General features: G+C 43.5%; 47 protein-coding genes (1 of these 47 running past the window's edge). 23 read left to right on the plus strand and 24 right to left on the minus strand.

What is annotated here, in order from left to right; translation table 11 throughout:
- Positions 1 to 51: 51 nt before the first annotated feature.
- Positions 52 to 522 (minus strand): POTRA domain-containing protein, encoded by a 471-nt coding sequence (locus V7K85_RS35160; RefSeq protein ID WP_334821149.1) that lies wholly within the window; start codon positions 520 to 522, stop codon positions 52 to 54.
- A gap of 119 nt (positions 523 to 641) precedes the next feature.
- Positions 642 to 3,668 (minus strand): two-partner secretion domain-containing protein, encoded by a 3,027-nt coding sequence (locus V7K85_RS35165; RefSeq protein WP_334821151.1) that lies wholly within the window; start codon positions 3,666 to 3,668, stop codon positions 642 to 644.
- 666 nt (positions 3,669 to 4,334) lie between these two features.
- On the opposite strand from V7K85_RS35165, the gene V7K85_RS35170 reads away from it, so the two are divergent.
- Positions 4,335 to 7,049, plus strand: a complete 2,715-nt coding sequence (locus tag V7K85_RS35170; protein ID WP_334821153.1) for a CHAT domain-containing protein — start codon at positions 4,335 to 4,337, stop codon at positions 7,047 to 7,049.
- 15 nt (positions 7,050 to 7,064) lie between these two features.
- Here V7K85_RS35170 and V7K85_RS35175 read toward each other — a convergent pair whose 3' ends face one another.
- Positions 7,065 to 7,847 (minus strand): DUF928 domain-containing protein, encoded by a 783-nt coding sequence (locus V7K85_RS35175; RefSeq protein ID WP_334821155.1) that lies wholly within the window; start codon positions 7,845 to 7,847, stop codon positions 7,065 to 7,067.
- Between the two features lie 206 nt (positions 7,848 to 8,053).
- Between V7K85_RS35175 and V7K85_RS35180 the strand changes: the two genes are divergently transcribed.
- Both V7K85_RS35180 and V7K85_RS35185 read left to right on the plus strand, forming a co-directional pair.
- Positions 8,054 to 8,311: an ATP-binding cassette domain-containing protein gene (locus tag V7K85_RS35180; RefSeq protein WP_334821157.1), complete on the plus strand. Its 258-nt coding sequence runs from the start codon at positions 8,054 to 8,056 to the stop codon at positions 8,309 to 8,311.
- Positions 8,284 to 8,598, plus strand: a complete 315-nt coding sequence (locus tag V7K85_RS35185; RefSeq protein ID WP_334821159.1) for a hypothetical protein — start codon at positions 8,284 to 8,286, stop codon at positions 8,596 to 8,598. The genes V7K85_RS35180 and V7K85_RS35185 overlap by 28 nt, the downstream gene beginning before the upstream one ends.
- A gap of 510 nt (positions 8,599 to 9,108) precedes the next feature.
- Here V7K85_RS35185 and V7K85_RS35190 read toward each other — a convergent pair.
- Together V7K85_RS35190 and V7K85_RS35195 are read right to left on the minus strand one after the other, a co-directional pair.
- Complete coding sequence (locus V7K85_RS35190; RefSeq protein WP_334821161.1) at positions 9,109 to 9,651, minus strand: DoxX family protein; 543 nt, start codon at positions 9,649 to 9,651, stop codon at positions 9,109 to 9,111.
- Positions 9,648 to 10,577: an SMP-30/gluconolactonase/LRE family protein gene (locus tag V7K85_RS35195; protein ID WP_334821163.1), complete on the minus strand. Its 930-nt coding sequence runs from the start codon at positions 10,575 to 10,577 to the stop codon at positions 9,648 to 9,650. The genes V7K85_RS35190 and V7K85_RS35195 overlap by 4 nt, the downstream gene beginning before the upstream one ends.
- Before the next feature lie 910 nt (positions 10,578 to 11,487).
- On the opposite strand from V7K85_RS35195, the gene V7K85_RS35200 reads away from it, so the two are divergent.
- The 6 genes from V7K85_RS35200 to V7K85_RS35225 all read left to right on the plus strand — a co-directional run bounded on the left by V7K85_RS35200 (position 11,488) and on the right by V7K85_RS35225 (position 18,921).
- Positions 11,488 to 12,639, plus strand: coding sequence for an L-dopachrome tautomerase-related protein (locus V7K85_RS35200; protein WP_334821165.1), 1,152 nt, complete (start codon positions 11,488 to 11,490; stop codon positions 12,637 to 12,639).
- Between the two features lie 425 nt (positions 12,640 to 13,064).
- A complete protein-coding gene (locus V7K85_RS35205) occupies positions 13,065 to 13,862 on the plus strand; it encodes an SDR family NAD(P)-dependent oxidoreductase (protein ID WP_334821167.1) in 798 nt (265 codons plus the stop codon).
- A gap of 134 nt (positions 13,863 to 13,996) precedes the next feature.
- Positions 13,997 to 15,628, plus strand: a complete 1,632-nt coding sequence (locus V7K85_RS35210) for an FAD-dependent oxidoreductase (RefSeq protein WP_334821169.1) — start codon at positions 13,997 to 13,999, stop codon at positions 15,626 to 15,628.
- 189 nt (positions 15,629 to 15,817) lie between these two features.
- Positions 15,818 to 17,389 (plus strand): GMC family oxidoreductase, encoded by a 1,572-nt coding sequence (locus V7K85_RS35215; RefSeq protein ID WP_334821172.1) that lies wholly within the window; start codon positions 15,818 to 15,820, stop codon positions 17,387 to 17,389.
- Positions 17,390 to 17,511: 122 nt separating this feature from the next.
- Positions 17,512 to 17,868 carry a glycine zipper domain-containing protein gene (locus V7K85_RS35220; RefSeq protein WP_334821174.1) on the plus strand — a complete coding sequence of 119 codons (357 nt, stop codon included), beginning with the start codon at positions 17,512 to 17,514 and terminating at the stop codon, positions 17,866 to 17,868.
- 549 nt (positions 17,869 to 18,417) lie between these two features.
- The gene (locus tag V7K85_RS35225; protein WP_334821176.1) at positions 18,418 to 18,921 is read left to right on the plus strand and encodes a sunset domain-containing protein; all 504 of its coding nucleotides are present in this window, start codon (positions 18,418 to 18,420) and stop codon (positions 18,919 to 18,921) included.
- Between the two features lie 164 nt (positions 18,922 to 19,085).
- Here the strand turns inward: V7K85_RS35225 and V7K85_RS35230 are convergent, their stop codons facing one another.
- The 5 genes from V7K85_RS35230 to V7K85_RS35250 all read right to left on the minus strand — a co-directional run bounded on the left by V7K85_RS35230 (position 19,086) and on the right by V7K85_RS35250 (position 28,145).
- Entirely contained in the window at positions 19,086 to 20,162 is a 1,077-nt protein-coding gene (locus V7K85_RS35230; protein WP_334821178.1) for an AI-2E family transporter, read from the minus strand.
- Between the two features lie 939 nt (positions 20,163 to 21,101).
- The gene (locus tag V7K85_RS35235) at positions 21,102 to 23,498 is read right to left on the minus strand and encodes a glycoside hydrolase family 15 protein (RefSeq protein WP_334821180.1); all 2,397 of its coding nucleotides are present in this window, start codon (positions 23,496 to 23,498) and stop codon (positions 21,102 to 21,104) included.
- A gap of 60 nt (positions 23,499 to 23,558) precedes the next feature.
- Positions 23,559 to 24,497 carry a cation diffusion facilitator family transporter gene (locus V7K85_RS35240; protein WP_334821181.1) on the minus strand — a complete coding sequence of 313 codons (939 nt, stop codon included), beginning with the start codon at positions 24,495 to 24,497 and terminating at the stop codon, positions 23,559 to 23,561.
- 517 nt (positions 24,498 to 25,014) lie between these two features.
- On the minus strand, positions 25,015 to 27,144 hold the full coding sequence (locus V7K85_RS35245; RefSeq protein WP_334821182.1) for an amylo-alpha-1,6-glucosidase: 2,130 nt from the start codon (positions 27,142 to 27,144) through the stop codon (positions 25,015 to 25,017).
- Positions 27,145 to 27,332: 188 nt separating this feature from the next.
- A complete protein-coding gene (locus V7K85_RS35250) occupies positions 27,333 to 28,145 on the minus strand; it encodes an SDR family oxidoreductase (RefSeq protein WP_334821184.1) in 813 nt (270 codons plus the stop codon).
- A 717-nt stretch (positions 28,146 to 28,862) separates the two neighbouring features.
- Here V7K85_RS35250 and V7K85_RS35255 point away from each other — a divergent pair.
- The 7 genes from V7K85_RS35255 (at position 28,863) to V7K85_RS35285 (ending at position 35,079) form a co-directional block, all read left to right on the plus strand.
- Positions 28,863 to 29,357 (plus strand): DUF2231 domain-containing protein, encoded by a 495-nt coding sequence (locus tag V7K85_RS35255; protein WP_334821186.1) that lies wholly within the window; start codon positions 28,863 to 28,865, stop codon positions 29,355 to 29,357.
- The gene (locus V7K85_RS35260) at positions 29,354 to 29,959 is read left to right on the plus strand and encodes a DUF2231 domain-containing protein (RefSeq protein WP_334821188.1); all 606 of its coding nucleotides are present in this window, start codon (positions 29,354 to 29,356) and stop codon (positions 29,957 to 29,959) included. Before V7K85_RS35255 ends, V7K85_RS35260 begins: the two co-directional genes overlap by 4 nt.
- Positions 29,960 to 29,987: 28 nt before the next feature.
- Positions 29,988 to 30,908 carry a cytochrome c oxidase subunit II gene (locus V7K85_RS35265; RefSeq protein ID WP_334821190.1) on the plus strand — a complete coding sequence of 307 codons (921 nt, stop codon included), beginning with the start codon at positions 29,988 to 29,990 and terminating at the stop codon, positions 30,906 to 30,908.
- On the plus strand, positions 30,898 to 32,553 hold the full coding sequence (gene ctaD / locus V7K85_RS35270) for a cytochrome c oxidase subunit I (protein ID WP_334821192.1): 1,656 nt from the start codon (positions 30,898 to 30,900) through the stop codon (positions 32,551 to 32,553). Before V7K85_RS35265 ends, ctaD begins: the two co-directional genes overlap by 11 nt.
- 146 nt (positions 32,554 to 32,699) lie before the next feature.
- On the plus strand, positions 32,700 to 33,365 hold the full coding sequence (locus tag V7K85_RS35275) for a cytochrome c oxidase subunit 3 (protein WP_334821194.1): 666 nt from the start codon (positions 32,700 to 32,702) through the stop codon (positions 33,363 to 33,365).
- Between the two features lie 37 nt (positions 33,366 to 33,402).
- Positions 33,403 to 33,657 carry a hypothetical protein gene (locus V7K85_RS35280; RefSeq protein ID WP_334821196.1) on the plus strand — a complete coding sequence of 85 codons (255 nt, stop codon included), beginning with the start codon at positions 33,403 to 33,405 and terminating at the stop codon, positions 33,655 to 33,657.
- A gap of 54 nt (positions 33,658 to 33,711) precedes the next feature.
- Positions 33,712 to 35,079 carry an NAD(P)/FAD-dependent oxidoreductase gene (locus V7K85_RS35285; protein WP_334821198.1) on the plus strand — a complete coding sequence of 456 codons (1,368 nt, stop codon included), beginning with the start codon at positions 33,712 to 33,714 and terminating at the stop codon, positions 35,077 to 35,079.
- Positions 35,080 to 35,282: 203 nt separating this feature from the next.
- Here V7K85_RS35285 and V7K85_RS35290 read toward each other — a convergent pair whose 3' ends face one another.
- Complete coding sequence (locus V7K85_RS35290) at positions 35,283 to 35,450, minus strand: hypothetical protein (RefSeq protein ID WP_334821200.1); 168 nt, start codon at positions 35,448 to 35,450, stop codon at positions 35,283 to 35,285.
- Positions 35,451 to 35,511: 61 nt separating this feature from the next.
- Here V7K85_RS35290 and V7K85_RS35295 point away from each other — a divergent pair, with 61 nt between their 5' ends.
- Together V7K85_RS35295 and V7K85_RS35300 are read left to right on the plus strand one after the other, a co-directional pair.
- Positions 35,512 to 36,141: a Uma2 family endonuclease gene (locus V7K85_RS35295; RefSeq protein ID WP_334821202.1), complete on the plus strand. Its 630-nt coding sequence runs from the start codon at positions 35,512 to 35,514 to the stop codon at positions 36,139 to 36,141.
- Positions 36,142 to 36,231: 90 nt separating this feature from the next.
- Positions 36,232 to 37,197, plus strand: a complete 966-nt coding sequence (locus V7K85_RS35300; protein ID WP_334821204.1) for a VOC family protein — start codon at positions 36,232 to 36,234, stop codon at positions 37,195 to 37,197.
- A 253-nt stretch (positions 37,198 to 37,450) separates the two neighbouring features.
- On the opposite strand, the gene V7K85_RS35305 is transcribed toward V7K85_RS35300, so the two are convergent.
- From V7K85_RS35305 to V7K85_RS35320, 4 genes are all read right to left on the minus strand, one after another.
- Positions 37,451 to 38,140: a DUF1003 domain-containing protein gene (locus V7K85_RS35305; RefSeq protein ID WP_334821206.1), complete on the minus strand. Its 690-nt coding sequence runs from the start codon at positions 38,138 to 38,140 to the stop codon at positions 37,451 to 37,453.
- A gap of 358 nt (positions 38,141 to 38,498) precedes the next feature.
- Positions 38,499 to 38,957 carry a cupin domain-containing protein gene (locus V7K85_RS35310; RefSeq protein ID WP_334821208.1) on the minus strand — a complete coding sequence of 153 codons (459 nt, stop codon included), beginning with the start codon at positions 38,955 to 38,957 and terminating at the stop codon, positions 38,499 to 38,501.
- A gap of 117 nt (positions 38,958 to 39,074) precedes the next feature.
- Complete coding sequence (locus V7K85_RS35315; protein WP_334821210.1) at positions 39,075 to 39,257, minus strand: hypothetical protein; 183 nt, start codon at positions 39,255 to 39,257, stop codon at positions 39,075 to 39,077.
- Between the two features lie 374 nt (positions 39,258 to 39,631).
- Positions 39,632 to 39,784, minus strand: coding sequence for a lmo0937 family membrane protein (locus tag V7K85_RS35320; RefSeq protein WP_334821212.1), 153 nt, complete (start codon positions 39,782 to 39,784; stop codon positions 39,632 to 39,634).
- Positions 39,785 to 40,613: 829 nt separating this feature from the next.
- Between V7K85_RS35320 and V7K85_RS35325 the strand changes: the two genes are divergently transcribed.
- Positions 40,614 to 41,126, plus strand: coding sequence for an anthrone oxygenase family protein (locus tag V7K85_RS35325; protein WP_334821214.1), 513 nt, complete (start codon positions 40,614 to 40,616; stop codon positions 41,124 to 41,126).
- 74 nt (positions 41,127 to 41,200) lie between these two features.
- On the opposite strand, the gene V7K85_RS35330 is transcribed toward V7K85_RS35325, so the two are convergent.
- The 7 genes from V7K85_RS35330 to V7K85_RS35360 all read right to left on the minus strand — a co-directional run bounded on the left by V7K85_RS35330 (position 41,201) and on the right by V7K85_RS35360 (position 53,146).
- Complete coding sequence (locus V7K85_RS35330) at positions 41,201 to 44,311, minus strand: efflux RND transporter permease subunit (protein WP_334821216.1); 3,111 nt, start codon at positions 44,309 to 44,311, stop codon at positions 41,201 to 41,203.
- Positions 44,312 to 44,548: 237 nt separating this feature from the next.
- A complete protein-coding gene (locus tag V7K85_RS35335) occupies positions 44,549 to 47,671 on the minus strand; it encodes an efflux RND transporter permease subunit (RefSeq protein ID WP_334821218.1) in 3,123 nt (1,040 codons plus the stop codon).
- Positions 47,668 to 49,197, minus strand: a complete 1,530-nt coding sequence (locus tag V7K85_RS35340) for an efflux RND transporter periplasmic adaptor subunit (protein WP_334821219.1) — start codon at positions 49,195 to 49,197, stop codon at positions 47,668 to 47,670. Before V7K85_RS35340 ends, V7K85_RS35335 begins: the two co-directional genes overlap by 4 nt.
- Positions 49,198 to 49,341: 144 nt before the next feature.
- A complete protein-coding gene (locus tag V7K85_RS35345; protein WP_334821221.1) occupies positions 49,342 to 50,322 on the minus strand; it encodes an RNA polymerase sigma factor, RpoD/SigA family in 981 nt (326 codons plus the stop codon).
- A 20-nt stretch (positions 50,323 to 50,342) separates the two neighbouring features.
- Positions 50,343 to 51,251: a hypothetical protein gene (locus V7K85_RS35350; RefSeq protein WP_334821223.1), complete on the minus strand. Its 909-nt coding sequence runs from the start codon at positions 51,249 to 51,251 to the stop codon at positions 50,343 to 50,345.
- Between the two features lie 45 nt (positions 51,252 to 51,296).
- Positions 51,297 to 52,577 carry a S41 family peptidase gene (locus V7K85_RS35355; protein WP_334821225.1) on the minus strand — a complete coding sequence of 427 codons (1,281 nt, stop codon included), beginning with the start codon at positions 52,575 to 52,577 and terminating at the stop codon, positions 51,297 to 51,299.
- A 188-nt stretch (positions 52,578 to 52,765) separates the two neighbouring features.
- On the minus strand, positions 52,766 to 53,146 hold the full coding sequence (locus V7K85_RS35360; protein WP_334821227.1) for a hypothetical protein: 381 nt from the start codon (positions 53,144 to 53,146) through the stop codon (positions 52,766 to 52,768).
- 334 nt (positions 53,147 to 53,480) lie between these two features.
- On the opposite strand from V7K85_RS35360, the gene V7K85_RS35365 reads away from it, so the two are divergent.
- From V7K85_RS35365 to V7K85_RS35375, 3 genes are all read left to right on the plus strand, one after another.
- A complete protein-coding gene (locus V7K85_RS35365) occupies positions 53,481 to 54,695 on the plus strand; it encodes a sensor histidine kinase (RefSeq protein WP_334821229.1) in 1,215 nt (404 codons plus the stop codon).
- A gap of 2 nt (positions 54,696 to 54,697) precedes the next feature.
- Complete coding sequence (locus V7K85_RS35370; protein WP_334821230.1) at positions 54,698 to 55,345, plus strand: response regulator transcription factor; 648 nt, start codon at positions 54,698 to 54,700, stop codon at positions 55,343 to 55,345.
- Positions 55,346 to 55,650: 305 nt separating this feature from the next.
- The gene (locus tag V7K85_RS35375; protein WP_334821232.1) at positions 55,651 to 55,977 is read left to right on the plus strand and encodes an NAD(P)H-dependent oxidoreductase; all 327 of its coding nucleotides are present in this window, start codon (positions 55,651 to 55,653) and stop codon (positions 55,975 to 55,977) included.
- Between the two features lie 9 nt (positions 55,978 to 55,986).
- On the opposite strand, the gene V7K85_RS35380 is transcribed toward V7K85_RS35375, so the two are convergent.
- Both V7K85_RS35380 and V7K85_RS35385 read right to left on the minus strand, forming a co-directional pair.
- Complete coding sequence (locus V7K85_RS35380) at positions 55,987 to 56,193, minus strand: hypothetical protein (RefSeq protein ID WP_334821234.1); 207 nt, start codon at positions 56,191 to 56,193, stop codon at positions 55,987 to 55,989.
- A 116-nt stretch (positions 56,194 to 56,309) separates the two neighbouring features.
- Positions 56,310 to 56,993, minus strand: coding sequence for an ATP-binding protein (locus V7K85_RS35385; RefSeq protein WP_334821236.1), 684 nt, complete (start codon positions 56,991 to 56,993; stop codon positions 56,310 to 56,312).
- A 572-nt stretch (positions 56,994 to 57,565) separates the two neighbouring features.
- Between V7K85_RS35385 and V7K85_RS35390 the strand changes: the two genes are divergently transcribed.
- A protein-coding gene (locus tag V7K85_RS35390; protein WP_334821237.1) for a sigma-70 family RNA polymerase sigma factor crosses the window boundary here: on the plus strand, positions 57,566 to 57,671 show its 5' portion. It continues 548 nt past the right edge of the window; 106 of the gene's 654 nt are visible here — the first part of the coding sequence; it begins with the start codon at positions 57,566 to 57,568; the stop codon falls past the right edge of the window.

Below are 57,671 nucleotides of genomic sequence, written 5' to 3' on the forward strand. Positions count from 1 at the left end.
GTAAGCTAAGAACATCGGGAGCCGTGTACACGGAAACGGGTACGCACGGATCTAACTGAGAGGTGCGGGGAATAATATCCCCCATCGACTCAACCCAGTGCTGAGGTCTTGATTATTGGGCAGAAAGGCTCCAGAGGTGATGTAGCCGTTTTTAATGTAGAGTTGAATAATCGCCGAGCGCAGTTCGAGCAACTCTTCAAACGTGACTTCACGATTCTCGTAAGGCTGGGTTAATTTAGCAATTTCGTCCTGCAAGATGGTATTTCCCTGCACTTCTACTTTTTTGATCAAGAAGCGATCGCTCGACGGGGAAGTAACCTCTAGTTGCTCTGGGGTCGGGGAAGGTTGCAGTTCGGGTAATGGTGGTAATGTAGGCGTTTCACTAGGGAGAGGACGAGGTGATTCAGAGGGTTTGGGAATGGTTTGTTCAACCGTGTCAGGTGCGGTTGGGGGAATGGTGACGCCTGGTGGTGGTGTAGACTGAGCGACTGCACTGAGGGCAACGCAAGCTGAGGTCGCCATGCAAGAACCTGAAATGGCAAACCACCTTAAGATAGGGTACATATTCTTGTTAGTGAATTAAGAACATTCTCGACTCATAACGAGTTTCCCATTCGGTAGTCGATACACGCCTTGGGGTTCTACAATTGGGTCGCCTTTGTGCCAAGGACGATTTGGGTTGGTCTTGAGAGTGTGCTCTCACTAGGTAAAGTTTTCACGTCCACTGTAGGAAAGCTGGACATCTGAGCATCTCCAGGGCGCTGAGGTAAGCCACCAGTACCTGTTACCATGAAGCTTCCCCTGGTTGGTTGATTGCGGCGGACAATGCAGCTATTGGCGAGAAGGCTGTCGGTGTTAATCTGATTGTCTGGTAACTCGGTGAGGCTGTTTTGGATAAAGGTGGTATCGGGTAGGGTGATGACTCCTTCTACAGCACCAGTGGCATTCACGTCTACTCGGTTATTGCCATCAAGGGTATTTGGGGGATCGTTACGAGAAGATGCAGGGCTGTAGTTTTCGCCGAAGAAAGCTCTGGTGTCGAGGGTGATATTTCCCCCTCTGCCGCCATCATTACGATCAGCATAAGCGAGGATGTCGCTGTCGCCAAATGCGATAATTGAGTTAGCTGCTAGGTTAATGTTACCGCCACCGCCTGCACCAGAGGCGACATCGGTTCTGATATCGCTGTCACCAAAGAGGCGGATGTCAGAAGCGGTGATTTTGATTGCTCCCCCGGAAGATTCCTTGGAGGAGGTTGCGATCGTGCCATTTGTGGCTGTTAGGCTTTTGGTGTTAATCGTTATGTTCCCAGCAGGAGCAGCACTATTTGACTCGGCAAGCAAAAAAGCCTGATTTATGTCTAGAGATTGTGTGGCGTTCACGGTGATGTCACCCGCTTTAAAGTTAGTCTGGGTTTGGGCATCTAAAACAGCTCCATCTGCTACGCTTAGGGTGTTAGTTGTAACGCTGATGTCGCCACCCTCGCCCACGCCTCCCATTTCCACACTACTGAATACCCCACTGCTTTTTTCATTGCTACCCACCCCATCAAAGGAAACCATATCGCGGGCATGTATATCCACATTGCCCCCATTCCCCTGTCCATAGGTACTAGCAATCAGTCGAGCGCCATTGGTCACAGCAAGTGACCCCGTAGTTATCTTAATGTTGCCTCCATTACCAACGCCATCAGCCAGCACTTGGCTGCCTATGCCAGTGGAAGACCCTTCCAAAAAGACTGCATCCGTAGCGCTAATCGTCACATTGCCAGCATCGCCCTGTCCCAAAGTATTGGCAACCAAGGTAGCGCCACCAGATGCAGACAGAGTGCCTGTAGTGATATTAATACTGCCTCCTTTACCCACTGCGTGTTCAAATACTTGGCTACCTATGCCAGTGGAAGACCCTTCCAAGGAGACTGCATCCGTAGCGCTAATCGTCACATTGCCAGCATCGCCCTGTCCCAAAGTATTGGCAACTAAAGTAGCGCCACCAGATGCAGACAGAGTGCCTGTAGTGATATTAATACTGCCTCCTTTACCGACTGCCTGTTCAAATACTTGGCTGCTTATAGCAGTGGAAGACCCTTCCAGGGAAACTGTATCAGTAGCATTAATCGTCACATTGCCAGCAGCTCCCCGTCCCAAGGTATTGGCAGCTAAGGTAGCGCCACCAGATGCAGACATTGTGTCTGTAGTGATATTAATACTACCTCCATCCCCTTGTCCCAAGGTATTGGCAGCCAAGGTAGCGCCACCAGATGCAGACAGAGTGCCTGTAGTGATATTAATACTGCCTCCTTTGCCCACTGCCTGTTTAAATACTTGGCTGCCTATGCCAGTGGAAGACCCTTTCAAGGAGACTGCATCAGTGGCACTAATCGTCACATTGCCAGCATCTCCCCGTCCATAGGTATTAGCAATTAAGGTAGCACCACCAGATGCAGACACCGAACGGGCGGTCATCTTAATTTGACCTGCTTGACCCTCAGCCGCAGATTCTACTACACTTTCCGCATTGCTACCCATCCCCTCAAAGGAAACTCGATCGCGGACGATTATATTCAAATTCCCCGCATCCCCATTTCCAAAGGTGTTGGCTCTCAGTTGAGCGCCATTAGTTACAGCAAGCGATCCTGCCGTGATGTTGATATTACCCCCCTTGCCCGTGGCTCCAGGAAATACCAAATTCTCGATAAAGCTACCCTCAGTAAGGTTTATTGCTCCTGTGGCATTAATATCAATGTCTCTGGGGTTGGTGTTAGATGACACCAACCATGAAGCCCCTGCCTGAAGTTCACTTCCTTGCGCCATCCTTAAGTTTTGGGCATTGATGGCTATATTACCATCACCGCCAGCGCTTACAACCACAAAAGCGTCATTAGTTAGGGATATATCACCTCGCACCACCTCATTAGGAAAACTCAAAGCCAGTTCACTGCCATTTTCAACAAGCCCGACGGTTCCCCCTCCTGCTACTCCTCCTAACTCGATTCGACCACTCGAAGCTTTAATCTGCCCACCGTCCATACTCACATTACCGCCAACAAGTGCTAAGGTCTTACCTGGATTCACTTGTAGATTAGACCCCTGTACCTGAACGCTCCCAGGATTGCTCCCATATTGTAAGCCCAAGGGTACGCTAATCGTTAATAGAGGAGGCGCTTGAGGATTGATGGCACTAAACTCACTGCCATCGGGAAACGTAAAACTGCTTGCCGTAGAAGCCAGAAACGACCCTTCAATTTTTAACTGGGCATTCGGGCCAAATACAATCCCGTTAGGATTAAGCAAAAACAAATTCGCCCCACCCAAAACCCCCAACCTGCCCAAAATATTAGAAGGATTGCTGCCCGTGATGCGAGTCAAAATGTTCTCAATTCCAGTGGGATTGGCAAAATAAGCCCCCTTACCTTCCTCTACATTAAACTCCTGAAAACTGTGGAAGAGGTTAGCACCGCGAGTTGCGCCACCATTAATCTGATCGCTAGGAATCCCCTGTATATTGACATTGGGTGTAACAACAGAACCTTCAGCACCCAGGGTCTTGTCAGGCACGATTTGAGCCAAAACACGCTCGCTTACTCCTACTGAGAGTGCCCACACTAAAGCAACACAACCCCCAATTTTCCACTGCCAACACCGACTCAACCAGCTTTTAGCAATCATAGGAGGTTTCCTTAACATTTTTAGAAATCTATCACTAGGAGTTTCCTGGTGAGCATTATAATTAAGTAGGTAGACACAAATAAACCTAACTAAGTAACAAAATATAAAAACTTTGAAGCCTTTGTGATTGTTTTATTTTGCTTTACTCAATTCGTAATTACATGTTTATAAATTTTCCCATCTACACGAGAATAAATCTTGACTCAATTTGTATAATAAATGTTGAACTGAAGTTAGGCATTCACCTGTTGTGCTAAGTTAATTGCAAACCAAAGCTAGACTGATTGCACAATTAGGCAGCTAGCATGGCTCAGATGTGCAACTTCAGATTGAAATAGAGTTAAAGCTTCGTTTAAAATCCTCCTTAGAGGATGTTTGAAAAGTCCTTTTGTCGGTAGCAAAACGTTCTAGATCCCTCTAAATCCACGCCACGTGCTTCTCCTAAGGGAGACGCTGCGCGAACAAGTCGGCAGAGCCGCCCAACGCAGTGGCTCCCCTTCAAAAGGGGGACTTTGATTCCGGTTCCCCCCTTAAAAAGGGGAGCCAGCGCGGTCATGGGGGTTTCCCCCATGACCGCGCTGGCGTGGGTTAGGGGGAATCTAGAAGTGCCTAAAGTCACAGCGAAACACTTTTCAAACAACCTCTTAGAACCTACTAGATTTCACTATGCCAAGCCGACACCGCCAATTTCGTGTCCGCTGCTTTCTGGTAGTTCTATTCCTGAGCAGCTTCACGCTTTGCCTGTGGCTAAATCATGTTCCCTTCAACCCTTTGCAGGCAAGATGGCCAGAAGTCGCAACCGCGCAGTCTCCTAATAGTAACCAACTTGTACAACAAGGAATTGAACGATATAAGACAGGAGACGTGCAAGGAGCGATCGCATCTTGGCAAATTGCCTTAAGTGCCTATCAAAGCACCAGCAATCTCGCTGATGAGGCGATTGTTCGAGAAAAATTAGCCATAGCTTATCAGCAAATCGGTCAATTCGAGCAAGCGATCAACTATTGGAAAGAAGCAATTGCCAACTATCGCTCTTCAGGAGAATTCGTGAAGGTGGGATGGTTGCTCACAGAACTTGCTCAAACCAACAGCCGTTTGGGGCAAAATAGAGAAGCGATCGCGCTTTTATGTGGTGCTTCTGAGACTGATGAAGATTGCCTTGAAAGTGAAGGAAGTGCTTTGCAAATTGCCCGAAGATTTAGCGATCGCCAGGGAGAAGTGGCGGCTTTGGGAAGCTTGGGAGAAGCGTATCGCCTCAGGGGACAGGATGACAAAGCCATTAAAACTCTAGAGACTAGCTTAAAGATTGTTCAGGAGATTAACCTCCCAGTTTATCGTTCCTCAGTGCTTAATAGTCTGGGTAATGCTTACTTTAGTGAAGCTCAACTTAACGAGCAGCGTGCTAATTCCGCTAAGTTAAGAAGCGCAGAGATTAAGGCTAGTGAATTCATTAAAAAAGCTACTTTATCTTACAAAAAAGCTTTAGACTATTTTAATAACAGTCTCGAACTGACCCGCACTCAAAACGACCCATCGGGTCAAATGCAGACACTTCTCAATTTGATTCAACTTTATTACCGCCCAAAAGATTCAAAGTTACCTGATAACACTAATCAGGCAGAGCAAGCATTACAATCCGCTTTAGCTCTACTTGAGAGGCTCCCCAATTCTTTCAATAAAGTCTATGCAGCGATTGATTTAGCCGAACTAGAACAACTTGTTTCTTCTAGTAATTCTACTTCATTTCAAGCTCAATGTCTGCCACGAAAACTTAAGGATTCACAAGCTGAGGAACTTTTGAAAAAAGCTGTTTCTATTGCCCAAAGCATTAAAGATTCTCGCTCCGAATCATTTGCTTTAGGTAAACTAGGTCATCTCTACGAGTGCCACAAAGACTACAATAAAGCCTTAGATTTGACGAAACAGGCACGCTTGGCAGCCGACCAAAAGCTGCGTGCTAAAGATAGTCTTTATTTGTGGGAGTGGCAGGCGGGACGAATTTTCAAGGCACAGGCTAAAGAATCTGAGGCAATTGCTGCTTACGAACGTGCGATCGCAACGTTACAAGGTGAGGGAGGTATCCGAGATAATTTATTAATTACTGACCAAGACTCGCAATTTAGCTTTCGGGATACCATTAGTCCTCTCTACCGAGAGTTTGCTCGGTTAAAGCTAGAGCGTGCTGAATCACTACCCATTGCAAGTCAAGAGTATCAAAAGGAACTGGATTCTGGACTCGATGCTATTGATTTTTTGAAACTAGCAGAATTGCAAAATTATTTCGGCAATGATTGTGTCTTTACCGTTTTTGATAAAGAACGAGTTGATGATTTAGAGACAGAAGATACTGCCATTTTTAGTTCTATCATCCTAGAAGACCGCACGGCTATTGTGTTGAGCCTACCCAATCCTGAAAAGAAGATCAAGCCAAATGCTGAAAGAAGATTGAAGAAGCTGGCATGGATAAAGGAGACTAAAAAATTCACAGCAGAAATCAAAAAATTCCGTCGAGAAATCCAGAGATTTTATGACCACAGTGACGCTTTTTTAACACCAGCACAGAATCTATATAACTCGATTATTCGCCCTTTCACTCCCGATTTAGATCGAGCAAAAATCAAAACTCTCGTTTTCATCCAAGACGGACTATTACGCAGTGTACCGATGGCTGCACTCCATGATGGTCAGGAATTTATAGTTCAGAAATACGCCATTGCTACGACTCCCGGTCTGCGCTTAACATCTCCTAAACACCTAAATTTTCAAGGTTTGCGGATGCTAGCTTTGGGGTTAACTGAGGCAGCTACCATTGATGATGAAAAATTTCAGCCTTTGGAAAATGTCGCCGATGAAGTCAATCAAGTCACAAAACTATTTCCAGGTAGTAAGAAACTCTTTAATAAACAATTCACTGATGAAAGCTTAAAGCAAGAACTTAAACAAGCAATTTACCCGATTATTCACATTGCCACTCACGGACAGTTTGGCACTATTCCAGAAGATAGCTTTTTAGTTACGGGTAATAATGAGAAGATTACAATTACTCAGCTAGAGAGTGACATCCGCCGCTTTAGTGGAGGTTCGGAGCCGGTGGAGTTGCTCGTGCTCACAGCTTGTCAAACTGGTGTAGGAGATGACCGTGCTACGCTGGGGATGGCTGGCATCACCGTGGAAGCAGGTGTTAGAAGTGCTTTGGCTTCCCTTTGGTACGTTGACGATGCTTTTACACAAGAACTAGTCGTTAAGTTTTACGATAACTTGCGATCGCAAATGAGCAAAGCAGAAGCCTTGAAGGAAGCGCAGAAGGCACTGATTAATCAGAATAAGAAGATTCACCCTGCCCAATGGGCACCCTTTATCCTCATCGGTAACTGGCTTTAGGGCAGATAAGCCTGGTTAGCGTGCGCTGTCTGCAATCTGCTTCAAGTTTTCAATCCGTTTCTTGATCGCTTCCCGTTCTTTTGGTGGCAATCCTAGTGTAGTTTTTGGTGCTTCCCACTCAGCCAAATCGTTTAACAGAGTTGAACCCACTTCTCCCAGTTTCGACGCTTGGGCCAGTTTAAGTGCTTCATCTAGCGCGTTGTACCATAAACCTGCCTTAGCATAGATATTAGCTTTCTCAACACTATTTACTGCTTTGTTCAATTTACTTTGCACAGCTGCTGGCATTCCTACAACCTCAATACTTGCCTCGTCGACTAAATCACCTGATGGATTATCTGGGTCACATTGAATGACAACCTGCAAGAAATATTCTTTCCCCGCTTGCAGCCCTGGTTCGTTCTCCAAGAACGGAGATAACTTCATAATCCCCGGTGAACTCTGCAAGGATCTGTTGCGAACTTCTTTGGGTTTACCGCTTGGAACCCACTCATAAATCGTGAATTTCATTGGCTTGGAGGCGGAGTCACGAGGCACAAACCAAGCAAACGTAGGATGCTGAGATATCGTCCGTCCAACATAATTGCCAGAGGCAAGAACGGTTAGCGGTATATCTCCTCCAGAACACCCTCTGGTCGTTCCTCCATCCGATCTGCGGTCTTTCGGGACAGGTTTCTGATTGCCGGGTGCATAACTTCCAAGAGCTGCCGAAATTACAATCAGCCCTAAGCTTAGGGTACAACTGATGACTAGTTTGATGTTGATGCGTTTGTTTAGGAACCACTGGATTGGAATCATTATAATCTTGGTTAGGTTTAAAACTATCTGTTATGTGGGGTTAAAATTAGGTACGCACCAGTCTATATTTTACTTTTAAAACATAAAATATCTCAAAGCACTATTTTGCCGTTTAGCAGGCGTTAAGAGTTGAATCTGCGTAGTTTACCGCCGTAGGCATCGCCTACTTAAAGCCTGTTGTAAACTGGCTTTGCTTATTTTCAAAGATGTCTAAAGAACTTTCGGGAAGACAACGACAGCGGGTGGCGATCGGTCGTGCTTTGGTGCGTAATCCCAAAGTATTTTTGTTGGATGAGCCGCTGTCTAACCTGGATGCTGCTTTGCGGGTGCAGATGCAGATCGAGCTTGCCAGCTTACACGACAGCCTGCAAGCCACGATGATTTATGTGACCCACGATCAAGTTGAGGCAATGACCCTCGCCGACAAAATTGTGTCTTGCAGGGCGGTATCATCGAACAAATAGGTTCTCCCCTGGAACTCTACCACCATCCCCGCAATCTATTCGTCGCCGGATTTATTGGTTTACTGAAAATGAACTTTATCTCGGTAACAGTGTCAGCCGTCAATGACTCTGGTGCAACGGTCAGATTACCTGGTGACGCAACCGTAATGATTCCAGTGAAGCCCAAAACTTTGTCAGTTGGGGATAGAGCAACATTAGGGATTCGTCCCGAAGATCTGCGGAGTTGGGCTATTGGAATTCGACAAACGGATGCAGGTTGTATGAGTTTGGAGCGAAAGAGACACTAGGGCGTGTTTTCAAACTCAAAAAGTAGGTTGGGTTAAGCGTAGCGCAACCCAACAAAGCAACGCAAATGTTGGGTTTCGTTCCTCAAACGCCACTTGCTTCAAGTCGGGAAACCCGCCCAACGCACTGGCTCTCCAACCTACATTTAAGTCTAATTTGGGGTTTGAAAACAGTCCCTAGTACTCGACCACACTAAATTGGATGGGTAAGGGAACGAACCGCGTCCCTTGCGTGTCTTGCAGAGAAGTACGCGAAGTACACGAAGGAAGAGGGAAAGAAGAGAAATTAAAATTTGATTCGTTTTAAAATCTTTCTCTCTTTCTCTTACTCTGTGTCGCGCCAGTTGCTAAAGAGCGGGAACGCTAAGAGCGAACAAGTCGGGAAACCGCAAGGGCGCACTGGCTTCTCTGTGCCTCTGCGGTTCGTTATATAACCCAGCAAACTGGGCTTCACAGACTATTAGGTAGACGATGGCTGTAATATGCCTTTTGAGTGATTCAGTTGTGTAATTTTCACCGTCCAAAAATCAAAGCATCTAGCGAATACGCACCAGGGCCTAAAACTGCGATCGCAATCAGCATAACGCAGTACATAAACGCTTTTTCCCAACTTGGCGGTTCACCTTTTCCTAAAGGGCCCATATACTGTCCTTCCGGAATTAAGTATGGATCTTGGGCTACAAAGGGCTTACTTCCAGAAATGTCTAAATATATCGCAAAAATCATTGAGCCGAGAATGGGCAAGGTTCCTAAGAGTGTAAGGAATCCTACAATCAGAAAAATTCCGCCACCTAACATAGACGCAGCTGATAGAAAGCAAAGAAATACAGGCATTTTCATAGACTCAGCCCACTGTCGAAGATGCGTTATCTTTGGATAGCCGTGTAGTAGAAACAAGCCGCCAACGCTAACTCTTAGCAGTAAAAGCGCCAATCCTGGGAATCTGTTAGGATACACATCATAGAGTGAACTCAACAGGTATGGGCCTAGCTGGGGGTAATTAAATGAAGCTAGAAAAAAAGCGATCCCCACACCCAACGCAAATTTATAAATCATTGCTGTACATCACCAGTATTAAGGTCGATAGCATATAAAGAATGACCGGCTGTGATAAAAAGGCGTTCACGAAGTGTCCCTGAAAGGGAATCGCCTTCCTTTCCGCCGAAAGTCAGGTTAGTGGATATCTCCGGGACGAGAATTTTTCCCAACTGAGTCCCATCGGGGGCGTATACCTGTACGCTGTCTTGAGAACTAGTAAAAACATTGCCATGTTCGTCAACCCGGAGTCCATCAGGTTGTCCTGGCTCAATCACACAGAACACGCGACCATTAGTCACATGCCGACCGTCCACGACCTCGTATATACGGATATGATGAGGCCCCCCAGGTATATTAAACGCAGCTGTATCTGAGACATATAGGAGACTTTCGTCTGGACTGAAAGCCAGCCCGTTAGGACGCACCATATCTGTTACTACTGGATAAATCTCCCCAGTTGCTGGATCAAAGCGATACACATAACTTCCGGGTTGTTCTTGTTCGCCGCCGTAACCTTGGTTTGGCTCAGTAATGCCATAAGGCGGATCGGTAAACCAAATAGTGCCATCACTTTTCACTACCAAATCATTTGGACTGTTAAGGCGTTTGCCCTGGTAGCGATCAACTAAAATCTTCCACTCACCATCGTCTTCATGTCGAATAATAGCACGCAGACCGGATGAACACGCAACCAGACGACCCTCTAAGTCGCGGTAATTACCGCTTTGGTAATCAGATGGGTCTCGTAGGACACTCACGTTATCAGTGGCACTCCAACGCAACAGGCGGTTGCCATGAGCATCACTCCACACAATACTGTCGTCTTCGTGGAAGTAAACAGGGCCTTCGCTATGGACTGCACCGTTGGCTAGCTGTTGGAGTGAGGCATCTGAGTGTACAATTGCACGCAGGCGATCGTCGTAAATCTCAATGGCTTTAGGCATCGGAAACTCCTGTTATTTAACTTGGTTGCTAACGACAAATAGCAGGTTCAAGCTAATACTGAATTACTATCAAGCTGCACTTAATTTTTTGCATAAATACAAGTGTATAACTTCTAGCTATATGTTTATCAGTATTTATGAAGTCCAAACTTATAGATAATTGGTATAAACATAATTATTATTGTATTGACTTCAATTTACTTCAAACTAGAGATATATTTTCTGCAATTAATGTGCTAATTTTAATCATACTTAAATCCAGAAATAATTTCAGAACTTGTTTAAATAACTGATTTTCGTTCAAGGCTAAAAATTTTATTGAAGAAAGCTAGTATAATTTCCAAAAACAGTTTATATTAATAAATTTATTCCTAAAGTTATATAAACTAAAATTTCTTCATATTTTGATTATTTAAAACCAACTATACTTCCTTAATATAATATCTACACAAAATTAAAAATAAAATTAAACAATGACCTATCTTTAGACATAAATAAATTATAAGCCATTAGATACAAGTAATCTTTTTATTAAAGTTTTACCATAAAGTGAGGAGTCTAAGAGGATGTTTTAAAAGTCCTATTGTCGGTAGCAAAACGTTCTACAACCCTCTAAAACCCCCGATAAGTTGGGGATCAAAAAGTGTCTAAAATCACATCCAACCAATTTTAAAACATCCTTTAGATTTAAAGATATTAAGCCTTTAAAATTAAATAACTTAGAAAGCAAATCAAATTATTGCTACTTGACTTTTGATAAACCAAATAAAATATTAATTTGCTGCTAGAAAAGTTGATTACATTCTCAATAAATATGAATCGTTTGGTCTAATTTGACAAAGAACGGTAACGTGGCTGCTGACTGACCACAAGTCCAAGAAAAATAATACCAACCAACGGAGATATTGTAATGATCAACATTGTCGAAACCAATCCTAATACTCCTATTCCCTCACTGCCTACTGACAAAGCTATTGGCAACCTTGAGATAATCACACTCTTCTATGATCCCATGCCGATAGGGGTTGTGGTATCAAAGCAAGGGCGAATTTTCATTAGCTATCCTCGACTAGTTGATGATGATATAAAATTCACTGTTGCGGAACTCAAACAGCCACATCAAAAGAATGGCAATCCTGTTCCCTACCCAAATGCCGAAATCCATTACTCAGATTCGGCACCAACCTCTAAACGCTTGCTTTCCGTTCAAGGTATAACACTTGATGCCCGCGATCGCCTTTGGCTATTAGACCACGCTAAAATTAAGCAAAATCCTGTTCCCCCTGGTGGGCCAAAGCTTGTAGGTATTGACTTAGAAACTGACCAGATTTTTCAGAAAATTATATTTCCTGAATCCGTTGCCTCTGTCAACTCTACCCTGAATGACGTGCGCGTTGACCTACGCTGGGGAGAACAGGGAATGGCATATATTACCGACTCGTCTGAGGAAGGCCCTAACGGTATTGTTGTCGTAGACTTGGCATCTGGACGCAGTTGGCGCAAGCTTAATGACCATCCTTCAACCAAACCTGTCCCAGACTTCTTGCCAATTGTAGAAGGTCAACCCTTGATGGTGCGTCCCCAAGGTAAACCGCCAAAGCACATCTATACTGGCAGTGATGGAATTGCGCTCAGTGGTGATGGCCAGCGACTATTTTATTGTCCCCTGGCAAGTCGGCATCTTTATAGTGTCAGTATCGAGGCCTTAGTTGACGAACACAAACCGGATGAGTCAGTCGCCGCTACGGTAATCGACCACGGCGAAAAAGGCGCTTCCGGTGGGATGGTTTCAGATAATAAAAATCGTCTTTATGTGACGAACTACGAAAATAATGCGATTCTGCGCCATTTACCTGATGGTACATTGGAAACTGTCGTACACGATCCACGAGTCATCTGGCCCAATTGTCTTTTTGTTGCTCAAGATGGCTATCTCTACTTCACAGTGGATCAATGGAATCGTAACCCTACATATCACAATGGGCAAGACTTGCGTGAGAAACCTTACGTGCTATTTCGCATCAGCATAGATGCACAGACAGTGTTACTGGATAAAGACTAATATCATTTTGGATTTTAGATTGGGAATACCTCTGTGGATCTGGGTTATGCAAATCTAAGTAAGTCAGTGCAATAAAACCAAACTGTGTGAAGAAAAGTAAATAAGGCTCAAACTCTTTCTCCCCCTGCTCCCAGCAAGAACTGCCTTATCCTAACAATAATTATTTCCGCCGACCTACTTATCTGTTGCCATCCTTGTGACAAATTCTCAATCACAAATCTTAGTTGAAACAATAGTTTTCCAAGTTTATCTATGTCTAAAGGCTGAATTTGTAATTTCCAAAATATACCATTAAATAGTTTAAAAGTTTACAAATTATGAAATAAGATAAAGCGTTTAGCAAAAATTCTCTAAATATTTCTCAATTCTAGATTTGCTTAATCGGCTTGAAATCAATTACTCCCAATCATAGATAGAAATGGCATATGGATCTTGGTCTTAAAGGTAAAGTCGCTGTAATCACTGGAGGTGATTCTGGCATTGGTAAAGCGACAGCCAAACTGCTAGCTCATGAGGGTGCAAAGGTTACTATTATCGATAAGACTTCCGAGAGTCTTCATCTAGCGGCTGAGGATCTGAGAAAGTCTGGAGAAATATTTACGGTTCAGGCAGACTTGACTAAGCCCGAAGAAGTCGAAGCTGCAAAGAATCAAATTAATGAGCGCTTTGGGACAGTTCAAATTCTTGTTCATGCAGCAGGAATTACAGGTGCTACAGGAGATTTCCTGGAGCTTAGTGATCAGGAGTGGTACGAGACAATTGAGGTAGACTTAATGGCGACGGTACGCACCTGTCGCGCTTTTATCGGGGCGATGCGTAAAGCTGGTTGGGGAAGAGTCATCCTCATCAGTTCGGAAGATGCACTACAGCCCTACCTAGAAGAGATACCTTACTGCGCTTGCAAAGCAGCGGTACTTAATCTTGCTAAAAATTTATCCAAAGCTTATGCAAAGGATGGTGTGCTGGTGAATGCAGTTTCTCCTGCCTATATCGCCACCCCAATGACTGACGCAATGATGGAAAAACGCTCAAAACAGATGGGTGTCAGCTTTAATGAGGCAATTGACAGTTTCCTTAATGAACAACGCCCTCACATCGAACTCAAACGACGTGGTAAACCCGAAGAAGTAGCGGCTGTGATTGCATTCCTTTGCTCTGAGCAATCAAGCTTTGTGGTTGGTTCTAACTATCGGGTAGATGGTGGCTCGGTTGCAAGTTTGTGAGGAAGTTGTCTTGAAGTACTAGGCGTTGCTGATTTGAAGTATAAATTTGATTTTGTGATGTTGAATGTTGAGAATTCATACCTTAATTCAGCAATGCCTAGCGACTAACTCTTATTTTTATTTAAAAATTGGTTATGAAACAAATAGAAGCAGTTGTTGCCAATATCAATGATCTAAAAGATGGTGAAATGCGACAGGTATCTGTCGGCGAGACAGAAATTTTACTGACCCGATTAGAGGGAAAGTTTTATGCCGTCGGTGCATACTGCTCTCATTATCGAGCGCCACTGGCAGAGGGGGTGCTGAGTGGGCATCATGTTGTTTGCCCCTGGCATAATGCTTATTTTGACGTGACGACTGGCGACCAACTAGAGCCACCTGGCTTGGATTCTTTAGCTTGCTATGGGGTACGCATTGAAGGTGAAAACGTTATTGTCAGCGTACCAGAGGAAACAACGGGATTGCGATCGCCTGCAATGGCGCAATTTAACCCCGAGGCTGATGGACGCACATTTGTGATCTTAGGAGCAGGAGCCGCGGGTGTCCATGCCGCAGAAGCTTTGCGAGTAGCTGGATATCAAGGGCGAATCGTCATGATCACTCAGGATGACAGGCTACCCTATGATCGCACCAAGCTGACTAAAGACTACTTCATTGGTAAAACCTCCTTTGAGGAAATGCCCCTGCGATCGCCAGATTTCTACAAAGAACACGCAATTGAAGTACTGTTGAATAAGCAAGTTAAGCAGGTGCAAACAACGGCAAAAGCGATCGCCTTTACCGATAGCGCCAGCAGTAGCGACGCCGGAGCGTCTGGTGATTCATTAACCTATGATGCCCTGCTGGTAGCAACAGGTGGAAAACCACGCCAGCTAGATATTCCAGGTGCAGACTTGCAAAATATTCTCACATTACGCAGTTTTGATGATACTGCTCGCATTTTGACACTGAGCAAGCAAAAAGGACAGGCGGTAGTTATTGGCTCCAGTTTTATCGGCATGGAAACAGCAGCTGGGCTGAGTCAGCACGGCTTACAAGTAACTGTGATCTCGCCGGATTCTGTACCTTTTAAGAAAATATTAGGGGAAGAAATTGGCAAAATATTTCAGCAAGTTCATGAGGAAAACGGTGTTTCCTTTAAGTTGGGTAGGAAAGCGGTTCAATTTGAAGGTAGTGACAAGGTAGAAGCTGTAATTTTAGATAATGGCGATCGCTTGAAAGCAGATATAGTAATTGTTGGAATTGGCGTACAGCCTGCAACAGACTTTCTTGAGGGTGTCGATTTGCATCCCAAAGATGGCAGTGTTGTTGTTGATGAATACTTGCGTGCAGCTGATGGCATCTATGCCGCAGGCGATATTGCCCGTTATCCCGATTGGCGCACAAGTGAATCGCTTCGCGTTGAACATTGGCGAGTTGCAGCACAGCAGGGGCGAATTGCAGCTCATAACATGGCAGGGAAAGCAGTCAAATTTAGAGGGCTTCCTTTGTTCTGGACGATGCAATTCGAGTTTCCGTTGCGCTACATTGGACACGCCCCAAGTTGGGATGAAATAATTATAGATGGGGATTTGCAAAAACAGGAATTCATTGCTTTCTACGTCCAAAAAAATAAAGTCTTAGCAGTTGCAACTAGCAATAAAGATACGGAAACAGCAGCTATCTATGAACTGATGCGCTTGAACCAGATGCCAACTGTTGAGGAATTACGCAGTGGTATAGTTAATTTGATTCAGCGACAGCCTCAAGTTAATAATAAGCAATAGATATAAACCGCCCAGAACTAAAGTTCAGGGCTAATAACTAAAGTCCGTTAAAACGGACTATAACCTTTTCTCAGTCATCTTTAGATGACTTTCGCTATTAGACTCAGAATGAATTCTGAGTCGGGCTAGATGAGAATGAAATAGTCCTGAGTTTGAGACAAGAGTAATTGGCAATCTCCTGTATACATAATGAACATTACTGAACACTACGACATCATCATCATCGGTACGGGAGCAGGTGGAGGTACACTAGCTCACCGCCTCGCACCCACAGGTAAAAAGATTCTGGTGCTGGAACGAGGCGACTTTCTGCCTAGAGAGAAAGCTAACTGGAATCCCCAGGAGGTCTATCAAAAAAATCGCTACCACGCAGATGAAGAATGGTATAACAAAGAAGGGAAAGTATTTAAGCCCCAGACGGGCTACTGGGTTGGTGGCAATACTAAACTCTACGGTGCAGCCTTAATTAGATTACGGGAACGAGATTTTGAAAAGGTAATTCATAAAGGAGGAATTTCTCCAGAATGGCCGCTCAAGTATTCAGATTTTGAGCCGTATTATACCCAAGCAGAAAAGTTGTATGACGTACATGGAAAGCAAGGGGAAGACCCAACCGAACCACCTCGTAGCGAGCCATATCCCTATGAGCCAGTCAGTCATGAGCCGGATATGCAGGAATTGGCTGATGGCATCCGTGAACTAGGCTACTACCCATTCCATCTACCATTGGGATTAAAACTCAATGAAAGCGATCGCACCAAAAGTCCCTGTATTCGCTGCGATACTTTTGATGGATATCCCTGTCTCGTACACGCAAAAGCCGATGCCGATGTCAACGCCATTCGTCCCAGCCTGGAAATGTATGCCAATTTCACTTTGTTGACTAATGCCAAAGTCTTGCGGCTGCATACTAGCGAGTCGGGACGAGAGATTACAAGTGTAGAAACTGAAATTGCCGGGGAGCGGCATTGGTTTGCAGGTAATATTGTGGTTGTTGCCTGTGGCTCGATCAACTCGGCTGTTTTGCTATTACAGTCTGCTAACGACCAGCATCCTAATGGATTGGCAAACAGTTCCGATCAGGTAGGGCGTAATTTCATGAAACAACTAGAAACGGCGATCGTTTCCATACATCTAGAGATAAATCGCGCTAGCTTTCAAAAAACAATCGCCGTCAACGATTTTTACTGGGGAGAGCCAGATTTTCCTTATCCAATGGGTATGGTGCAGAATACTGGGAATGTGCTAGCAGATATGATTCCCGCAGAGGCTCCGCCGCTGATGGCTCCATTTATCAAACTGATTCCTAAGTATGAGCGCCATTTGCTTGCCGAGCGTTCCGTTGGCTGGTGGTTGCAGACAGAGGACTTACCAGACCCAAATAATCGAATTCGTGTAGTGGGTGATAAAATTCACGTTGACTATACATTGAACAATACCGAAGCAGGCGATCGCTTGATCCATCGTTGGACATCTGTACTCAAGTCAATCCCTCACTCCGCTAAACACGTCCTACCATTTAGCATTTATCCCCGTACTCAGATACCAGAACAAGCAGTTGCTCATCAATGTGGTAGTTGTCGATTTGGCACAGACTCCAAAACCTCAGTCCTTGACCTCAATTGTCGTACCCATGATGTTGATAATCTCTATGTGGTAGATAGTAGTTTCTTTCCGTCAAATTCTGGTGCTAACCCCACGCTCACGATTATGGCAAATGCATTGCGTGTTGGCGACCGCATAGCTGAACGATTGAAGTAGATACTATTGGTTGGACTAGAACGCTTTAACCTGTGGCTTCTGGTATATCTTTAGCCCGAAGTAATTCTATCCTTATCCATGCAAACATTCACGAGTCCAATAGTTTTAAGGAGAGACAGATAATGAATGAGGAACAATCTGCTAATAACCCGCAAGATGAAATTCAAACGAACCCGAATACTCATACAATTGCGACAGGATTGGGAGCAGCGGGAGTTGGTGTAGTAGGAGCCGCACTCGGTCGCTCAATTGGTGGTAAACTCGGTGCTGCTATTGGTGGAGTTGCAGGAGCAATTACTGGTAGCGTTGTAGGTAATCAGCTAGCAGAATACGTCGAGGAATTTACTGAGGAACTCCAGCCAGTAATTGGATTGGGATTAGGAGCTAATCACAAACCAATTGAATTACCCCGTCATTACACTTGGGAAGAACTACAGGCGCTATCAAAACCCCAAGGTGGAGAAATACAAGCCACCTAAAGCAAGATTTTTCTTTGGCGTTCAACGGCAGACTACTATAGCGCTTCTCGTACCCTGTGAGAAGCCGCTATGCGTCTATGGATGCAATACGCTCTAACCTCACTTCCATTCCTCTCTCCTAAAAGGAGAGAGGCTTTGAATCTTACTCGCTAACCCTACAAGGGTTGAGGTTGTTCTTGTTAGGTCTGTATTTCATGCAATTGCGAACCACTACAGTCACACTTTCGTCATAACTTGGTAATAACTTTGTCAACAAAATGTAATTAAATATTGATAGTATAAAGCTGCATATTTAAGGTTTTAATGGAGCCGACTATCTGAGTTCATTTGGATTATGAGCGTTAGCTCTCTACAGTTAACTATTGCCAAGTAAAATTTACTTAAATTCCTACAAAATGTCGGGTGTTTTGGGCATTTAGAAATGCGTTATGAGTAAGCAATGCCGCAATTCATTACTTTGGTTGTGAATGTCCAAATTGTCTAAATTTTTTGCGTTTATTACATGGTATCGGAAACTTAGTGTATTAACCTTTGAAAGCACTTATTTCAATGAAAACTCAAATTAAACCTCGTCTATTGAGCATAGGGTTGACATTATTAGCGATAGTAATGCTTGCCAGTTGTAGTAAAAAGCCTGAAGAGTCTGCTAGCAGTACACCGTCAACTCCAAGCGCAGTTTCGCAAGCTCAGTCTTCCGGTGATACTGCCACATCAACCTCCCCAAAGCCTGAAGAGTCTGCTAACAGTACACCATCAACTCCAAGTCCTATTTCCCAAGCTCAGGCTTCTGGTAACACAGCTACATCAACCGCCAAAAAGCGACCATCGGCTGCAAATAAAACCCCTATTTTAGCAGAAGCCGAAAAGTTAGGGGTTAAACCTCAAGGAGAAACTACTTGTCCGAGTGGCGCACCTGTTAAGGGTAAAATAACAAAGAAGCGAGGCAACATATACCATATCGCCAAATCACCCAATTATAACCAAACCAAGCCCGATATCTGCTTCAAAGATGAAGCAACAGCAGAGAAAGCTGGCTTTCGTGCGCCTAAGTAAACAGTTCTGTTAAAGCAAAGAGAAATTCTGTGTTTAATTTATCTAACGATGCTCACAATGTCTAGTTTAAGTCTGGCACGTTAGCAAAAGATTTAATGCCTTGCTTTTGCCAGTTTTGAAAAGCTGTGAAATTGCTGTTTGCTTATTGTGTCGAGAGTAATCGCTTAGTCATTCGATTTAACATCTATTCCACTTTCAATTCCTACTTCCTCTAAAGCAGGTTCTTTAAGCGTAAATTCATCAATCAGCGTAATTATCACTGCCGCCGCAGGCACTGCAAGCAGCAAACCAATAAATCCAAATAGCTTACCCATTACCAGAAATGTCACAATCACCATTACCGGATGGATATTAACTTGCTTACCCATCACCAAAGGCTGAACAATGTGGGCATCTATTTGATTCATTACTAAAAATAGGATCACCACAAATACTAGCTTTATTGGTGAAATACTCAGTGCTACTAATGCTGGTAAAAAAGTTCCAATGATCGAACCAAAGTAAGGAATTATTTCAAATAAACCCGCAATAATCCCAAATGGCAGGGCTGAGGGAATCCCCAAAATCAAAAGTCCAAAAGTTGCTCCAGCACCCAGAAATATCATCGCTATCCCTGTCCCAAAAATCCAACCCCGCAATCTTATCTCACAAGCCTTAAGGATTCGTTTAAACCGCTGATGATGTCGCCGAGGTACTAATCTTAAAATCCCTTTGACTAAGGAATTAGGATCGTAAGCCATGTAAAGCGCTAAAATTAACGTCGCTACCAACTCCACAGTTAAACTTAAAGCTTCACCTAAGAAAACTGGTACTCCACTCAGTAACTGTTCGCTCAAGTTCCGTAATTGTATTAGAGCTTGGGAAATGTCCGGAATAAAACTGAATTTCTGACGTAGGTGCTCAACCTCTCCTGTCAATGTATTGAGATAAGTTGGTAATGTTTTGATTAATTTTTGAGACTCGAACGTCACACTAGGTAGGACTACAGTAGCTAATACTACAACAAATCCGACGATTAATCCAATTAGTAGCAGAACAGCAAGATCCTGTGATTTAACTAACTTTTGCAAAAACTCTAATAGCGTTCGCAAAATTAAAGCAATCAATGCTGCAACAACTAAAAGTTCTAATACTGGTAAAAGTTGGTATAGAATATAGAGTGATAAAGCTACCATTACTGCCAATGGTGCGCCACGAGTTAACTGCGACCATCCATTGTCTGTATCATCATAATTCGCCATATTAGTTATTATGCATCCGATAACTCTTTGATGTTGCTATTATCTGTTGAACGGACTCAACTGGTTGTACTCTTCTAAAAATTTCTTCAAATCTTTATTATTGATTGGACAAGTTTGATTCTATTAAAATCAAAAATCCAACTATTATATTCTCAGATAATTTTCTCACCTAGAAAATAAACTACTATTGAGACTTTACCGCTGGGTCTTGCTTTAATTTTTTTCATAGCAAAAGCTTATCGAACAACTTGCTCAAGCAGCGAATCTTGGCACAACATTTAACAATAATCTTACTTTGTGTGTTGCCCAAAAATGTCAATTGCACTCAGCAAAATACCAAAAAACAGATAAACTCCACCTATCACTAGTAAATCACGGCGTAAATAAACATACCATACCCTCCGGGAAGCCGCTTTGCGTCTATAAAATGGCGCAAGAGCAAGGAATACAACTCTTTTGACTTTTGACTTTTGACTTCCGCGCAGCGGTACTAGGTCTACTGCACTAAACCATATGCCAATAACTGAGCATCAGTTGGGTTTTTTTGGGTCATAGCTCACCTTGAGCAAATTACTTACTTAGTTAACAAAATAACCAGTAGTTATAAAGGGATAATGGTTAGCGCGATCGCTCCTATTAGATAATACCTGCTTGTAGTGCCGTAACTCTGACTCATAGGTATCAACTTAAAGTGAAAGCCTGTCTAGATAAGTCCTTCGGAGATTGCCTTGTCAAGAGTCTCTGACTTTTAATGCCGCAATGACGAGCATTTCCAGCCTCTGGCTGGAAACGAGGTTTCAAAGGGGTTTACGGTTAAGTTGACACCAATGAACTCTGACTTGGCCTGTGTAATGGTTAATTTTTTCAGGGAGGGTGAAGTTGTGGTAAGCATTTGGGGGCGTAATCTCAACTTTCACAGACGCTAACAACTAATCGTTACTACTCAATTGCAACCGGATAATTGCGCTGTTCCCATTTACTACTTTCAATCCAGAAAAAGGTAAAGCTGATTGGCTGTTGCTGGTTATCAGAAATAGAAATGTCTACAAAATTAACTCCTAACTTTGTGGAAGTAGAAGGTATATCTTGTACAGTTTGCCAATTATCCTGTGACCAGTGCAACTGAAAAGATGCTAAAGCTTGAATTCGCAGTGTATGACCTTTTTTAACTTTGTCTATTTGACGGTTAAACTTCCAAATTTCTAGTAATTTACACTTTTGGCGATCGCCTAAATAGCGATTCGCTATCTCTGGAATAAAATCAAACACCTGACCATCATGATTTGACCGTAGCAGCTTGATGTACTCCGAATGTGCCCACATTAAAGGCATCGCAGAACCTGTTGGTTTTCCCAAATACATATGAATCTCAGGTCTATCTGCTTCATCCCAAACCTGTTCTGGCAGCAAACAAGTGTTTGAAGCAAATCCTTCCATCGCCTTGATATATGTTTTGACATCGCCACCAGCAGCTAATTCATAATGTCCTCGCTCTCCTGTCAAGAGAGGCCAAACACGTCCTTTACCCGAACCCGTGTACGCATTGCCATCTTCTTGCTGTCCGTAGCCGTCGTGGTTGTAACGATGCCAACAAGGCCCAACGGGTGTATCTACTTTTAAGACTGCATCTATTACTTTCACAGAATCAACAATAATCGGGTCATCAGGTTTACGAATTCCGTAGCGCACCAATTGCAGAAACCCGCCATCGACAATTTCCTTCGCCGGAAATTCTGTTGGTTCACCAGGCGGTTGACTGCTGATCAAAAGAGTTCCTTGGTTAGGATTTTCGTTGGGTTGAGGATTATTGATATCTGTAGGAGTAATTCGGATATAATGCTGTTTGATGCCAGCAACTAGGGTTCCTTCGGTAGTAACTGTCCAAGCTTCAATGTGAGATTCTAAAAAATCAGCGTATTCTTCGATGAATTCTGCTGTTGCTTGATCCCCACTTTCACGAGCAAATTGAGCAGCACAAATCAAGGCGGCAATATTAGATGCCAGTGTTGATGGTGAATAACCACTGTTTTCTTCCCAACGTTCTTGTTGCGTAGCAGGGCCGTGACGAATTAAATAACCCGCCGCCCGCAGAATCATCGGATAAACATCAAAATTTAAGCAATTCTTTTCTTGGTGTAATAGCCATGCCAGTAGAATCGGAAATGCCACTTCATCAAGCTGGATACCTTTCCAGTAGGGTGTGCCATCAACCCAGAAGTTCTGGGCAAAACCACCGTCTTCTTGTTGGCTGGTGGCAAGATAAATGAGCGATCGCACTGCTGTTTGAGTTTCTCCAGCAGCCACTAATCCGGCAACACTGCTGACCATATCCCGCGTCCAGACAAGGTGATATCCTCCTTGGTCTTGGTCGTTTTTAGCTTCACCCCAAGGGATGGCTAGAGATGCAATTAAAGCACCTGGATAGGTTTTGTCTTCATGGGTCAAAAGTTGACTAATGCTGTTGTTATACAACTTCCCATCATCAAAAGAAATATTTTCTAATGAGTGGATGCCCCGGCGCGATCGCTTCCACTGTTCGTTATATAGCTGCTTCTGCTGTTCAAAAGGAATATTCAGCGACTGAAACAGTGTGGAAATTGCATTGTGCAGATTGCTGCCAAATGCCAGTCCTAAAGTAAACTCATTATTATCATCTAGATTTAGTTTTCCAGTTAAAGCCAGATTGCCATCCACAGCACTGTCAAACTCCCAATCCATCTGGAAATTGTCAGCTAAATCTGTCCAACCATCACTTTTACCTACGTAGCCACAGGAAAGACGAGTAAAGGGAACCGTTGCACCCAACGCCAACCATGTTCCTCCTTTTTGAGCTATTAGAAGATGCTGCCCCGCAACTTCTATAGCGTAACCATTATTACCCATACCTCCGACTTCCAGATGCGGCGCACACAAAGCGTATAAATGGAGTTGGGAGATAAACTCTCGCTCTCCTGTTAATTTTGTGTGCTGTAAAATACAGGATAAATGCGGGTCAGCAATCACTTCCTTGATTAGGGTATAACGTCCTTGTGGATCAGAATTAATAATTTGGTATCCTAAACCATGAGTCCACATCGGTTCCACTTTTGATTCGAGATGGCGTTTTTCTTCGTGGAAAAAGCTTTTCCCGTCAGAAATTAGGTACTGCAAATCTCGAATTTGAGGTTTGTCCACTGTAGGATGGTAGACTTCAGTCACAATACCGTTCCAGATAGTAAACCAAACGTTACTGGAAGTAGAGTAAGCTGTTCCTACTCCATCTTTATTCGCCTGAGTCCATCGGGGATCAATGCCAGGTGAGCCAAAAGCCTGTGTTTGACCAATAATTTTTACCATACTTTATTGTTTGAAAGGCATTTTTAAAATGCTGTAGTTGATATTTCTGTGATTAATAATTTATTCAGAAGATTGAGAAGATTGGCGAGTAGCAGCTAAGGACTTTGCTTCAATAAAAATTTGTTTTATTTCTGGGTGGTGTTGGCGAAGTTTTGCTTCTAAGCTCTCCACAGTTAATGCTATTTCCTCACCTGTGAGATTTTTAGAAAACTGGATTTCTAAGTTGAGTAATACTTCCTGTGGAGCAAGCTGCATTGTTAGGACACGCATAACTTCTTTTACTCCTGGTTCGGTTTTTGACAAAGAACGAATATTGCTTATAGTTTGAGGATTAGCACTTTCACCAACTAATAATCCTTTACTTTCTTTAGCTAGCACTATTGCTACTATAGCTAAGATAATGCCAATCACAATAGAGGCGATGCCATCAAAATAAACATTATTAAATAAATGTCCTAAGAAGATTCCGAGCAAAGCAACGATTAAACCTAAAATTGCGGCAGAATCCTCAACTAATATTGTAAATACTGTCGGGTCTTTGCTGTTTTTGATTGCTTGCCAGAAACTTTGCTTACCCTTGGTCGGCAAAAACTCTTTTAAAGCCACAGTCCAAGAAAAACCCTCGAATAATATTGCCATACCTAACACAATATAATTCCACATTGGGTCTTTTAAAGGGCTGGGATTAATTAAATGAGTAATTCCTTCATAAATTGACATGCCACCGCCAATCGCAAAGATCAGGATAGCAACGATTAAAGTCCAGAAGTAAAGTTCTTGGCCGTAACCAAACGGATGGCGATCATCAGCTGGCTTTTGGCTCATGCGAATTCCCAGCAAAAGTAACAGTTGGTCGCCAGTATCTACCACCGAATGAATACCCTCAGATATCATGGCAGAACTACCCGTAATGGCGGCGGCGATAAATTTAGTAATAGCGATCGCTAAGTTAGCCCCCATCGCCGCAAAAATGGTTTTATTAGATGAATCAGTTGCCATGATTGTAAAGAAGTAGCTATCCAAAAAATAGGGTTGGAGAGGCTCTAGGGGTAGAGGAGAGTTCCGAAGTATAGCACTTTTCGTTTGTATGCAATAGACTTTGACCTCTCTCCAAACCTCTCTCCAAACCTCTCTCCTAAAAGGAGGAGCCACTGCGTTGGGCGGCTCTGCCGACTTAAAGCACGTGGCGTCAGAGGCTTTGAATTTACTCCCCTTCCCTTGTAGGGAAGGGGTTGGGGGTTAGGTCTGTATTCGACTCAATTGAGAAGCGCTATAGCTTTTGTTGTCTCCGAAACGGCTTTTGCTATCTCCAAAATAGCTTTTGTTGTCTCCGAAACGGCTTTTGCTGTCTCCGAAATAGCTTTTGCTGTCTCCGAAATAACTTTCGCTGTCTCCGAAATAGCTTTTGCTGTCTCCGAAACGAATTTATCTCTCTCCAGAACCTCCAAGTATCCCTTTGCTGTTGAAACCTCTTCAACCCGATAACCAATACCCAGCCCAAACCCTTGATTTTTCGTTACTGATGCATAAGTTCTACTTGTAATTCACCTGTTTTATTGGTAACTTCCCATTGAGTTTGTTTCCCTTCCCGCCAAAAGCGCAATGCAACTGTAGCGTCTCCTACACTTAGATTTGTCAGTTCCAAATTTGACAACCACTCTGGTAGTGAAGGCTGTACCTTTAACTTTCGCTGTGGTGCATCGGCTTCAAGTCCTAAAATGGTACGAATGAGTAAAAGAATCGAGCCAGCAGCCCAAGCTTGGGGAATATTGGCATCGGGATAAGGTACAGGAAAGTTATTCTCTTGGCGTTCAATTCCGGCAAACAATTCTGGCATCCGCCCAGATTGAAAATAATTAGCAGCAGCAAAAATCCCCTCAGCAATACGGTTTGCTTCTTCGTGGTAGCCATATCGCTTTAAGCCGGCGGCAATTATCGAGTTATCGTGCGGCCAAACACTTCCTCTTTGATAACTAATTGGATTATAAGCTGGATTTTGAGCTGAGAGAGTCCGCACACCCCAACCGCACCACATATCTGGTTGAAAAAGTCGCAGGGCCAGCTTTTTTGCTCGTTCTTGGGGGACAATACCAGACCAGAGTAGATGCCCAGGATTCGAGGTAATCGATTGGATTTGCTGCTTGTTGCTATCTAAGCCAAGACAGTAAAATCCTTCTGAATCCATCCAAAATTGTTCATTGAATCGTTGATAAAGTGATTCTGCTTTTTGACGGAGGTTTTGCGATCGCTCTTTTTCTCCCCACACCTCATAAATTAAAGCTGCTTTTAGCCAAGCATTGTAGACGTAACCTTGAACTTCACACAAAGCTATTGGGGGATCAACTAATTTGCCATTCGGGTGAACCATTGATTCACCTGAATCTTTCCAACCTTGATTGGCTAATCCCTTTTTTGAATGAGTTAAGTACTCAACAAATCCATCGCCATCAAAATCGCCGTATTTATCAATCCAAGTCAGTGCCTTATCTAATGGCGATCGGCACTCATCCAGCATCCCCAGGTCAGCATTCCAAGAATAGGTTTCAGCTAAAGTAATAATCCAGAGAATGGTAGTGTCTACCGTTCCGTAATAGGGATTGTATGGGAGTTGATTGATTTTAGTTAACTCGTCTTCACGCAGTTCATGCAGCATCTTGCCTGGTTGGGCATCATGCCAGTCATCTAACTCAGTTGCTTGTAGTTGAGCCAACCTAACAAGCGTACCACGGGCAAAACCGTGGTAAACTGCCATCGTTTGCAAGCTGGTAATTATAGAGTCACGTCCAAAGACAGCCATAAACCAGGGAATACCAGCCGCAGGCATCCAAAACTTATGGCCGTTATCATCAACTTCAATCCGCAAGGCTCCCATATCAATAAGCGCCTGCTGATAAAATCCTTGAATGTCAGCATTAGACGATCGCAACTTTGTGGCATTAGTCAGAAATTCATCCCTAACCTCTCCAGCTTTTGTATTCCAAGACGCAGTTGAGTTTTCTTGAGGTTTGAGGATATCTCCATTGGCTAAGGCTGTAGTGTTGATCGAAGTATGCCATGTTTCACCAGGAGCGATCGCTACATCAAACATCAAACGACCGTTTGCATATCTTGCTGTTGAACTTGCACAAACTGTCTCAGTTACAATGCCTCTGATAAAAGAACCGTTACGGTACTCGGTAGAAAGTACGCCATCTTTCCATGTTGTTGTCGTCTCACCCCGTGTCACAATGTTCTTTGCTTTCACCTCAAAGATATCCGCAAAGTCCGAACGAATCGCCAACATCAGTTGAAACTCAACTGCTTCTAAGTGATGATTGGTGATATCGATATCTTCGTGCATCCCCCCTACAATGTCGCGCCTGATGGTTACAAGCAAACTACCATTCGGGAAAATGCCGTTGATAGTACTAAGTTCCGGGTTTGTAAATTGGTAAAGCGCACTATGATGCGTGATGTTACTAGAAGCTAGCAGTGAAAGTTGGTAACGATTGAGAGAAATTTCGTAATAAGAAATTAAGCGGGTATCACGAACAAAAAAACCTTGGGCTTGATTGTCATTAATGGAACCATCACTAGCTGTAACTAAAAACGAGGAACCATCGTTAATTGTGATCAGATTAGGATTGACAATAACTTTTGTGGGCATATGAGTAGAAGGCAGAAGGCAGAATAATTTTAGATTTTAGATTTTGGATTGAACAATCTAAAATCCCAAAGACGCTACACACAGTCCCTAACGCTTCGCTATTACAAATCCTTGCATTGAAAAAGCAGGAGGCAGATAGTACAGGTACAGGAGGTAGCTTTAATTAGTCCCCAGTCCCAATCCCTTTTTTAACCATTCCCCTCAAACCCTGGATATAAGGTCATGCCACCATCTACAAACAGTGTTATACCGTTAACATAATCAGAGTCATCAGAAGCCAGCCAAACTGCTGCTTTGGCAATATCGTCTACATCACCCACCCGTTTTGCTGGAATTAGTTTTAGTAAATTCGCCTCTGCTTCTGGGGTGTCCCAAGCTGATTTATTGATTGGAGTTTTGATTGCACCAGGAGCAATACTATTAACGCGAATTTTGTGGGGAGCAAGTTCTTGAGCAATACTTTGCATCATCATATTAATGCCACCCTTACTAGTAGCATAATTAACGTGCCCTGCCCAAGGAATTACTTGATGCACTGAACTCATGCAAATAATTTTACCTGCCGCAGATGAAATCTCAGGTTTCACACCGCGACGCAAGAACTCCTTTGCAGCTTCTCGCGCACACAAGAATTGTCCTGTCAGGTTTATTCCAATGACCATGTTCCAATGGTCGAGAGTCATATCGATAAATGCTGAGTCCTTTTGAACACCCGAATTACTTACTAAAATATCAATAGTGCCAAATTCCTCAAGGGTTTGGCTGAACATCGCCTTTACCTCGTCTTCTTTGCTGACATCGGCTTGAATGGCGATCGCTTCCCCGTTAGCAGCTTTGATCTCATCAACAATTTTTTGAGCTTGTTGGGCTTCCGAATGGTAGTTAACAACTACTGCTGCACCTGATGAAGCCAAATGACGAGCTATAGCTTCACCAATCCCAGAACTAGCACCTGTCACCAGTGCTTTTTGACCTTTAAGCAGGTTAGGAGAATAGCTCATAATACTTTCTCAGAATTTTTGTTTGCTATGTATTTTTTCAGAGTTTGAGAATATATGATACTGGAAACCGATGATTGAGTCAAAATTGAACCAAGCTGTCGGACATTTTATGTCATATATATGTAGAACATATGTAGAACATATGTACAACTTACACATTTGCTTATGTGTTTAATTTTTTAAAGCTATTTGTGTGATTCTGGCATCACTTTAGAGGTTTGTGATAGAGAGCGCTTCTAACTGTTGGAGTAATAAACATCTCTATCTAAAGAGTTATGGAAATTTCATAACAATTTTCTTATTTAGTGAAATCTTTAAGCATGAAGTCAGTGGGGCGTCTTTCTTAACTAGGAGATAAATTTTCTGAGAATTGCAAATTTATGATGTAAACTTATCTATACAAGATTTTGGCTCCTGAAAAGTAACCGATTACTAAGAATATTTATAAATCTATCAAAATGCATATATTTTTGTGTAGAGATTTTTTTAATATAAAAATTAATAATTATATAGATATAGGTAGCAATAAATCAATAAATTATTTGTATAGAAGTTACCCTAAGACAGTAGCTTTTTGCTCTATCTTTTAGATATTCCTTGTGAGAAATTCTAGATTTTTGGAAGTATTTGCATTAAAAATCTTCAAACATTCAATACTGAATTTGATTTTTACCAAAATAAGTAATCACAGCGTCTAGATACCCCAAGGAAAAAGCGATGTTCGCCTTACCTCTCAATAGTCAGAATCTACCGTACCCTGACCCGATGCACCCGATCATCGTTCACTTTGTGATTGCGATGGTGTTTTTTTCTTTCTTTTGCGATGTTGTCGGCTATTTTACCCGCAATGTGCGTTTATTTGAGGTAAGTTTCTGGAATATGTTTGTTGCTGCGATCGCCATTTTTCTAGCGGTTATATTTGGTCAGTTTGAAGCGGGTTTAGCGAACATTAATGCATCTGTGCAGCCAACGCTGAATTATCATACTATATTGGGTTGGTCACTTGCGGGGATTGTCGCGGCGATCGCAGCTTGGCGTTTTGTGATTCGCAACCGCAGCCCCCACAAAGTACCACCTGCTTATTTAGGTGCGGCAATGTTTTTAATTTGTCTGGTGTTCGTGCAAGTGTATCTAGGGAGCAAACTGTTTTGGGTATATGGGCTACATGTAGAGCCAGTCGTTGAAGCGATGAAGAAGGGAGTCTCACCATGAACTCGCAGCTCATTGACCAGTTAGGATTGAAGCTGGGTGCTAACGGGCTACCCTACGAGATTCCAATACATCCGCAACTGGTGCATCTGACACTGGGTTTGTTCATTCTCGCCCTCCTCTTTGATATCGCAGGCACATTTTTTCCTCTAGAAAAACCGATTTTTAAATTTCTAGGTGTTCCTGCTATCCGTACAGGCTTGTTCGATGTTGGCTGGTATAATCTGCTGGCAGCGGCAACTGTCACTTTTTTCACCATTGCAGCCGGATTTTTCGAGTTACTGCTAGCAAACCCAGCAGTCAATCAAAAAAGTGTTTGGGGTTTAAGCGCCCCTTTAACAATGCTTTTACATGGTTTGGGTGGCGTGTTGCTGTTGGGGATCATCGTGGCAATGACTGTGTGGAGAGGCTTACAGCGCTATCGCTGGCGCAAAGATTCACCAAGGCAGGTGCAGTGGAGTTACTTGTTGCTAGGCATTGCGGTAATCGGCATTTTATATGTTCACGGAACATTGGGGGCGCAATTGGGAGAAGAGTTTGGGATTCACGTTACTGCTGCAAAATTGCTCCAAGAGAACACAAACCCGAATTTGCTGCCCAAATAATCAAACGAACGAGAAGCACTTTGACTTTATGTTTAGATTTTTAGAATATTTACTAATAGCTGGTTATATCGCAGTGCTGCTCGTTATCAGCCATTGGATTGGACAGCAAGCCTTCTCCTGGATGCCTCTTCAAGCCACCGCAGAAGCAAAAAAAGTAGATGATTTGTTTAGCTTCTTAGTTTCAATCGGAGCTTTCATCTTGCTTGGGCTTGTTGGCATGATGCTATATTCGGTACTTTTCTTTCGTGCATCCAAGGATGACTACAGCGAAGGACACCCTTCTAGAGGCGATGTAAGACTAGAAATTCTCTGGACAGCAACCCCAACTCTGCTGGTGTTGTGGATTGGTTTTCAAAGCTTCAATATTTATCAGCAATTAAATATTTTGGGTTTGGGACAAATCGTGCATTTGCATCTGCCTTTAGAATCACAATCAGCTAACGCGGCAATAGTCAGCGACGTTCCTAAACCTGCTTCTGAAACTATTGATGTTTTCGCTAAACAGTGGGAATGGTCTTTCCGCTATCCAAATAATGTTACGAGTAATCAATTACACCTCCAGGTAAATCGCAGCACCCGCCTGAATATGCACGCTCAGGATGTAATCCACGGTTTCTACGTCCCTGAATTCCGCTTAAAACAGGATATTGTTCCTAAACGCGACATTGACATTGTGCTAACGCCGATTCGCACGGGCAAATATAAGCTGAAAGATTCTCAATTCAGCGGTACTTACTTTGCTTTGATGGAGGCGGATGTATATGTTGAATCTGTTGAAGCATATAACCAGTGGTTCGCCCAAACGGCTAGCGAACCCACGGCTATAAAAAATCAGGCAGTAGCTGAACATATCCAAGCACCAAAGACATTATTTAAGAGCGGCTGGTACACTGTCGCACCCTCTCAACCAGCTGTAGCGAATGAAAGGAAGGTAAGTAATGACACATGATTTCAGTGAAGCGATCGCCGAGGATAGAGAGCCTCTTGATGGCTGGCGGCAATATCTCAGCTTCAGCACCGACCATAAGGTTATTGGTGTTCAATACATGCTGATGACGTTTATTTTCTTCTTGATTGGCGGGCTGTTGGCGATGATCATTCGTGCCGAACTGCTCACCCCCGAATCAAATCTGGTTGATCGCCCCCTTTATAACGGCTTGTTCACCATGCACGGGACAATCATGATTTTCCTGTGGATTATCCCGTTTAATGCTGGTCTTTCTAACTACCTAGTGCCGTTAATGATTGGAGCGCGGGACATGGCGTTTCCTTTACTTAATGCCATCTCTTTTTGGATTCTTCCACCAGCAGGTATTTTGCTAATATCTAGCTTCTTCGTACCCAATGGTTCTGCACAGGCAGGTTGGTGGTCTTATCCACCAGTCAGTCTTCAGTTTCCGCCTGGTCAATTGATTAACGGTGAATTCATTTGGATCGTCAGTCTAGTATTGATCGGCATCTCTTCGATCATGGGGGCTGTCAACTTTGTGACTACCATCTTTTGGATGCGGGCACCAGGGATGACGTTTTTTCGGATGCCTGTGTTTGTTTGGTCGGTTCTCAGCGCCCAGTTGTTGCAGCTGATTAATTTACCAGCCCTAACAGGTGCATTGATACTACTGATGTTTGACCTCGCTTTCGGTACGCAATTCTTTAAACCTGAAGAGAATGGCGATCCGATCATCTACCAGCATTTATTCTGGTTCTACTCCCACCCAGCAGTTTATATCATGGCGCTACCAGCCTTTGGTATTTTTGCGGAGGTGATCCCAGCTTTTTCGCGCAATCCCCTATTTGGCTATCGGTCAGTTGCGATCGCCTCCTTAGGTATCGCTTTTGTCAGCATCTTTGTTTGGGTGCATCACATGTTCACCAGTGCCACCCCTGGCTGGATGCGGATGACTTTCATGGCCACCTCAATGTTAGTTGCCATACCTACTGGTGTTAAGGCGTTCGCTTGGACTGCTACTATCTGGAAAAGCAAGCTGCATTTAGAAACACCAATGCTATTTGCTATGGGGGGTGCAGCCATGTTTATTTTCGGTGGCGTTACTGGTGTGATGCTGGCTGCAACGCCATTTGATATTCACGTCAACAACACTTACTTTGTAGTCGGTCACTTCCACTACATCGTCTTCAACACAATCACGATGGCAATCTTCGCAGCCATTTATTATTGGTTTCCCAAAATAACTGGAAGGATGTACGCTGAGGGTTGGGGCAAGCTGCATTTCTGGCTGACCTTTATCCCTGCTAATATTACCTTCTTCTCCATGCACCCATTAGGTTTGCAAGGGATGCTGCGCCGAGTCTCTTCCTACGATCCACAATATCAAGGATGGAACGTTATCGCTAGTCTAGCCGCCTTCTTGCTGGGAGTATCGACTCTCCCCTTTATTGCTAACATGGTAGGTTCCTGGCTATACGGGCCGAGGGCAGTTGATAATCCTTGGCACGCTACCGGTCTGGAATGGACAACCTCTTCACCACCTCCGCGAGATAACTTTGCAGAGATTCCGATTGTGACAAAACCCCCTTATGACTATGGCGATCCAAAATACTCACTCATCCAAAACTCTGATAATGGTGAGTAAGGATAAAACACCTTTTACTAAGGACAAGCAGGATAACCAATGCCCAATGCCCAATACTTCTCTACGAGAGGCTGCGCCTTAAGCGTAGCTATGCCGCAGGCTTTACGACTACGCTCAGTACAAGTGCCCCATGCCCTAATTGAGTTATGCAACCTCGTCCCATTCATCTAGATGAAAGTCCGATCCGTTTTGAAAACTGGCGGCGACGCCTACCAAATTGGTTGCAGCGCTTCCTACCAAGTGGTGGTGGAAACCATGAAGATCAGCATGGTAAAGGGATGTTCGGGTTTACCGTGTTCCTGCTATCAGAGAGCATCATCTTTTTGAGTTTTATCTTTACATATGTTGCTCTGCGATTAACGACATCTAATTGGCTACCACCTGGTATTTCCGGGCCGGAATTATCTACTTTTGTGATTATTAACACGGTGATCCTGCTTTCTAGTAGCTTTGTCATTCAACCAGCAGAAAATGCTCTCAGACATAACAAACTAAAGAAATTTCGCTGGCTGTGGCTGATGACAATTGTCATGGGAAGCTACTTTTTAATTGCTCAAATAATTGAATGGAAAAACCTCGACTTCAAGCTGACTACGGGACTAGTTGGTTCTACATTCTACCTGCTGACCGGCTTCCACGGTCTGCACATTCTTGCAGGTGTTGTTCTCCAGATCATTATGCTTGTCCGCTCATTCATTCCGGGTAACTATAACAAGACTCACTTTGGTGTGAGTGCAGCCACTTTATTTTGGCACTTTGTTGATGTAGTTTGGGTGTTCTTATTTTCACTTCTCTACATTTGGCACGCATAAAAATATTCAGAAATTAAGTCTTTTAAGGAGTAGTTTGATGAATTTATTATTGCAAGAATTACCAGCCTCAGAGCTAGCGCCAAAAACAGTTCAAGAAAGTCAGCCACCAAGTACAGCCCAAGAAGATCCATTAATTGCTCACAATTTACAGAAAGGGCAGTATGTTGGGATTATCGGACTAGGGATCGCCTTAATTGCGGCTGTGGGATTTTTTAGTCGCCGAGTTGAATACGCTATTGCATTCGCTGTGATCCTTAGTGTTCTTTTGATTGCTTTCTTTATATTCATCTAGGAGAAGCTCGGATTAATTAAACATCCTACTTTCACAATATTTGGAAGAGATTCTATGAACAGCCCAGTTTATCAAACTGTAATTATCGGTGGTGGCTTTACGGGACTAATTACAGCCTTACACTTAGCTCACGAACATTATCCTCGCTCTGTGATCTTGATCGATAAAAACGAGCGCTTTTGCTTTAAACCGTTACTCTATGAATATTTCGATGGCGAGATGGATACCTTCCAAGTAGTCCCACGTTTTTCAGAATTACTTAAAGGTAGTGGTGTCATCTTTGTTCAAGATACAGTGCAGTCGATAGACTTGGAGCAAAAGGCAGTCAAATTAACTTCTGGAAATTCCTACAACTACAGCAATTTAGTATTAGCCTTGGGTAGCGTTACTACCTATCATCAAGTTGAGGGAGCCAAAGAAAATGCCTTTCCTTTCTGGACGCAAGAAGATGCGATCGCTCTGGAGCGGCATTTACGCGATTGTTTACATAAAGCAATCCAAACCGATGATCCAGAACAACGCCGGAAACTGTTAACAGTAGTCGTAGTTGGTGGTGGTTCTTCCGGCGTGGAAATGGCAGCAACTTTAGCTGATTTTCTCCCACTTTGGTATAGGGCTTTGGGAGGCAATTCTGATGAAATCCGTGTGATTCTACTCAATCATGGTCAAAAAATCCTTGATGGCGATATTAACGATCCACTACGCCCAATTGCTGAGAAAGAATTACAAAAACGCACTCTACAAATTGAAATGCTTACGGGAGCCGAAGCCACTGCTATTCGTCCCAACGCAGTTGAATTTAAGCGCAATCAACAAATTGAGACATTAGCAACACATACTACAGTCTGGACAGCTGGCACTTCCACCCATCCACTAATTAAAGATTTGGCAATTCCCAAAGAACATCGGGATCATCAAGGTCGCCTCCTAGTCACTCCTACCATGCAACTGCTCGACTTTCCAGAAGTTTTTGCAGGCGGTGACTGTACAGCAGTTCAGGATAATTTGCAACCACCTACAGCCCAAGTAGCTCATCAACAAGGGGCTAATATTGCCAGTAATTTGAAAGCATTAGCGTTAGGAGAAGAACTCAAACCGGCTAAGATTAATATCCGGGGAACCCTTTTGAAATTGGGGCTAAAGGATGCTGCTGCTAACTTATTCAATGTTTTTGAAGTTGCAGGCGAACCCGCACATTTAATCCGTCAAGCCACTTATTTAACGCTATTACCAACACCAATTCATGATTTCAAAGCCACAACTGAATGGGTAGATGAAAAGATTTTTCACCAGCACCTCGACCCTCAAGATGTAGGTAAAAAAGTGGCGCAAGCAGTGGAATTAGTTGGTGCTGGAGTTGTAGGGGTTTTAGTTGCCAGAAAATTACTGAAAATGTTGGGGGATGAAGAAAAAAGGGACTAGTGGGACTTAAACAAAACAAAGAAGTAAAAAAGACTATAATGCTTAAATAGCACAGCTTTCACGTTGAAAGAAGCTCATGAAAGAAACTACCCCCGCAGGCATCGCCTTCTATTGCCTGTAAGTCTGCATCTTCAACCTGAATAATTTCCATTATCAATCAATTAATGCTTGTATTTGGGTTGCAAGTTCATTGGTTAAAGTTTCTATTTTTCCTGAGCGGGTGCGCGTAGGAGGATGTCTTGGTGATTGAGGAGTTTAGCGATCGCTTCTCGTTGAAAGTTGTGCGGGGGGAAAGTGGTTAAGGTTTGAAAGTATTCATCAATCATCATTGATAAAATAGAATAGGATAAATTTTGATGTTGTTCAGTCATCAATTGTGAATTTTAAAATTTATACCATGCTTTTTACTGATTACTGATTCTGCGAGGAATTATGCTGCTAACTGAACGTCGCGCCGATCGAGTAGTTCTCTACAATATCAGTTGGCAACAATTTGAAAATTTATTAGTAGACTTAGGTGAAAGTCGTGCAGCTAGAGTAGCTTATGATGATGGCGCTTTAGAGATTATGACACCATTACCAGAACATGAATATTACAAGGAAATCATTGGTGACATCATCAAAGATACAGCTGAGGTTTTAGAGCTAGATTATGAGTGTTACGGCTCAATTACCTGGAAACGAGAACTAAAAAAGGCTGGGATCGAATCTGATAATTGTTTTTATTTCCAAAATGAAGCCTTAATTCGAGGTAAACTCAAGTTTGATTTAAATCAAGACCCACCTCCAGATTTAGCTTTAGAAATTGATGTTACCAGTAAATCTTTAGATCGCTTTCCCATCTATACACGATTAGGTGTACCTGAAATCTGGTCTTATGACTCTGGAGAAATCAAAATTTACCAGTTGCAAGGAGAGGAATATCTGAAAAGGGAAACAAGTTTAGTGTTTCCTAATCTGAATATTCAAGAGATTCCATCACTAATTGAAAGATACCGCATGGCAGGAAGACGGGTTTTCCGACAAAAAATTAGGGAATGGGTTAGGGGGCAGATGGGTTAGACTAGCAGCAGAAGTTTCCTCAATTGCCCATTTGTTACCCTCAAATAGTAGGGGCTGAGGAAAAGGTAAAGGGGAAAAGGAGCCTTATTGATGAATACGCCTACTCATACCAATGTACAGGTGCAAAAAATTCGAGCCATTGGATTAACGGTGACAAACTGCGATCGCTCTTTGGATTTCTATACGCAAGCACTCAGTTTTGAACTCGTTTCCGACATCACTGTTGAAGGACAAGATTACAGCGACCTGCAAGATGTAACTGGGGCAAAAATTCGCATTGTTACCTTGCGACTTGGAGATGAACTAATCAAGTTGATGGAGTATCTCAACATTAAAGGAAAACCCATCCCCAGCGATTCACAAAGCAATGACCTGTGGTTTCAACATCTGGCAATTGTGGTGAGTGATATAGATCGCGCCTATGCACAAGTGCGTTCATTTCCCATTCAACCCATTTCAATTGCTCCACAGACAATACCACCTGATAATGAAGCATCTGCTGGAGTCCGCGCCTTTAAATTTAAAGACCCTGATGGTCATAATTTAGAGTTAATTTGGTTTCCTCCTGATAAAGGAAAAGATAAATGGCATCAAAACAGGAATCGCTTGTTTTTGGGAATTGATCATAGTGCGATCGCCATTTCTAACACCGAGCAGAGTCTAAAATTTTACCGCGACCTTCTGGGAATGCAGGTAGATAGCCGCAGTCTTAACAGGGGTGAGACGCAAGCTTGGATGGATGATTTACCAGGAGCCGAAGTCAGAATTACAGGTTTGCGACCACCTGAAGATGGGGTGGGAATTGAACTTTTAGATTACATTACGCCTGCAAACGCTCGTCCAATACCGAGTGACTGGAAAAGTTGTGATATTACACATATGCAAATTGAGTTAGTCGTAAATGATATTGAGCAAATTGTAGATAGGCTGCGGCAAAACGGGGTTCAGTTTGTGTCATCGCGGGTTGTGCAGTTTACTGATAGCTCATTACCTGATCAGCAAGGTTGTTTAGTTAAAGATCCGAACGGACACACAATATTGCTAATTGCAGAATGATGTAAGTGAAATTATCGCTGCTCAAAGAAGCGCTTATTCTTAACTTTTCGAGAAAAATCTTTGCAATGTATAATCATGAAATTAGCGTGAAAATATCATCTTGAGTGCGATCGCTAATATTGCAACTCTAATGCATTTTCCAAAACAGCATTATACAGCCCAATCGCCAGCTTCGCACCGAAAAGACCATCGTTGAAATATATAGCTTCCTGCTGAAATTGGCAAAGGTATTGCTAATACTACGCTTGCTTTATTATTCCTCAATTGATGCTTCTTGCTGCGAGAAATTTGCTAACTCCGATGCTAAGGTTTCTTCCAATAGGTCTACAATTGCGTGTGCATCAGTAGGGGACTTCATTATTTCCGCTTCCGGGTCAGAGCGATTTTTAACATTCGGAAGATCTTGGCGTAATTCCTCAAGCAAACTGATAAGTTTAGCAATTTTCTGCTCAGAGAGCAGATTGAGTTGAAGGCTAAGTTGTGCCCGTTGCTCCGCTAACTTTTCTTGTCGCTCTTGTTTAATCAATACCCCTGTTGTCACCAACAATGAACCCGTAGTTAATGAAAATTGTAACCAAGGAAATGGAAATTCCTCAAATTTTGGTACACCTAAGCGTCGTGGTAAGACATTGGGTGTTACCCACAGAATAATTGCAAGCAGAATGCTATACAGAAATACAGGACGACCAAAAAAAACGGTTACCGTTTCTACAATCCGTTGGTGTTGTGGGACATTTTTTTCGGAACGTCTGTGCAATGCGATGATAGTCTCAATATTTTGACTAATAGATTCCGGTAAGGGGGCAGTAGGCAGAATGTTTTGACGAGGTATTTGAGACGATACTTGCGGTGAGGCAGTTGGAGTCTTGGCGGCTCCCGTCGAGTCCGAACTGCCGAACCCGGAGGGTGAATCACTTGGATTTGGTTGATTGTTGGTTTGCATTGGGAGTCTAACGTTATGAATGATTCCTTCAACTTATTAACTTAAATTTTGACTACAAAACTATACTTGACTGTACGACAAATCGGTGATTCCGACATCTGCTAATCGCACTTCTATATGGAAGTAAATTTTATCTATTAATACGTATACTGAAGTGATAATTTGTTTTAGTACTGAAGAAAGTTATTAGCGATCGCTACGCCCGCCGTACTCCTACGGAGAAGCAAGCTACGCATAGCGTCTGGTAAAGAAGGCATCCTACCTTTTTTCGCTAACCTCACTGTTAGAGCCTTGCTTCCCGTCAGAGACATCGCAAGACTTGCTTAAAATGCTGCAATTCCTGCATTTTAAGCAAGCTTTAGCTAAAGCGACAGGATTGCTCTATAGTCTGAGTCTCTTCGAGTTGCACCATTATCAGAACAGCTGGCACATCGCCTACTGTTCCAGATAAGTGACCTTTATGACCTTGCGCGTCTGCTTTCGTGCCTTGGTCTTCTCCAAATGAAATTTCGCCAGGACCCATCTCGACTCGCTGGCCGTCCATAGTCTCCACAAACCAGCGTCCTGACAGTGGGATAATCCACTGAGGCTTCGGGTTTTCATGCCAGTTTCCAACCCATCCCACGGGTAGCACAGTAAAGGTGATTGTCGCACCAGACTGCTTCAACTTAGAAAGCCACTGGGGCGAGGTATCCGGGGCTATGCCTTTTTCGATGAAGTCCTCAATTTGACAACGGGACTGGTGACTTATACCGTCGTAGTCAGTCCAGACGTGCCAGTAGTCAATTGTTGGCTTGTGTGATGAATTATTTTGCATAAAAATGGCTCTTTTTTATTGTGGAAAATCTTATCCAAAATGTATTGCCAGTGGCTCATGAGCGGCTACCAAGCTCGTCTGAAGCCATAGTGGATAGCCAAAGCGTTGAAACCATAACTATGATACATCTTGCCGTCGGCTACGATGCAGCCTGTCAAAGTTCAATTGACTGACAACAATTTTCAGCCAATCTTCACCCACAATTCGTTGTTCCAGACAAACCAAAACCGATGGTTTAACTTCCCCTTTCACGAGGCTGATGTCAAACAATCCTGTAACGGTTCCTTCCCTAATGTACAATCCACACAGATGTTAGGATACTCTTCCTTAAACAAGTTAATGAAGTGAGCAAGCCCGTAATTACCTATAGTTTGGCTTGCGCTAACTTGAGTACACCCTGTTTCAAGTCCTTGTACTTCCTAAAAGTCGTCCTATACCAAGTGGCTGAAAAAGTTGCGATGTCGCAGGCATTTCAGACGAAAATGCACCAGGGACTAAAACTGCGATACCTTTTTTGCCAGACCAAGGCGTAGGTTGCTTCCCCAAAGGGTACAAGCTTGACTACGAAATGCTAACGCAACCAACAATTAAGCAGTAAATAAAATTATTCTTGCAGACGAGCAATTACCAGTGCATAACTTCAATTTTCTTAACAGAAGTCAGGAGTTATTTTTTCACACATCACGCGCTTTGAAAAAATTATAGATAGCAAGGGCAATGGCTAAAACCAACACTACATGAATTAAATTTCCGGCAATATGAAGTGCCAGCCCTAATCCCCAAAAAGCAATCAGTACAACAACGATACCCCAAAGTATACTAAACATATATTTGCTCTGAGTCAAGTAAGTTTTAATTTGTTCATATATTTTACTCCCTAACTTCACTTTGATTCTATTTGCCCTAAGAAAGGTTTATAAATTTAAATCATCTTTCTTGCTCAAGAAAATTAATTAAAAATCAGTAGATCGAAAAATAAATGAAATTTGACGTAATCATAGGGGTTTCAGGCGACGTTATTGGGGCTTTCCATGATCACCACAAGCTATCGCTCTACTCGTCCATCCAGAGCATAGGTGCTTGAAAGGTAGATTAGAAGGTGATTTCAGCAGATAGTGTTCCCCAGGTGAAATGAAGGGCTGAATAGGCTTCTGGAAAACTTTTCCAGCTATGGGTTGAAGTTCAACTTCCGATAGATTAGTGAAACTAGACAACATTATTCTTGCGGTGGCGTTGATTATAGCCTCCTAAATTTTTGTCAAGTCTAAATATTGACATCCAAGCTAAATCATGAAATAAGCAGTTTAGTTTCTCTATATAGCAGTCCTAAATCATTTGTAAAAATAAATTAACCGCAGAGGCGCAGAGAGCGCAGAGAGAGGAATCGGAGATTTTCACGACTCATACCAAGTTGTGATATATAGTATTATTTGCTTTCAAGCTAGTCCAGCATCGCTTAGATTCTAAACAATACTAACTTTGGCAACTTGGTATCATTTAGGATTGCTATATGATCTTTTCTATGTTTTATATTGTTATTGGCTCTTAGCTTGAAATTACGTCAACTCTTGCTCTGGTTAGGGTTGAGAATTCTGTTGATTTTTTGGGTAAAAGCACACGTATTCAAGTGGCTCAACTGGTTGAAGGATTAAGGTTATGCTGCAACATCTGATCACTCAACAACATTATTTCCTATTGAAGCTTTTCTCGGCACTGGGCTGTGGGTTGATAGCCGGAGTCTTCTTCGCCTTCTCGTCCTTCGTGATGAACGCCCTTGCCCGACTTCAGCCAGCATGGGGCATTGCCGCCATGCAATCGATCAATATCACGGTGATCAATCCGTTGTTTATGGCAGTGTTCTTGGGAACGGCTGCGGCTTGCATCCTTCTTTTTGTCTCCTCGCTATTAAAATGGCATCAACCTGATGCCGCCTACTTGCTCGTCGGCAGCTTGCTCTACCTTGTTGGTACATTAGGCGTGACAATCGTGTTCAATGTGCCGCTCAACGAAGCCTTGGCGAGAGTCGAGCCGGACAGCACCATAGGCGCGAGCCTCTGGTCTGGCTACCTTGCCAACTGGACAATCTGGAATCACATTCGGGCGGCAGCAGCGCTAGCAGCAGCGGCATCGCTCACGATCGCGCTCTGTTATCGAGCGGCGCAATCATAATATTGTGTGGTTAAAGCGGCTTGTGGCAACATCCAATAGCAAAGCACAAATTTTATGAGTCTGCCATTCCCTTGCTACCTTTTGAAGAAAAAACGGTAAAACTTAGGTTGGCCAAGCTTTTTGCGCCATGCCTCCATGTAAGTGTAAAACACTGGAGTCAGATAGAGAGTCAATATCTGAGAGAACAGCAATCCACCAACGATCGCAATTCCCAAAGGCCGACGCGCTTCTGAACCTACTCCCGTCCCCAGAGCAATCGGGAGTGTCCCAATTAAAGCTGCCATCGTCGTCATCATAATTGGACGGAAGCGAATCAAGCAAGCGGCATAGATGGCATCAAAAGAATTTTTCCCTTCCTTTCGCTGCGCTTCTATGGCAAAGTCCACTAGCATAATGCCATTTTTCTTGACAATGCCTACTAGCAGGATGATGCCGATGAAAGAGTAAAGATTTAAATCAACCTGGAAAATCAGCAGCGTCAGTAATGCCCCAAAACCCGCCGAAGGCAAACCGGAAAGAATTGTGATCGGGTGAATAAAATCCTCATAGAGGATACCGAGAATCAGATAGATTACTAAAATAGACACTAACAACAGCACGCCTAAATCGTTGAAGGACTGTTGAAAGGTTTGGGCTGAACCTTGAAAGCTGGGGGTAATTGTTGAGGGTAGCACCTCACTGGCTGCTTGCTTAATAGCATCTGTGGCCTGACTTAGAGACGTTCCTGGAAGAGTGTCAAAAGAGATAGTTGCAGAGGGAAGTTGAGCAACGTGAGTGACAGTGAGGGGGCCGACATTCTGGGTGATATTAGCGATCGCACTCAGGGGAACCTGTTTTCCAGTACTCGATTGCACATAAAGCATCGATAGGGCACTGGGATCTCGCTGAAACTCTGGTTTCACTTCTAAGATTACATAAAATTGGTCATTTGGGGTATAAATAGTGGAAACCTGGCTAGAACCATAGGCGGCGCTGAGGGTTTGTTCAACTTGTTGGGCGGTAATCCCAAGAGTTGCGGCTTTGTTGTGGTCAACTTGGACTTGGATTTGAGGAGTGCTGAGTTGTAAATCGCTGTCAACATCCCGGAGTCCTGGTAGGGTTTTGACTTTATCCACAAGTTTAGGAACGTATTGGCGCAGCTCTTGCAAATTCAAGCTCTGCAATGTGAACTGATAAGTAGAATTAGTTTGTTGACCACCTATGGGAATAGCTGGCGGAGAGCGGAGGAATGTTTTAATCCCAGTTGTCCGTCTCAACTTCGGGGTTAGCTCTTGAATGATTTGGTCAGCACTCAGTTGACGTTGAGAACGTGGCTTGAGCCGAATCGTAATTCGCCCGGAGTTGACCGATGCGTTAGGGCCACTTGCACCTACAATCGAGTCAACTGCTTCAATGTTGGCGTCTTTACGAATGATGTCAACAACCGTTTGCTGGTGGCGGCGCATATCATCAAAAGAAATATCTTGAGCTCCTTTGGTGTTCGCCATCAGTTGTCCAGTGTCTTCTGTGGGAATAAATCCTTTGGGAACGATGATGAACAGATAGACGGTCATTACCAGCAGAATGCCAGAACCAATGAGTGTCATCAGGCGGTATTTTAAGACAGGCTTGAGCGTCCAATCATATCCTTGCAGTAGTAAATCAAATGCCCGTTCTGAAACTCGATACACCAGATTTGGTCTTTGCTGATGGGATGAAGTTAAGAAGCGACTGCACAACATTGGTGTGAGACTGAGGGAAACAAAACCCGAAACCAAAATTGCCACAGCGATCGTCACGGCAAATTCATGAAATAATTTACCGATTATTCCACTCATAAACATGATCGGGATGAACACCGCCACTAGGGAGAGGGTCATTGACAAAATTGTGAAGCTGATTTCCTTTGATCCCTTCAATGCCGCGTCTAGGGGAGATTCGCCCATTTCCCGATAACGGACGATATTTTCCAACACGACGATCGCATCATCCACGACAAAGCCCACGGAGAGGGTCAACGCCATTAGTGAGAGGTTGTCTAGGGAGAAGCCCGACAGATACATTACAGCAAAAGTGCCAATAATCGCTACAGGTAGTGCCAAACTGGGAATTAGCGTCGCAGTTATGTCACGCAAGAATAAGAAAATCACCAAGACAACTAGACAAACCGAGAGAACCAAGGTAAACTTTACATCGTTGACAGAGGCTCGGATTGTTTGGGAGCGATCGTACATAATTCCCATCTGAATCGATTTGGGAACTTGTTCGCGGAGTGTAGGTAAAAGTTTCTGGATAGCATCAACGATATTTACAGTGTTGGCTCCCGGCTGCGGCTGCACGGCGAGAACAACGGAATGGCGGTTTGTCACCTTGCGATCGCTATATAAATTTGAGACTTTGACGTTTTGTTCACTGTCAATCACCTGCCCCAAATCTTGGAGCCGCACGGGCGCACCATTTTTGTAAGTTACAATCAGCTGGCGATAGCTGGCAGCATCGGTGAGTTGACCGTTCGCCTGAATCGTATAATTTTTGTAAATGCCAGAGAGACTGCCGGTTGGCAAGTTGACATTTCCCTGTTGAATTGCAGTTTTCACCTGAGTTAGACCAATTCCCCTCGATGCTAACTCTCGCGGGTCAAGCTGGACGCGGACTGCATATTGCTGTTGACCAAAGACCTGTACCTGAGCAACACCATTAATCATCGAGATTGGTTGACCAACTGTTACCTCTGCGTATTCATCTACTGTCGAGATTGGCTGTGTCTCAGAATACATATAGAGGAAGAGAATCGGTGAGACAGACGGGTTAACTTTGCGGTAGGTGGGTGGGTGAGGCATTCCGGCGGGGAGTTGTCCGGCTGCTGCTGAGATGGCTGCCTGTACATCTTTTGCGGCATCCTCAACTCTGCGGCTAAAGTCAAATTGTAAAGAGATGTTGGTGCTACCAGTTGAACTGGTGGAATTGAATGAATTGAGTCCGGCAATTTCGGTAAACTGTCTTTCTAGGGGGGCGGCGACCGAAGATGACATTGTTTCTGGGGTAGCACCAGGGAGACTAGCAGAGACAGAAATAAAAGGATATTCAACGTTAGGCAGCGCACTGATGGGTAACAGTAGATAACTCATGAGACCAAAGATGAGGATACCCATCATTACCAAGGTGGTCATGACCGGACGACGAATGAAGAGTTCTGAAAGGTTCATGGGTTTTGTTCTCCCAGAAATGTGGTGGGGATGGGACGAACCGCAGAGGCGCAGAGGACGCAGAGAGAAGAAAGAAATAAATGCTTGACTGTGTTGAGTTTTGACACAGGAGACAGAAAAAAACAGGTTTCAACACATATAGCACTCCTAAATCATTTGTAAAAAAGCCCTCCTGATTCTCCTCTCTGTGCCCTCTGCGTCTCTGCGCTTCGTAACTCATTTCGGATTGCTATAAAATTACGATCGCCCCCCAGTAAATGAAAATACCCGACGGAACTTAACTTGACTGAGCTTTTTCCGCCACGATTCCATGTAGATATAAAACACAGGAGTTAAATACAGGGTCAATATCTGAGAAAATACCAGTCCGCCTACAACTGCAATACCTAGAGGACGGCGGGATTCTGAGCCAGCCCCAAATCCGATCGCTATGGGTAAGGTTCCCATGAGTGCTGCCATTGTCGTCATCATAATCGGGCGGAAGCGCACCAAGCAGGCTTGATAAATCGCCTCAGATGGCTTTTTCGATTCATTTCGCTGGGCTTCAATGGCAAAGTCTACCATCATAATGCCGTTTTTCTTGACGATGCCCACCAAGAGAATTATGCCGATGAAGGAGTAAACATTCAGTTCGACATGGAATATTATCAGCGTTAACAATGCGCCAAAACCTGCTGAAGGCAAACCAGAAAGAATCGTAATCGGGTGAATGAAATCCTCATAGAGTACACCCAAAATCAGATAAATTACTAGGACAGCGATCGCTAACAGTAAACCCAAACTTGGCAGTGAACTTTGAAATACCTGGCTTGCGCCCTTAAAGTTGGTGCTAATGCTGGCAGGAATTACCTGATCAATCAGTTTTTCAATCTCTTGGTTGGCATTTCCCAAGGACACACCAGGGGCGAGGTTAAAGGAAATAGTGGCGGCGTTCATCCGACCGTTATGATTAACCATTAACGGGCTGACTCCTTGAGACAGTTTGGCGAATGTCTTCAGAGGAACTGCGACTCCAGTGCTGGAGTTAATGTACAATGTCAACAAAGCATTGATATCCTCCTGATACTGGGGTGCTAATTCCAAAATCACCTGATATTCATTGGTCGCTGCATAGATGGTTGATACTTGGTAGGAGCCGTAAGCATTTCTCAGGGTATTTTCGATTTGCTCGGCGGTGATCCCATAAGTTGAGGCTTTATCGCGGTCAATGTCAATTTGAATTTGGGAAGCAAACTGTAAATCGCTATTGACATCCTGGAGTTCTGCCAAGGTCTTCATCTTGACAACAAGTTGAGGAACATACTCCTGCAAGGGTTTGACATCAGAACTCTGGAGTGCTAATTGATAAAGTCCTGTACTTTGTTGAGCACCAATCGGAATCGCTGGGGGATTTTGTAAAAATACTTGGATGCCTGGAACAGTAGCGAGTTTGGTTCGCAAATTTTGAATGATTTCGTCAGCCCCAAGCTGGCGCTGCGATCGCGGTTTTAACCGAATAAACAAACTCCCGGAATTGGCTGCAACTGCTGCCCCACTGCCACTAGCACTGGCTCCCGCCCCGATATTAGAGTTGACTGCATCTACATTCGGGTCTTGGCGGATCAGGTTAGCAACTGTCTGCTGATGCTGGACAAGATTATCAAAAGATGCATCCTGGGCTGCTTGGGTAATGCCTGTAATTTGTCCGGTATCTTGGCTAGGAATAAAGCCTTTGGGAACTATCACCAACAGCCCAACTGTCACCGCGAATAGAAAGACAGATAAAATCATCGTGGTGCGGTGATATTTTAAGACTTTTTTCAGACTCCAATCGTACAGACCCAGCAAGCGATCAAACACATATTCGGAAGCTTGATATAAGCGACTTTGATGCGCATGATCCACAGGACGCAAAAAACGGCTGCACAACATCGGAGTCAGACTCAAAGACACAAAACCAGAGACGAGAATTGCAACTGCGATCGTCACAGCAAATTCATGAAATAATCGTCCCAGCACTTCACTCATGAACAACATCGGGATGAAGACTGCAACCAAAGAAAGGGTCATCGATAGAATTGTGAAACCAATTTCTCTCGACCCATTCAACGCCGCTTCTAAGGGACGTTCCCCCATTTCCATGTGACGGACGATATTTTCCAGCATGACGATCGCATCATCCACTACGAAGCCCACAGAAAGGGTCAACGCCATCAGCGACAAGTTATCTAGTGAGTAATGCAGCAAATACATTACTGCAAAGGTGCCAATCAGCGAAACGGGTAATGCCAAACTGGGAATCACCGTCGCCGAGAGGTTCCGCAAAAATAGGAAAATCACTAAGATAACTAAACCAATGGTCAGAATCAACGTAAATCTGACATCATCCACTGAATCTCGAATCGACTGAGATGCATCATAGAGAATCCCAATTTCCACGGATGCCGGAATCTGGCTTCGCAAATTCGGGAGCAATTTCTTAATCGTGTCTACGACTTGTACCGTATTGGTTCCGGGCTGTCTTTGAATGGTGAGAATAATCGCGCGGGTATTGTTGTACCAGCTTGCTACCTTGTCATTTTCTACACTGTCAATTATCCGCCCCAGTTGATTGAGATAGATGGGCATTCCATCTTTGTAAGACACAATCAGCTGGCGATAAGCAGCCGCATCTTGGAGTTGCCCGTTAGTCTGGACTGTAAAATTCTTGTGATTTCCCGAAAGACTGCCGGTAGGCAAATCGACGTTACCCTGTTGAATCGCCGTCGCTACCTGATCTAACCCAATTTGCCGCGTTGCCAATTGCTGCGGATCAAGTTGAATTCGAGCCGCATACTTTTGGGAACCGTAAACAGCTACCTGTGCTACCCCATTAATTGTAGATAGCTTTTGCGCCAGATAAGTCTCAGCATAATTGTCTACCTGGGAAAGGGGGAGAGTGGGAGAGTCCAGGTAAAGGTAGAGAATTGGTTGATCTGCGGGGTTAACCTTGCTGTATGTAGGAGGATTGGGTAAATCCGTCGCAATTTGCCCCGATGCTCCCGATATCGCTGCTTCCACATCTTGCGCCGCATCATCAATATTCCGACTCAGGTTAAATTGCAGGGTAATTTGAGTCTGTCCCAGAGTGCTAGTTGAGTTGAGCGAATCGAGTCCAGCAATGCTGGAAAATTGCTTCTCTAGGGGACGGGCAACCGATGCTGCCATCGTTTCGGGGCTGGCTCCTGGTCGGGAGGCACTTACCTGAATTGTGGGATAATCCACACTTGGTAAATCGCTGATTGGCAGCAAGCGATAACTCATGAAACCGAAGATTAAAATCGCCGCCATCACCAGAGTTGTCATGATCGGGCGACGGATAAATGGTTCTGAGAGGTTCATGAATCACCTCCGCCTGAGTTCGGGCGTTCTCCCCCCTGCTGCCTGCCCCCTGCCCCCCTTCCTCTTCTTGCATTTGAGTCATTGCCGGCTGTTTTGATGCGGATTTTGCTACCTGAAACGAGATTCGCTTGACCATCGGTGACAATTTTATCGCCTGGTTGCGGCCCTTTCTCAACCACATCTAGCCCCTGAATGGTGCTGCTAACTGTAACTGGAACATTTTCCACCGTCATATCTGGTTTAACTACAAAGACAAACTGCCCATCCGGGCCATTCTGTACGGCTTGGCTGGGGACAACCGTTGCATTCGGTTGTTCAGTCAGCGTTAGCGTTGCGTTCACAAATTGACCGGGAAATAAGTGTCCCTGAGTGTTGTCAAAGTCGCCAATCAGTTGAATTGTCCCCGTGGTGTTATCGACCGTATTATTGACAAATGCCAAAACACCTGGTAATGGATGAGCTTGATTATCGGGGAACGTTACATCTACCTTCAGCTTGCCATTCTGCATATACTTTTGTACTTGGGGCAGATTTGTTTCGGGAATCGAAAAAGCAACTTGAATCGGGCGAATTTGGCTGATGGTTACTAGTGGAGTCGTGCTGTTGGCTTGCACCACATTGCCCAGAGTCACCAGAATATTGCCAGCGCGACCATCAATCGGCGCATAAATTTTGGCGTAAGATAATTGCACTTTGGTATTGTCCAATGCTCCCTGGTCGGAACGGACAACGGCTTGAGCATTAGCGATCGCAGCTTGATCGCCCTGAACAACAGCTCCGGCATTAGTCAGCGCCACTCGATCGCTTTTCAAAACTGCCTCAGCATTAGCGATCGCTTCTCGATCTGCTTGTAGGGTTGCTGTACTTGCCTGACTGTTGGCAACATATTGCTGTGCTTGATCCAAGCTGATAGCGCCCTTTTTGTACAACGTACCATAGCGATCGCTCTGTCCTTTGGCAAATTTTTCTTGGGCTTGATCCTTGGCCAAAGTCGCCTGAGCTTGTCGTACCAAGGCTTGGTCTTTGATTAAAGTCGCTTTAGCTTGGTCTACCTGACCCAAATCTCTAGCTAATGTAGCTCTTGCTTGTTGTACCGAGGCTTGGTCTTTCGCTACAGTTCCTTGCGCTTGCTGGATTGCAGCAGTTTGCGATCGGTCATCCAGGGTAAACAAAAGTTGTCCCTTTTTCACATCTTGACCTTTCTTGAAATAAACTCCAATGATCCGTCCACTAGCTTCGGGCGTAATCGATACTGTAGACCCCGATTGCACATTGCCAATCGCCTGCAATTGTACCGGAACCGTTTTTTGTGTCACCATTGCCACAGTTACAGGTGTTACTTGCTGCCGATTACGCCCAGATTTTTCAGTTTTGTCTGACTTGGCTGCACCTGCATGGATACCCAAAAAACCCAGCCCAGCCAGCAATATCACCCCCAAAATTACCAAACTAATCTTTCTTGGCGAGCGTGGTAGCTCTGGTTTTATACTGTTCTCAGTCAAATCGTTAGAAATTTCATGGTTCATCAGAACCTCCACTGGATTTTAGTTTATTAAAAACAGAATTCAGTATGATAAAACTTAAGTAAAATATCTCTCAAACTCTCATTTCTCCGTGTCCTCTGCGCCTTAGCGGTTCGTTATTCCGTGCTCATTGATTCTGATTTTTTTTCAATACTTACTTAGCTGCTGCTGTAGAAGTTTGAGAGCTTGTTTTTCTATCTGCCGGACTCGTTCCCGACTAATACCCATCCGCTGACCAATCTGTTCTAGAGAAAGTTCGTGTCCGTCTGTCAAGCCAAAGTGTAAATTTAATATTTCTTGTTGTTGGTGAGGCAAATTTGACAATAAATTTTCAACCTCCTGATTGAGAGATTCCTTAGTAGTATAGCCATTATCAGAATATCTGTAATCTTCTATTAAGTCTTCTAATTTTATATCTTTATCTAACCCAACTTGAATATCGAGAGAGATAGTTTTACGAGCCAAAAGTAGAAATTCTCTAATCTTACTAGGCTCTAAAGAAAGGGCATTAGCAATTTCCGTACTGGTGGGAACGCGACCCAGTTTTTGAGATAACTCTCGCTGAACACGCTTAATTTTGTTTAACTTTTCATTGATGTGAATGGGTAATCGAATCGCTCGTCCTTGCTGGGCGAGCGCTCTGGTAATTCCTTGGCGAATCCACCAGTAAGCGTAGGTTGAAAACTTGTATCCTAGAGCCGGATTGAATTTCTCAACCCCTCTCTCCAAACCCAAAGTACCTTCTTCAACTAAATCCATAAACTCTAAGTTACGTCTTTGATATTGCTTGGCAATTGACACCACAAGCCGGAGATTAGCCGTCATCATTTTCTGCTTGGCTTTTTTTCCTTGATTTAGCTGCCGAAGTAGTTCCTGTTCACTTAACTGCATCTGGTTAGCCCATTCTGGCAGTGTGGGTGTACGCTTTAATTCAATAGCAAGTTTTTTTGATTCAGCAAGTATTGTGATCATTTGCTGAATTTGTTGGGCAAAAATAATTCCTTGTTCCTGCGTTAACAGAGGTATCCGGCCAATTTCTTGAAGATAGCTACGGACTGTATCAGTTGTAAATTGAGATGCTTTGCTTGTATTACTAGCTTTGGTATCTGGCAATGTTAAGTTACTCATAGTAAGTTAGCTTCTGCCTATTAATTAGGGGATTTTTTATTAGGGAAAAACCGCAGATAGTGACTCGATGAGCCATAAAGGTTTTTATAAAGAAACCAGGTATCAAGGACTAGCTCCAAAAGAGCAATCAACACCCAAATTGCTAGAGAAACAATTACAGGTAGACTGAGATCTGGAAATTTTCTTTGTAAATCGATAATGCCAAATAACAGCAAAAATAGGAGCGAAACTCCCAGGAGAAAGGACAACTTGACGATCGCGAGAATGAAACGGCTCATCTCTAGAATGCGATTGTAAAGCCTGGAAAATCCCTCCACGATTTCTTCGATGTTATTGATGACAAGTAAAATTTGTTGTCGGTGCAGATGGGTAGCTAAGGAGCATTGTTGCTGCACTTGCGCCCATTCATCTTCATTCTTGAAATTATCTAAAAGCTTATCCAAAGGTAGCACCTGGGAGCTAGTTGACCAAATTGGTAAATCCTTTAAATGCAAGGGAACTAAATAGTTAATCAGCGCTATCAGAGTTTCATCAAAATGACTGAGTTCGGAAGGAAGAGACTGAGTTAGACGAATAAGTTGGTCTATCTGAATCTGAAGTGTATAGTAGTCCTCATGCTGCCTTTGAGCGATCAACTGACTATTAAACGTCAGGAAAACAATTAACACCCCCAATAAAGCAGCTAGGGACTGGGATACAGCAGAAAAGAATTCAATCGCCACCTGTTTAGGCACTGTCAGCCAGGGGGCGTTTTCCCGCATAGCAAAAACCAGAGTGACAACAAATACAAGCCCGATGATCGCTAGCTGATGGTAGGTAACAGTAGTTATGACTGTCCGCACCAAAGGAGTGTTACTGAGTCGAACCAGGACTTGCAGACCTGGGACTGGTTCACAAATTTGAAGTCGTTGAGCTTTGCGGGTTGACATGATTGAAAGTGGCGATAGTAGATATTCTCAAGAGTATCCCTATACTTATTGCCCACGTTGTAAACTTACATGATTGGCCTCCGACTGAATCAATTTGCTCAGGTCAGCAACCGCCCTAGCATACTGAGGATCAGCTAATGTCCCCAAGGTTCGGTTTTGCACCAATGCTTTCTGTTGTGCCTTGGTTAACTCCACAGTAATATCGGGTGCAATGCCGATATGATTGATATCTCGACCTTTCGGTGTGTAGTATTTGGCGATCGTTAGTTTCAGCGCCGAACCATCAGAAAGTGGCTCTACGGATTGAACTAAACCTTTACCGAAGGTGCGAGTCCCTACTAACCTGGCGCGGTTGTCATCTTGCAGCGCTCCCGACAGAATTTCGCTGGCGCTGGCAGACCCTTTATCGACTAGTACCACTAAGGGTTTGTTGGTGAGAGGATGTCCCGCCGCATTGTAGCTATCTTTAACTTTGTCTCGATTTACCAAAGACACGATCGCCCCTTGCTTCAACCACATACTGGCAATTTGCAAACTCGCATCCAGCAGTCCACCTGGGTCGGAACGTAGATCCAAAACATAGCCCTGCACCTGCTGTTTTTCTAATGCTTGAATTGCTCGATGCATCTCTACAGCCGCCGTTTGCGTAAATTCTGGCAAACGGATGTAACCAATCTTACCTGCTGGCGTTGTTTGCGTGTTGTAAGTTACAGGATGGATAGCAATATTTGCGCGGGTAAGTTTGAAAGTTTGCAATTGGCTACCCCGTTGAATCGTGAGTACTACCTTGGTTCCCACCGGGCCGAGAATCCGCTTAACGGCATCCTCAATTTTCATTCCCTGAGTTATTTGACCGTTAATCTGGATAATTACATCGTCGGGCAAAATACCCGCTTTAAAAGCAGGCGTTCCTTCAATCGGGGCGACAACGGTTAAGGCTTTGGTTTTTTCATTCTCTGCCAGTTCCAACCCTACACCACTGAGGTTGCCAGAAAGGTCGTTATTTAGAGCTTGAAATTCCTGGGGGTCGAAAAACTCCGTGTAGCGATCACCTAATTTAGCCACCATTTCTTGAATCGCCCCATAAGCCTGCTTCTGGGAACTATAGGAGCGGCTAACATACTGCTGTCGAATTGCTTTCCAATCTTGATGGTTAAAGCTGACATCAACATAATTTTTATCTAGGATTTGCCACACCTCATCCACGAGTTTTTGGGGGCTAGCTTGGGGTTTACCTAGAGCTTTTGAAGCGTAGAAACTAGTTCCTGTGAGGATTGTTGCGATAACGGCGAGTTGTATCTTGACGATCAATTTTTGCTTGAACATACTTTAACTATTGAAGAATAATCCAGAATTCAGTAATACTTGAAGCGGGCGACTGAATACCCTACTGTCTCTCGTTTCCATGCTCTGCATGGAAACGAGGAACTACGAGGAACTAGAAAAGTTTCATATTTGGATAAGATTTTGATACTTTTATCAGCAATACTGTAATCTATATCCCGATAAAACTACTAGGAATTATTTTGGGATTGCCCTTGACGGTGGGGATAGGCAGTCTTAAAAATATCCTGAATTTTAGTCTTTTGTTCAGCCGTGAGATTCAGGCTCAACACTGCTTTACGCATTTTTTCACCTTGTTGTAATTTCGTTGACAATTGCTTTACCTGATCTGGGGTCAGAACTGCCTCAACTTGCTTGCGAACTTCTTCGCGCTTCTTGGCGCGTTCCGGCGTATTCGATGCCGGAGAGTTTGTTGTAGAAGTGTCAGATACCTTTGTCCCATTGTCTGCTTGAGAGACATCTGGAGACTTAGAACTGGTGCAACCTGTCATTCCTCCAATCAGAATAGTTGCAAGTAGAAGGGTTGGTAAAATTATCTGTTTTTTAATCATTTACTTCTCTGGTTTTTGTTGTATGTAATACGACTGTTCTGACTCAATTTAGGTTTATGACTGTTTAGAAGGTGTTTGAAAAGTTACTGCTTTACTCACACCAGCTAATCTTAAAAGTTGGGATGGGTTTGTGCATGAGCTAGAATTCCTAACCTGACCAGTAAAAAAGTACTCAAGTTCTTGTGACTTTTTTCCTAATTTAGAAATATTAATCAGTCGGAATGGCTCTATCGATACTAGAGACAGATTCGTTATATAGGAAGAAGAGTTTCATCCTAAAATTGTGAAAATACCTATGGTTTTGTTACAAAGGCCATTGAGTTGGAACAGTTCTATGGTTCGCTTGACCTACCCATCGTTTCGTCTGTTGCTTTACCTAGAATGGCTGTTATTAGCCACGGCAATGTTCATGGAAGTTCTGCTGCCGTTTGAGTTGTCCTGGTCGTTGCTGCTACGAGTTGGCGCGATCGCAAGTTTCAGCTTGATGGGCTTGAGGCTACCAATGGTGAAGCTGGAAACAAAATTACTTTATACAGGACTGGAATTCGGTTTAATTTTGCTGCCAACAACTCAACATAGCTTATCTAGTCGTTCCGTTTTCCTGCTGTGTCTGGTACTGGTGATGCGGAGTTGTTTGATATTTAAGCAATCGGGACAGTTGGTTGTCTTGGGTTTATCTCTGCTAACTTATGGAACACTGCTTTTGTCAAGACCGATTGTACCTAAGAATTTTAAGCCAGATCTGATCGCTATGTCTTGGGATTGGCGATTAAGTAATATATTATTGTTTAGCTTAACGTTAGTATTCGCTTTATTGTTAATAAATGCCCTGCTTGCAGAACGCCAAAGTCGAGAGCAGTTAGAAATTGCCCATCAGCAATTAGAGATAACCAATCAACAACTGTGCCAGTATGCGCTACGGATTGAAGATCAGGCAACCTTGCAGGAACGCAACCGAATTGCCCGCGAAATTCATGATGGGTTGGGACACACTCTAGCCGCCCAAACCATTCAGATTAATAACACCCTATTATTCTGGGAATCAAATAATCACAAAGCATTGACATTTCTCAAACAGGCAAAGCAACTGGGGGCTGAGGCGCTGCTGGAAATTCGGCGATCGCTTTCTGTTTTGCGTTCAAATCCTTTGCAAGGGCAATCTCTCAAATCAGCCATTGAAAAGCTGCTGACAGATTTTCAGCAAACCACAGGTATTGAACCGTCTTGTAAAATTGATCTACCGTACACTTTACCAACAGAAGTAAACACGGCCCTTTACCGGATTGTCCAAGAATCGTTGACAAATATTTGCAAACATGCTCAGGCGACGAGTGTCACCGTTGGATTACTGGCTCACACTGGGATGATTCATCTGTCAATCGAAGATAATGGAAAAGGGTTTAATCCCACTCAAAATACAACTGGGTTTGGGCTACAAGGGATGCGAGAACGGGCGGTTGCACTGGGCGCTCAGTTAAATCTCCACAGTCAATTAGGAACAGGTTGCTGTATTTCTGTTTCTTTGCCACTATCAAAGCTGTTGTTTTAGCTATGATTCGGATTTTATTAGTTGATGATCAGCATCTGATTCGCCAGGGACTTAAGAGTATGCTTGAGTCGAATGCCCAAATGCAGGTAATTGGTGAGGCGGAGAATGGACAACGCGCACTCGAGGTGATTGCCGCACTGCAACCCGATATTGTGCTAATGGATATTCGGATGCCCGTAATGGATGGAGTTGCCACAACAAAGGCGATCGCTCAACAATATCCTGAGATTAAGGTTCTTGTCCTCACCACCTTCGATGATGATGAGTATGTTTACCAGGCGATGCGGCTGGGTGCAAAGGGCTATTTGCTCAAGGACACCGAACCAGATGAACTAATGTTAGCAATTCGAGCCGTCTACAAGGGACAAACCCTACTCGGCCCGGGATTGTTTGAGAAAGCACTCATGCCTATTGCCGTATCTGTCCCGTCCGTGGAACCTCCTCCAGAATTGGCGCAACTTACACCCAGAGAATTAGATGTATTGCGGTTAATTGCTTGTGGAGCCAATAACCGTGAAATTGCTGAATCGCTGTTTCTTTCAGAAAATACTGTTAAGAATTATGTTACCAATATTCTGAGTCGATTGAATTTACGCGATCGCACTCAAGCCGCTTTGTTTGCCCATTCGTTGTTTGGTGGACTTAAATAAGTAAGTTGGCATAATCAAACCAAACTATCTAAAGAAAGATAAACAAGGCTAAAACCTTTTTTATCACTAAGTTATACGTAAACTATGATTGGCGATCGCTCAAAGTCAAAAATCAAAGATCAAAATTAATTAATTATTTTTGACTTTTGACTTCTAACTTTTGACTTCGAGGAAAGCGAGTGGTGGGGTTCTAACTTTTGACTTTTGAATGAATGACTTTTAACTTCTCCGAAGGGAGTGATATCATGTCCGTCTAATTAGTTATAATTCGCGCATCTGTGCAAAAACATAGTCGAGGTGCAAAGATGTACGACAACGGCGGATTGCAGGGTAGAAAAGCAATGATTTCAGTTACGCTTGGCGGATTTGCTGGGATGAACAGTGTCAGCGGCATCAATGGCGATATTAACCAGCAGCTTTTCCACATTAATCATGGAGTACTTTACTTTGCTGGGATGCAAGTACTTCCATCGTTCGTCGCCTACGCGCCAGATCAGGTTGGACAGGATGGCAGAGAGCAAATCCTTAACGAGTATAAACAGCGTCTCTTGTCGATCCAGACTACACCACCCCTACCCTACCGCCCTCTTGCAGATTATGATCACAACTTCGTTCTCAAGTCAGGAGATTGAGGATTCATACTAGAGTGCTTCTTTATTAACAGTTGTACTGCTCATTTGTTCTCGCAAAATAGCAATTTGAGAAAGCATGATTTTTTCTAGTGCGCCAGTTTCCACTGCTCCCATCCAGCGAATCATTGATGAGAGAAATAGTTCTTTTAGGTACGCAAAGGAAAAGCCGTCAGTGAGTGCAAGCATTTGATCGATAGCCTGATCAGACAAGCGCATTGCTATTTTCAATTTATCGTTCCATAATGTGATGTAGGCTTGCCGTTCTGAAATATCTGGCAGTTCAAAATGATATTCGCGGTCAAAACGACTGGGGCGATCGCTAATTGCAGAATCTAAACTTCTGGATGATTAGTGGTTGCAATGGTCACAATCCCTTGATTCTCGGCAAAGCCATCAAGTTCATTCAAGAAGAAAGAGCGATTTTCGTCGCTCAACAGAGAATCAATATCCTCTAGTACCAGAATACAAGGGGCAGACTGCCGTGCTTGTTCAAATACTTTCCGAATATTTGCACTATCAGTGTCTGACTCCGACTTAAAGCTTTTGACATACAAGCAAGGCTGCTGCATTTGATTAATCAATGCTTTAAATGTATGCGTTTTCCCATTTATTGGTGAGCCAATAAATAAAATACCTCGCTTCCAAGGTACACCATAATCTGCGTAAATTTCGCGCGATGCAAAGAAGTTTATCAATTCATCTTGAATATCTTCTTTCAGATTTCTATGTAAGACTAGATTCTGAAAATTTGCACCTTGAATAGATTTAAACAACTCTGGATTCTTGTTCCAGTAACCATCTTCAAAAACTAAAACCTCGTCGCGAATTTCTGCGTTCCAATCACAAACGGCAGTAAAAAACTTTTCTGCCAATTCTTTGCTGTCAGCTAAAATCCAGTAATAGCGAGTTTTACAAGAACCTTGCTGCCAACTCATCAAGAGTACATCGAGTTTTTCTCCTTGCCATGTCACCTCAAAACTGGCATTTTCGGTATATTTGTAAATTTCGTTCTCCATGCCATTCCAGCCAGTGAGTATTTTGAGCTACTGAGTCTACATCTGAGCGCAACTCAGTACCAATATATTTGTTTTTTTAACCTATTGATAGCGGTTTCTTAACATTATTGGCATAGTTTGAGGTTGCTCAAACCGAATTAATACTAATTAGATATGTAGCTATTTTGTCACAGATATCCAAGCTTTCCCGTACTGATATTGCGAACACCTAAACTGTGAAGTAAGTCTTTGCATCCATCCTTTTGTGGTCATGGCACGCGTAGGCGCAGCCCGTCGTAGACATCGCCGCACCATCATTTAGTATTATTACAAAAGTTCATATTTAACCAAAATCAATTTACGTATTAATAGGCACATTATGTCTATGTAATAATCGCAAATCCCGATAAAATACTGGTGAGAAAATTTTTGATAAATTTCCGCGAAAAACTTAAACTTGAGTTTGATAACTAGAGAGTAAGCTCTACTGATCCAGGCATTAAACATCAAATTATGGATTCGTTTATTGAGATTTTAAACAGTCAGAGGGATCTCTAGACTACTTCTGCAAGTAATTCACGAGGAGATCCTTTATGACAAACGCCCACACGGTAAGTAATCTAAACCAACAACTCCAGCAGCTTGTTGCCGAAGCCTGTTCGCATTCAGCAAGGAGTTTGATGCGGCGGCAAAAACTTA

The sequence above is a fragment of the Nostoc sp. genome, from assembly GCF_036917615.1.
GTDB lineage: Bacteria > Cyanobacteriota > Cyanobacteriia > Cyanobacteriales > Nostocaceae > Nostoc.

What these genes read in the sequence shown, in the direction of transcription:
- V7K85_RS35165 (WP_334821151.1), bottom strand. Translation starts at nt 3,668, where the DNA reads ATGATTGCTAAAAGCTGGTTGAGTCGGTGTTGGCAGTGGAAAATTGGG.
- V7K85_RS35235 (WP_334821180.1), bottom strand. Translation starts at nt 23,498, where the DNA reads ATGGTAAAAATTATTGGTCAAACACAGGCTTTTGGCTCACCTGGCATT.
- V7K85_RS35310 (WP_334821208.1), bottom strand. Translation starts at nt 38,957, where the DNA reads ATGCAAAATAATTCATCACACAAGCCAACAATTGACTACTGGCACGTC.
- V7K85_RS35325 (WP_334821214.1), top strand. Translation starts at nt 40,614, where the DNA reads ATGCTGCAACATCTGATCACTCAACAACATTATTTCCTATTGAAGCTT.
- V7K85_RS35330 (WP_334821216.1), bottom strand. Translation starts at nt 44,311, where the DNA reads ATGAACCTTTCAGAACTCTTCATTCGTCGTCCGGTCATGACCACCTTG.
- V7K85_RS35260 (WP_334821188.1), top strand. Translation starts at nt 29,354, where the DNA reads ATGAACTCGCAGCTCATTGACCAGTTAGGATTGAAGCTGGGTGCTAAC.
- V7K85_RS35295 (WP_334821202.1), top strand. Translation starts at nt 35,512, where the DNA reads ATGCTGCTAACTGAACGTCGCGCCGATCGAGTAGTTCTCTACAATATC.
- V7K85_RS35160 (WP_334821149.1), bottom strand. Translation starts at nt 522, where the DNA reads ATGGCGACCTCAGCTTGCGTTGCCCTCAGTGCAGTCGCTCAGTCTACA.
- V7K85_RS35340 (WP_334821219.1), bottom strand. Translation starts at nt 49,197, where the DNA reads ATGAACCATGAAATTTCTAACGATTTGACTGAGAACAGTATAAAACCA.
- V7K85_RS35265 (WP_334821190.1), top strand. Translation starts at nt 29,988, where the DNA reads ATGTTTAGATTTTTAGAATATTTACTAATAGCTGGTTATATCGCAGTG.
- V7K85_RS35190 (WP_334821161.1), bottom strand. Translation starts at nt 9,651, where the DNA reads ATGATTTATAAATTTGCGTTGGGTGTGGGGATCGCTTTTTTTCTAGCT.
- V7K85_RS35370 (WP_334821230.1), top strand. Translation starts at nt 54,698, where the DNA reads ATGATTCGGATTTTATTAGTTGATGATCAGCATCTGATTCGCCAGGGA.
- V7K85_RS35320 (WP_334821212.1), bottom strand. Translation starts at nt 39,784, where the DNA reads ATGTTTAGTATACTTTGGGGTATCGTTGTTGTACTGATTGCTTTTTGG.
- V7K85_RS35285 (WP_334821198.1), top strand. Translation starts at nt 33,712, where the DNA reads ATGAACAGCCCAGTTTATCAAACTGTAATTATCGGTGGTGGCTTTACG.
- V7K85_RS35200 (WP_334821165.1), top strand. Translation starts at nt 11,488, where the DNA reads ATGATCAACATTGTCGAAACCAATCCTAATACTCCTATTCCCTCACTG.
- V7K85_RS35385 (WP_334821236.1), bottom strand. Translation starts at nt 56,993, where the DNA reads ATGGAGAACGAAATTTACAAATATACCGAAAATGCCAGTTTTGAGGTG.
- V7K85_RS35305 (WP_334821206.1), bottom strand. Translation starts at nt 38,140, where the DNA reads ATGCAAACCAACAATCAACCAAATCCAAGTGATTCACCCTCCGGGTTC.
- ctaD (WP_334821192.1), top strand. Translation starts at nt 30,898, where the DNA reads ATGACACATGATTTCAGTGAAGCGATCGCCGAGGATAGAGAGCCTCTT.
- V7K85_RS35250 (WP_334821184.1), bottom strand. Translation starts at nt 28,145, where the DNA reads ATGAGCTATTCTCCTAACCTGCTTAAAGGTCAAAAAGCACTGGTGACA.
- V7K85_RS35280 (WP_334821196.1), top strand. Translation starts at nt 33,403, where the DNA reads ATGAATTTATTATTGCAAGAATTACCAGCCTCAGAGCTAGCGCCAAAA.
- V7K85_RS35290 (WP_334821200.1), bottom strand. Translation starts at nt 35,450, where the DNA reads ATGACTGAACAACATCAAAATTTATCCTATTCTATTTTATCAATGATG.
- V7K85_RS35255 (WP_334821186.1), top strand. Translation starts at nt 28,863, where the DNA reads ATGTTCGCCTTACCTCTCAATAGTCAGAATCTACCGTACCCTGACCCG.
- V7K85_RS35180 (WP_334821157.1), top strand. Translation starts at nt 8,054, where the DNA reads ATGTCTAAAGAACTTTCGGGAAGACAACGACAGCGGGTGGCGATCGGT.
- V7K85_RS35245 (WP_334821182.1), bottom strand. Translation starts at nt 27,144, where the DNA reads ATGCCCACAAAAGTTATTGTCAATCCTAATCTGATCACAATTAACGAT.
- V7K85_RS35375 (WP_334821232.1), top strand. Translation starts at nt 55,651, where the DNA reads ATGTACGACAACGGCGGATTGCAGGGTAGAAAAGCAATGATTTCAGTT.
- V7K85_RS35225 (WP_334821176.1), top strand. Translation starts at nt 18,418, where the DNA reads ATGAAAACTCAAATTAAACCTCGTCTATTGAGCATAGGGTTGACATTA.
- V7K85_RS35210 (WP_334821169.1), top strand. Translation starts at nt 13,997, where the DNA reads ATGAAACAAATAGAAGCAGTTGTTGCCAATATCAATGATCTAAAAGAT.
- V7K85_RS35360 (WP_334821227.1), bottom strand. Translation starts at nt 53,146, where the DNA reads ATGATTAAAAAACAGATAATTTTACCAACCCTTCTACTTGCAACTATT.
- V7K85_RS35365 (WP_334821229.1), top strand. Translation starts at nt 53,481, where the DNA reads ATGGTTCGCTTGACCTACCCATCGTTTCGTCTGTTGCTTTACCTAGAA.
- V7K85_RS35170 (WP_334821153.1), top strand. Translation starts at nt 4,335, where the DNA reads ATGCCAAGCCGACACCGCCAATTTCGTGTCCGCTGCTTTCTGGTAGTT.
- V7K85_RS35215 (WP_334821172.1), top strand. Translation starts at nt 15,818, where the DNA reads ATGAACATTACTGAACACTACGACATCATCATCATCGGTACGGGAGCA.
- V7K85_RS35205 (WP_334821167.1), top strand. Translation starts at nt 13,065, where the DNA reads ATGGATCTTGGTCTTAAAGGTAAAGTCGCTGTAATCACTGGAGGTGAT.
- V7K85_RS35220 (WP_334821174.1), top strand. Translation starts at nt 17,512, where the DNA reads ATGAATGAGGAACAATCTGCTAATAACCCGCAAGATGAAATTCAAACG.
- V7K85_RS35195 (WP_334821163.1), bottom strand. Translation starts at nt 10,577, where the DNA reads ATGCCTAAAGCCATTGAGATTTACGACGATCGCCTGCGTGCAATTGTA.
- V7K85_RS35300 (WP_334821204.1), top strand. Translation starts at nt 36,232, where the DNA reads ATGAATACGCCTACTCATACCAATGTACAGGTGCAAAAAATTCGAGCC.
- V7K85_RS35175 (WP_334821155.1), bottom strand. Translation starts at nt 7,847, where the DNA reads ATGATTCCAATCCAGTGGTTCCTAAACAAACGCATCAACATCAAACTA.
- V7K85_RS35335 (WP_334821218.1), bottom strand. Translation starts at nt 47,671, where the DNA reads ATGAACCTCTCAGAACCATTTATCCGTCGCCCGATCATGACAACTCTG.
- V7K85_RS35345 (WP_334821221.1), bottom strand. Translation starts at nt 50,322, where the DNA reads ATGAGTAACTTAACATTGCCAGATACCAAAGCTAGTAATACAAGCAAA.
- V7K85_RS35275 (WP_334821194.1), top strand. Translation starts at nt 32,700, where the DNA reads ATGCAACCTCGTCCCATTCATCTAGATGAAAGTCCGATCCGTTTTGAA.
- V7K85_RS35380 (WP_334821234.1), bottom strand. Translation starts at nt 56,193, where the DNA reads ATGCGCTTGTCTGATCAGGCTATCGATCAAATGCTTGCACTCACTGAC.
- V7K85_RS35355 (WP_334821225.1), bottom strand. Translation starts at nt 52,577, where the DNA reads ATGTTCAAGCAAAAATTGATCGTCAAGATACAACTCGCCGTTATCGCA.
- V7K85_RS35230 (WP_334821178.1), bottom strand. Translation starts at nt 20,162, where the DNA reads ATGGCGAATTATGATGATACAGACAATGGATGGTCGCAGTTAACTCGT.
- V7K85_RS35240 (WP_334821181.1), bottom strand. Translation starts at nt 24,497, where the DNA reads ATGGCAACTGATTCATCTAATAAAACCATTTTTGCGGCGATGGGGGCT.
- V7K85_RS35350 (WP_334821223.1), bottom strand. Translation starts at nt 51,251, where the DNA reads ATGTCAACCCGCAAAGCTCAACGACTTCAAATTTGTGAACCAGTCCCA.